The 55,880-nt window shown below is 60.7% G+C and carries 54 protein-coding genes, 2 tRNA genes and 1 pseudogene (2 of these 57 cut by a window edge); 27 read left to right on the top strand and 30 right to left on the bottom strand.

Annotated features, from left to right (window positions below):
* From PKE98_RS05380 to PKE98_RS05365, 4 genes are all read left to right on the top strand, one after another.
* Positions 1 to 212, top strand: the end of a protein-coding gene (locus PKE98_RS05380; RefSeq protein ID WP_271194239.1) for an aminotransferase-like domain-containing protein. The gene continues 1,123 nt to the left of window position 1, outside the view; only the last 212 of its 1,335 coding nucleotides appear in the window; the start codon falls outside the window, past its left edge; it ends in the stop codon at positions 210 to 212.
* 114 nt (positions 213 to 326) lie between these two features.
* A complete protein-coding gene (locus PKE98_RS05375) occupies positions 327 to 539 on the top strand; it encodes a FecR/PupR family sigma factor regulator (RefSeq protein WP_271194238.1) in 213 nt (70 codons plus the stop codon).
* Positions 540 to 631: 92 nt separating this feature from the next.
* Positions 632 to 2,020: a TIGR01777 family oxidoreductase gene (locus tag PKE98_RS05370; RefSeq protein ID WP_271194237.1), complete on the top strand. Its 1,389-nt coding sequence runs from the start codon at positions 632 to 634 to the stop codon at positions 2,018 to 2,020.
* A gap of 241 nt (positions 2,021 to 2,261) precedes the next feature.
* Positions 2,262 to 2,615, top strand: coding sequence for a VOC family protein (locus PKE98_RS05365; protein WP_271194236.1), 354 nt, complete (start codon positions 2,262 to 2,264; stop codon positions 2,613 to 2,615).
* On the opposite strand, the gene PKE98_RS05360 is transcribed toward PKE98_RS05365, so the two are convergent.
* From PKE98_RS05360 to PKE98_RS05350, 3 genes and pseudogenes are all read right to left on the bottom strand, one after another.
* The gene (locus tag PKE98_RS05360) at positions 2,616 to 2,936 is read right to left on the bottom strand and encodes a helix-turn-helix domain-containing protein (RefSeq protein ID WP_271194235.1); all 321 of its coding nucleotides are present in this window, start codon (positions 2,934 to 2,936) and stop codon (positions 2,616 to 2,618) included. It lies immediately after the preceding gene.
* A pseudogene (locus PKE98_RS05355) lies at positions 2,933 to 3,278 on the bottom strand (type II toxin-antitoxin system RelE/ParE family toxin). The gene PKE98_RS05360 and the pseudogene PKE98_RS05355 overlap by 4 nt, the downstream one beginning before the upstream one ends.
* Positions 3,279 to 3,398: 120 nt before the next feature.
* Positions 3,399 to 4,622, bottom strand: coding sequence for an NADH:flavin oxidoreductase/NADH oxidase family protein (locus PKE98_RS05350; RefSeq protein ID WP_271194234.1), 1,224 nt, complete (start codon positions 4,620 to 4,622; stop codon positions 3,399 to 3,401).
* 91 nt (positions 4,623 to 4,713) lie between these two features.
* Between PKE98_RS05350 and PKE98_RS05345 the strand changes: the two genes are divergently transcribed.
* Positions 4,714 to 5,157, top strand: coding sequence for a MerR family transcriptional regulator (locus PKE98_RS05345; RefSeq protein WP_271194233.1), 444 nt, complete (start codon positions 4,714 to 4,716; stop codon positions 5,155 to 5,157).
* Between the two features lie 98 nt (positions 5,158 to 5,255).
* On the opposite strand, the gene PKE98_RS05340 is transcribed toward PKE98_RS05345, so the two are convergent.
* The 6 genes from PKE98_RS05340 to cysM form a co-directional block, all read right to left on the bottom strand.
* Positions 5,256 to 5,678 carry a DUF1810 domain-containing protein gene (locus tag PKE98_RS05340; RefSeq protein ID WP_271194232.1) on the bottom strand — a complete coding sequence of 141 codons (423 nt, stop codon included), beginning with the start codon at positions 5,676 to 5,678 and terminating at the stop codon, positions 5,256 to 5,258.
* A gap of 107 nt (positions 5,679 to 5,785) precedes the next feature.
* A complete protein-coding gene (locus PKE98_RS05335; protein WP_271194231.1) occupies positions 5,786 to 6,325 on the bottom strand; it encodes a DUF2058 domain-containing protein in 540 nt (179 codons plus the stop codon).
* 82 nt (positions 6,326 to 6,407) lie between these two features.
* Positions 6,408 to 7,256, bottom strand: coding sequence for a nucleoside triphosphate pyrophosphohydrolase (mazG, locus tag PKE98_RS05330; RefSeq protein ID WP_271194230.1), 849 nt, complete (start codon positions 7,254 to 7,256; stop codon positions 6,408 to 6,410).
* 107 nt (positions 7,257 to 7,363) lie between these two features.
* On the bottom strand, positions 7,364 to 9,607 hold the full coding sequence (gene relA / locus PKE98_RS05325; RefSeq protein ID WP_271194229.1) for a GTP diphosphokinase: 2,244 nt from the start codon (positions 9,605 to 9,607) through the stop codon (positions 7,364 to 7,366).
* 78 nt (positions 9,608 to 9,685) lie between these two features.
* On the bottom strand, positions 9,686 to 11,038 hold the full coding sequence (gene rlmD / locus PKE98_RS05320) for a 23S rRNA (uracil(1939)-C(5))-methyltransferase RlmD (protein WP_271194228.1): 1,353 nt from the start codon (positions 11,036 to 11,038) through the stop codon (positions 9,686 to 9,688).
* Between the two features lie 2 nt (positions 11,039 to 11,040).
* Positions 11,041 to 11,949 carry a cysteine synthase CysM gene (cysM, locus tag PKE98_RS05315; RefSeq protein ID WP_271194227.1) on the bottom strand — a complete coding sequence of 303 codons (909 nt, stop codon included), beginning with the start codon at positions 11,947 to 11,949 and terminating at the stop codon, positions 11,041 to 11,043.
* Positions 11,950 to 12,259: 310 nt separating this feature from the next.
* On the opposite strand from cysM, the gene PKE98_RS05310 reads away from it, so the two are divergent.
* The 3 genes from PKE98_RS05310 (at position 12,260) to PKE98_RS05300 (ending at position 15,968) form a co-directional block, all read left to right on the top strand.
* Positions 12,260 to 15,016, top strand: a complete 2,757-nt coding sequence (locus tag PKE98_RS05310; protein ID WP_271194226.1) for a response regulator — start codon at positions 12,260 to 12,262, stop codon at positions 15,014 to 15,016.
* A gap of 95 nt (positions 15,017 to 15,111) precedes the next feature.
* On the top strand, positions 15,112 to 15,549 hold the full coding sequence (locus PKE98_RS05305; protein ID WP_271194225.1) for a hypothetical protein: 438 nt from the start codon (positions 15,112 to 15,114) through the stop codon (positions 15,547 to 15,549).
* On the top strand, positions 15,549 to 15,968 hold the full coding sequence (locus PKE98_RS05300; RefSeq protein ID WP_271194224.1) for an META domain-containing protein: 420 nt from the start codon (positions 15,549 to 15,551) through the stop codon (positions 15,966 to 15,968). The genes PKE98_RS05305 and PKE98_RS05300 overlap by 1 nt, the downstream gene beginning before the upstream one ends.
* 108 nt (positions 15,969 to 16,076) lie before the next feature.
* Here the strand turns inward: PKE98_RS05300 and dinB are convergent, their stop codons facing one another.
* Positions 16,077 to 17,129, bottom strand: a complete 1,053-nt coding sequence (gene dinB, locus PKE98_RS05295; protein ID WP_271194223.1) for a DNA polymerase IV — start codon at positions 17,127 to 17,129, stop codon at positions 16,077 to 16,079.
* Positions 17,130 to 17,266: 137 nt separating this feature from the next.
* Here dinB and PKE98_RS05290 point away from each other — a divergent pair.
* The 5 genes from PKE98_RS05290 (at position 17,267) to PKE98_RS05270 (ending at position 22,524) form a co-directional block, all read left to right on the top strand.
* Positions 17,267 to 17,343 (top strand) — tRNA-Met (locus tag PKE98_RS05290).
* A gap of 129 nt (positions 17,344 to 17,472) precedes the next feature.
* Positions 17,473 to 17,549, top strand: a tRNA-Met gene (locus PKE98_RS05285).
* Between the two features lie 326 nt (positions 17,550 to 17,875).
* The gene (gene mprF / locus PKE98_RS05280) at positions 17,876 to 20,512 is read left to right on the top strand and encodes a bifunctional lysylphosphatidylglycerol flippase/synthetase MprF (protein ID WP_271194222.1); all 2,637 of its coding nucleotides are present in this window, start codon (positions 17,876 to 17,878) and stop codon (positions 20,510 to 20,512) included.
* Entirely contained in the window at positions 20,512 to 21,774 is a 1,263-nt protein-coding gene (locus tag PKE98_RS05275) for a virulence factor family protein (protein ID WP_271194221.1), read from the top strand. The genes mprF and PKE98_RS05275 overlap by 1 nt, the downstream gene beginning before the upstream one ends.
* A gap of 201 nt (positions 21,775 to 21,975) precedes the next feature.
* A complete protein-coding gene (locus PKE98_RS05270) occupies positions 21,976 to 22,524 on the top strand; it encodes a cytochrome b (protein ID WP_271194220.1) in 549 nt (182 codons plus the stop codon).
* Between the two features lie 95 nt (positions 22,525 to 22,619).
* Here the strand turns inward: PKE98_RS05270 and PKE98_RS05265 are convergent, their stop codons facing one another.
* Entirely contained in the window at positions 22,620 to 24,506 is a 1,887-nt protein-coding gene (locus tag PKE98_RS05265; protein ID WP_271194219.1) for a potassium transporter Kup, read from the bottom strand.
* Between the two features lie 295 nt (positions 24,507 to 24,801).
* Between PKE98_RS05265 and rimO the strand changes: the two genes are divergently transcribed.
* The 7 genes from rimO to tsaA all read left to right on the top strand — a co-directional run bounded on the left by rimO (position 24,802) and on the right by tsaA (position 30,946).
* The gene (gene rimO / locus PKE98_RS05260; protein WP_271194218.1) at positions 24,802 to 26,130 is read left to right on the top strand and encodes a 30S ribosomal protein S12 methylthiotransferase RimO; all 1,329 of its coding nucleotides are present in this window, start codon (positions 24,802 to 24,804) and stop codon (positions 26,128 to 26,130) included.
* Positions 26,131 to 26,333: 203 nt separating this feature from the next.
* Positions 26,334 to 27,269: an alpha/beta hydrolase gene (locus PKE98_RS05255; RefSeq protein WP_271194217.1), complete on the top strand. Its 936-nt coding sequence runs from the start codon at positions 26,334 to 26,336 to the stop codon at positions 27,267 to 27,269.
* A gap of 48 nt (positions 27,270 to 27,317) precedes the next feature.
* Complete coding sequence (locus PKE98_RS05250; RefSeq protein ID WP_271194216.1) at positions 27,318 to 27,791, top strand: VOC family protein; 474 nt, start codon at positions 27,318 to 27,320, stop codon at positions 27,789 to 27,791.
* Between the two features lie 92 nt (positions 27,792 to 27,883).
* Positions 27,884 to 28,594: an rRNA pseudouridine synthase gene (locus tag PKE98_RS05245; protein ID WP_271194215.1), complete on the top strand. Its 711-nt coding sequence runs from the start codon at positions 27,884 to 27,886 to the stop codon at positions 28,592 to 28,594.
* A gap of 33 nt (positions 28,595 to 28,627) precedes the next feature.
* On the top strand, positions 28,628 to 29,089 hold the full coding sequence (locus tag PKE98_RS05240; protein ID WP_271194214.1) for a YehS family protein: 462 nt from the start codon (positions 28,628 to 28,630) through the stop codon (positions 29,087 to 29,089).
* A 222-nt stretch (positions 29,090 to 29,311) separates the two neighbouring features.
* Positions 29,312 to 30,082: an SDR family oxidoreductase gene (locus PKE98_RS05235; protein WP_271194213.1), complete on the top strand. Its 771-nt coding sequence runs from the start codon at positions 29,312 to 29,314 to the stop codon at positions 30,080 to 30,082.
* 171 nt (positions 30,083 to 30,253) lie between these two features.
* On the top strand, positions 30,254 to 30,946 hold the full coding sequence (gene tsaA, locus PKE98_RS05230) for a tRNA (N6-threonylcarbamoyladenosine(37)-N6)-methyltransferase TrmO (protein WP_271194212.1): 693 nt from the start codon (positions 30,254 to 30,256) through the stop codon (positions 30,944 to 30,946).
* Between the two features lie 74 nt (positions 30,947 to 31,020).
* Here tsaA and fpr read toward each other — a convergent pair whose 3' ends face one another.
* Entirely contained in the window at positions 31,021 to 31,800 is a 780-nt protein-coding gene (gene fpr, locus PKE98_RS05225; RefSeq protein ID WP_271194211.1) for a ferredoxin-NADP reductase, read from the bottom strand.
* Positions 31,801 to 31,918: 118 nt separating this feature from the next.
* Between fpr and PKE98_RS05220 the strand changes: the two genes are divergently transcribed.
* Positions 31,919 to 32,845, top strand: a complete 927-nt coding sequence (locus PKE98_RS05220) for a LysR family transcriptional regulator (protein WP_271194210.1) — start codon at positions 31,919 to 31,921, stop codon at positions 32,843 to 32,845.
* A gap of 39 nt (positions 32,846 to 32,884) precedes the next feature.
* Here PKE98_RS05220 and PKE98_RS05215 read toward each other — a convergent pair whose 3' ends face one another.
* Both PKE98_RS05215 and erdR read right to left on the bottom strand, forming a co-directional pair.
* Positions 32,885 to 33,250: a diacylglycerol kinase gene (locus tag PKE98_RS05215; RefSeq protein WP_122494046.1), complete on the bottom strand. Its 366-nt coding sequence runs from the start codon at positions 33,248 to 33,250 to the stop codon at positions 32,885 to 32,887.
* A gap of 85 nt (positions 33,251 to 33,335) precedes the next feature.
* Entirely contained in the window at positions 33,336 to 33,986 is a 651-nt protein-coding gene (gene erdR / locus PKE98_RS05210) for a response regulator transcription factor ErdR (RefSeq protein WP_271194209.1), read from the bottom strand.
* A gap of 158 nt (positions 33,987 to 34,144) precedes the next feature.
* Between erdR and PKE98_RS05205 the strand changes: the two genes are divergently transcribed.
* A complete protein-coding gene (locus PKE98_RS05205; RefSeq protein WP_271194208.1) occupies positions 34,145 to 35,044 on the top strand; it encodes a DMT family transporter in 900 nt (299 codons plus the stop codon).
* 186 nt (positions 35,045 to 35,230) lie between these two features.
* Here the strand turns inward: PKE98_RS05205 and PKE98_RS05200 are convergent, their stop codons facing one another.
* Positions 35,231 to 35,941 carry a tRNA-uridine aminocarboxypropyltransferase gene (locus tag PKE98_RS05200; protein ID WP_271194207.1) on the bottom strand — a complete coding sequence of 237 codons (711 nt, stop codon included), beginning with the start codon at positions 35,939 to 35,941 and terminating at the stop codon, positions 35,231 to 35,233.
* Between the two features lie 137 nt (positions 35,942 to 36,078).
* On the bottom strand, positions 36,079 to 37,773 hold the full coding sequence (locus PKE98_RS05195) for an OmpP1/FadL family transporter (protein ID WP_271194206.1): 1,695 nt from the start codon (positions 37,771 to 37,773) through the stop codon (positions 36,079 to 36,081).
* 617 nt (positions 37,774 to 38,390) lie between these two features.
* On the opposite strand from PKE98_RS05195, the gene PKE98_RS05190 reads away from it, so the two are divergent.
* Positions 38,391 to 38,789: a quorum-sensing-regulated virulence factor family protein gene (locus PKE98_RS05190; protein ID WP_271194205.1), complete on the top strand. Its 399-nt coding sequence runs from the start codon at positions 38,391 to 38,393 to the stop codon at positions 38,787 to 38,789.
* An 81-nt stretch (positions 38,790 to 38,870) separates the two neighbouring features.
* Positions 38,871 to 39,959, top strand: a complete 1,089-nt coding sequence (locus PKE98_RS05185) for an LOG family protein (protein WP_271194204.1) — start codon at positions 38,871 to 38,873, stop codon at positions 39,957 to 39,959.
* 170 nt (positions 39,960 to 40,129) lie between these two features.
* Here the strand turns inward: PKE98_RS05185 and recX are convergent, their stop codons facing one another.
* The 3 genes from recX to PKE98_RS05170 all read right to left on the bottom strand — a co-directional run bounded on the left by recX (position 40,130) and on the right by PKE98_RS05170 (position 42,244).
* Positions 40,130 to 40,591, bottom strand: a complete 462-nt coding sequence (recX, locus tag PKE98_RS05180; protein WP_271194203.1) for a recombination regulator RecX — start codon at positions 40,589 to 40,591, stop codon at positions 40,130 to 40,132.
* Positions 40,592 to 40,599: 8 nt separating this feature from the next.
* Positions 40,600 to 41,658, bottom strand: a complete 1,059-nt coding sequence (gene recA / locus PKE98_RS05175) for a recombinase RecA (protein WP_108095910.1) — start codon at positions 41,656 to 41,658, stop codon at positions 40,600 to 40,602.
* A gap of 85 nt (positions 41,659 to 41,743) precedes the next feature.
* Complete coding sequence (locus PKE98_RS05170) at positions 41,744 to 42,244, bottom strand: CinA family protein (RefSeq protein WP_271194202.1); 501 nt, start codon at positions 42,242 to 42,244, stop codon at positions 41,744 to 41,746.
* 70 nt (positions 42,245 to 42,314) lie between these two features.
* Here PKE98_RS05170 and mutS point away from each other — a divergent pair, with 70 nt between their 5' ends.
* On the top strand, positions 42,315 to 44,882 hold the full coding sequence (mutS, locus tag PKE98_RS05165; RefSeq protein WP_271194201.1) for a DNA mismatch repair protein MutS: 2,568 nt from the start codon (positions 42,315 to 42,317) through the stop codon (positions 44,880 to 44,882).
* Between the two features lie 142 nt (positions 44,883 to 45,024).
* Positions 45,025 to 45,348, top strand: a complete 324-nt coding sequence (gene fdxA / locus PKE98_RS05160) for a ferredoxin FdxA (RefSeq protein ID WP_271194200.1) — start codon at positions 45,025 to 45,027, stop codon at positions 45,346 to 45,348.
* Positions 45,349 to 45,872: 524 nt separating this feature from the next.
* Here the strand turns inward: fdxA and rpoS are convergent.
* From rpoS to PKE98_RS05120, 8 genes are all read right to left on the bottom strand, one after another.
* A complete protein-coding gene (gene rpoS / locus PKE98_RS05155; protein WP_271194199.1) occupies positions 45,873 to 46,880 on the bottom strand; it encodes an RNA polymerase sigma factor RpoS in 1,008 nt (335 codons plus the stop codon).
* Positions 46,881 to 46,985: 105 nt separating this feature from the next.
* Positions 46,986 to 47,858, bottom strand: coding sequence for a peptidoglycan DD-metalloendopeptidase family protein (locus PKE98_RS05150; RefSeq protein WP_271194198.1), 873 nt, complete (start codon positions 47,856 to 47,858; stop codon positions 46,986 to 46,988).
* Between the two features lie 94 nt (positions 47,859 to 47,952).
* On the bottom strand, positions 47,953 to 48,588 hold the full coding sequence (locus tag PKE98_RS05145; RefSeq protein ID WP_271194424.1) for a protein-L-isoaspartate(D-aspartate) O-methyltransferase: 636 nt from the start codon (positions 48,586 to 48,588) through the stop codon (positions 47,953 to 47,955).
* 41 nt (positions 48,589 to 48,629) lie between these two features.
* Positions 48,630 to 49,379 carry a 5'/3'-nucleotidase SurE gene (gene surE / locus PKE98_RS05140; protein WP_271194197.1) on the bottom strand — a complete coding sequence of 250 codons (750 nt, stop codon included), beginning with the start codon at positions 49,377 to 49,379 and terminating at the stop codon, positions 48,630 to 48,632.
* Positions 49,367 to 50,425, bottom strand: coding sequence for a tRNA pseudouridine(13) synthase TruD (truD, locus tag PKE98_RS05135; protein ID WP_271194196.1), 1,059 nt, complete (start codon positions 50,423 to 50,425; stop codon positions 49,367 to 49,369). Before truD ends, surE begins: the two co-directional genes overlap by 13 nt.
* Complete coding sequence (ispF, locus tag PKE98_RS05130; RefSeq protein ID WP_271194195.1) at positions 50,422 to 50,895, bottom strand: 2-C-methyl-D-erythritol 2,4-cyclodiphosphate synthase; 474 nt, start codon at positions 50,893 to 50,895, stop codon at positions 50,422 to 50,424. The genes truD and ispF overlap by 4 nt, the downstream gene beginning before the upstream one ends.
* Positions 50,896 to 51,062: 167 nt before the next feature.
* Positions 51,063 to 51,908 carry an S-formylglutathione hydrolase gene (gene fghA, locus PKE98_RS05125; protein WP_271194194.1) on the bottom strand — a complete coding sequence of 282 codons (846 nt, stop codon included), beginning with the start codon at positions 51,906 to 51,908 and terminating at the stop codon, positions 51,063 to 51,065.
* A gap of 106 nt (positions 51,909 to 52,014) precedes the next feature.
* A complete protein-coding gene (locus PKE98_RS05120) occupies positions 52,015 to 53,127 on the bottom strand; it encodes an S-(hydroxymethyl)glutathione dehydrogenase/class III alcohol dehydrogenase (protein ID WP_271194193.1) in 1,113 nt (370 codons plus the stop codon).
* A gap of 128 nt (positions 53,128 to 53,255) precedes the next feature.
* On the opposite strand from PKE98_RS05120, the gene PKE98_RS05115 reads away from it, so the two are divergent.
* Positions 53,256 to 54,134: a LysR substrate-binding domain-containing protein gene (locus tag PKE98_RS05115; protein WP_271194192.1), complete on the top strand. Its 879-nt coding sequence runs from the start codon at positions 53,256 to 53,258 to the stop codon at positions 54,132 to 54,134.
* A gap of 131 nt (positions 54,135 to 54,265) precedes the next feature.
* Here the strand turns inward: PKE98_RS05115 and ispD are convergent, their stop codons facing one another.
* The 3 genes in view from ispD to eno are tightly spaced (at most 55 nt apart) and all read right to left on the bottom strand, a layout consistent with a single transcriptional unit that may run on beyond the window.
* On the bottom strand, positions 54,266 to 54,976 hold the full coding sequence (gene ispD, locus PKE98_RS05110) for a 2-C-methyl-D-erythritol 4-phosphate cytidylyltransferase (protein WP_271194191.1): 711 nt from the start codon (positions 54,974 to 54,976) through the stop codon (positions 54,266 to 54,268).
* On the bottom strand, positions 54,973 to 55,257 hold the full coding sequence (ftsB, locus tag PKE98_RS05105; protein ID WP_271194423.1) for a cell division protein FtsB: 285 nt from the start codon (positions 55,255 to 55,257) through the stop codon (positions 54,973 to 54,975). The genes ispD and ftsB overlap by 4 nt, the downstream gene beginning before the upstream one ends.
* A gap of 55 nt (positions 55,258 to 55,312) precedes the next feature.
* Positions 55,313 to 55,880, bottom strand: partial view of a phosphopyruvate hydratase gene (eno, locus tag PKE98_RS05100; protein WP_271194190.1) — the end only. Its footprint extends 722 nt past the window's final position; only the last 568 of its 1,290 coding nucleotides appear in the window; its start codon lies off the right edge, out of view; its stop codon occupies positions 55,313 to 55,315.

Genomic DNA, 55,880 nt, shown 5'->3' with positions numbered 1-55,880 from the left:
TCGTCTGGCTGCCGCTGGGCGAAGACGTGCGTGCCGATCAGGTGGCCATGGCCCTGTTACAGCAAGGCGTGTCGGTGTCCACAGCCGAGCCCTTTTGTACCGCGGCGCAGGTGCCGCATGCCCTGCGCCTGGCATTGGGTTCACTGACATTGGACGTGTTGCCCCAGGCATTGCAGACGGTCAGGGATGTGATCGAGCGTCACACCTATTAGCCAATTTCAAAAGCGATGGAACACGAGGGCATTTAACGAAATTTTGCCAAGCCGCCGGGTAATTTGCGGGCTAAGCGTTGAACGGTAACTCACCCCACCCGAGCGGCAATGGCTATGAATGAGCGAGATCCAGCGAATAACTCGGTGATCAAAAAAGCGGCGTACTGGGTGCTGCGCCTACACGAAGAAGACTGCGGCGTAGCTGAACGCCAGGCGTTTGCAGTGTGGGTACAGACAAACCCCGAGCACGCCTTTGAGTACGCCAAGATGCTCGAGATCTGGGACCAGTCCGAGCGATTGCCAGCGGTAATGAAACAACGGCTGTAAGGCGGCTACGCAGCAGCATTGCGTCTGCGAAAGGCACTGCACCACTGCTATGCTGCCACCAGGCAACCAAAGCCTGACAGGAGTCTGGAGTGATGCAGCAGGTCGATAGCAGTACCTTACGGGTGTGGCTTGTACGCTGGCTCTACGCAGTGGCGTTCCTCCATTTGCTGGGCGGCTTCGTCTTCAGTTGGTGGGGCAATTGGCCTATTTTCGAGAGTTACCACCGCAGCATTGAATTGGCCTTCTGGGGCCAGGATGTGCCAACTGCTGCGCGCGGTATGCAGGTATGGTGGCTCGCGCTGTTCGGCGTCACGGTGCAGAGCTATGCGGTTTTCATGGGTGTCTTGGTGTACCTGGGCAATCGCCATCAAAGCCGCGCGGCCTGGGGCGGGCTGATCGCCGGTATCGTGCTGTGGGCGCCACAGGACATCTGGATTTCGTTGCAGTTGGGTATCCGGGCGCATGCGTGGGTCGATAGCATCGCGGTGATTGCCTTGCTTGTACCGTTGGCTTGGCTCTATCGCCATGACGGTCGCCCGGCGGTTCGTGCCGCCAGCAAGCCCAACCCCTTTGCAGGTATTCCCTACCTGCGCGTACTGATCACCGGCGGCACCGGATTTATCGGTGAAACCCTGGTCAACGATCTGCTGGATGCAGGCCATAACGTCTGTGTATTCGCCCGCGACCCACTGCGTGCAGCTACGCTGTTCAACGGCCGCGCGCGCTGCATCGCCACGCTTGCCGCGCTTAACGAATTCGATACCTTCGACGCCGTTATCAACCTGGCCGGTGCGCCCGTGGCCGGCCCTCGCTGGACGCCGGCTCGGCAAAAGCAATTGCTGGCCAGTCGCGAGGGCGTTAGTCAAACCCTGGTTGCCTGGCTCAACACGGCTCGGCACAAACCGCAGGTATGGATACAAGCTTCCGCCATCGGCTACTACGGCGTGCGCAACCCCCAAGAGTTGCTCAGCGAAGACAGCGCGCAAGGCCGTGGTTTTATGGCCGAGCTCTGCTCACGCTGGGAAGCGGCGAACCAGCCCGTCACCGACGCCGGCGTGCGCCAAGTGGTGATGCGCTTGGGGGTGGTATTCGGCCCAGGTGGTGCGCTGCGTCCGTTGCTGTTGCCCCACCGCTTCGGCATGGGCGGGCGCGTGGGCAGCGGCTCCCAAGTCTTGAGTTGGATTCACCGCGACGATGTATTGCAGGTGATCGCTCGGGCGCTGCATGACACCAGCATGCGCGGCGTTTACAACCTGGTTGCGCCCGATGCTATCAGCCAGTCCGAGTTCGCGACCACAGCTGGTAAGGTCCTCAACCGACCGGTTTGGCTGCATGTGCCAAGCGCGCCGATTCGTCTGCTGGCCGGGGAAATGGCCGAGCTGTTTGTCGATGGCCAGAACGTGAAGCCAACCCGATTGATCGAGGCTGGGTACGTGTTTCGTTTTCCGCAGTTGGAAGATGCCCTTCGGGATCTGGCCTGACCGAACCACGCCTGAATCGCAACGCACTCGACCTGCGGCAAACTGAAACAGGCGTGGCCTCGGCAAATCACTTACCTGCCATCTGCAGCCTTAACCAATATGCCGCCGGTGCAGCGTTTATCGACTACCAGCGCATCAACGTCATTAATACCAAGCGCACCGCCATGGCCCGTTGCGCCTTTCCACCGGCTGATCGCCCCGCTAATGTTGAAGAACGTCGCGCACCAATAAGGACAGCACCATGGGCATTCGAGGCAATGACCGGCAGATCGACAATATCGAATTCAACGTCGCCGATATCCAGCGCAGCAAAGCTTTTTACGGCGCGGTGTTCAGCTGGACCTTCACCGACTTCGGCCCCACATACTGCGAGTTCACGGACGGTCGCTTGACCGGCGGCTTTACCACCGGCGAACCCGTACGCCCGGGCGGCCCGTTAGTAATTTTGTATGGCGAGGATCTTGCCGCCACGCAAGAACGCGTGGAGAAAGCGGGTGGCACCGTCAGCAAGGCAGTGTTCGCCTTCCCAGGTGGGCGCCGCTTTCAGTTTCGGGATCTGGATGGGTATGAGTTGGCGGTGTGGTCGGCTGAGTAATCAGGCGAGTTGTGCCAAGTGCTTTGCAGTTTCGGGATAGGCATCCAGTAAACGAATCAACACAGTCGCCTGAGCGTTGGGCCTGGCACGATTTTGCTCCCAGTTCTTAACCGTGCCAGGGGTCGCGTGCAGGTGCTGAGCAAACACAGGCTGGGACATATTCAGTTTCTTGCGCACAGCGATAATTTCTTCGGCAGAAGCTGGAGCAAGCGGCTTGATCTCGACATGGTGAGTGCGCAGGGTGATCTTGCCTTCGCGCTCCAAAATCAACGCGTCAAAACCTTCCATCAGCTCTGCAAAAAGATCACGTTTCTTGGTCATAGCGGCGTTCTCGCTTTCATTTCAAGTTGCAGTCGTTGCTTCAACAGTTTGCGCTGCTCATCATTCAAGTCCTCCAACTCGTCCTTGTTGTATAGGGAAAACAGCCAAAAACTGCTCTCCACCCAGCCACCAGTAATAAATAACTCGCAGCCCTCCTCGTTTGCCTTTCCCGCGCAAGGCGTCACCATATCTCACCTTGCGTAGCCCACCGGAGTTGGCGACTACATCGCCCATTTCCGGATTCTGCATCAGCGACTCTTGAAAATTTGCGAACGCTTGGTCATCCAAGTAAGCGCGGCGATGGCGGGAAAACGAGGGCATCTCTACAAAAATAGCCTTCATATAAGTATGCGCAACTTGTGTATATTTTTAGAGTGCGCATGGTGCCTGTCAAGCACAGATCCTGAATAGCCCAAAACCAACTGCTCGGAATTGGGCTACATGAAATAGCCCCGAAAGCCCCTAGTTAGCCATCCACCGCTTGTATTGCTTAGTACGCCGCAACGTTTTGACCTGTTCCAGCACCAGCGCCCACAGCGGCGAGACACCTGGATTGGTGTGGTCACCCCGACTCAGTTGGCGCAGCTGAAATTTGACCACGGCCATGTAAGCCAGTGAGGCAAACACCTTGTTCTTCCAGGTGATCGGCGCCAGTTCCGGGCTGGTTGCCTGGCCGGCCTGCCAGCGCTTGGGCAACGCTGGGTCGATGGCCAGAGCAGTAGCGATACCGGCCATGGCGACGCCGCTGGCAAGCACCTGCTCTACAACCGGCAAACGGCGAATGCCGCCAGTGACCATCACCGGCATGCGCGCCGACTTGGCGATCTCGCCGGCAAACTCGAGAAAGTAGGCTTCGCGCGCCAGCGTGCGACCGTCGCGGGCTTCGCCCTGCATGGCCGGCGCCTCGTAGCTGCCTCCGGAAAGCTCCACCAGATCCACCGGCAGCTCGTTGAGCAGTTCCACTACCTTTAGCGCGTCGCTGGCATCAAAGCCGCCGCGCTGGAAGTCGGCCGAGTTGAGTTTTACCGCTACACAGAATTGCGGCGCCACGACGGCCCTTACGGCTTTCACCACCTCAACCAGCAACCGCGCCCGGTTTTCCAGGCTGCCGCCCCAGCGATCGCTGCGCTGGTTGCTCAGCGGCGACAGGAACTGGCTCAAGAGGTAGCCGTGGGCGGCGTGAATCTGCACGCCGTTAAAGCCGGCTTGCTCGGCCAACCGAGCAGCGGTGGCGAAACGCTGAATCAGCTCGGCAATATCCGCCTCGCTCATGGGCTTGGGCTCGGCGAACATCTTCGACATACCGCCCAATTGCAGCGACACCGGCGACGGTGCCACGGTTTGTTGGCCAAGGCTGGCCTGCATTTGCCGGCCGGGGTGGTTGAGCTGCATCCAGACCTGCGCGCCCTGGCTGCGGCTAACGCGCGCCCACTGGCGAAACTTGTCCAGCTGCCGCGCATCTTCCAGCACCACACCGCCGGGGCCGGTCATGGCACGGCGGTCGACCATCACGTTGCCGGTCAGAATCAACCCGGCCCCGCCGTCCGCCCAGGCCTGGTACAAGCGCAGCAGCTCGGCGGAGGGGCCCTGCTCGGCGTCGGCCAGGTTTTCTTCCATGGCAGCTTTGGCGATACGGTTGGCGACAGTGGTGCCGTTAGGTAATTGCAGGGGTGAAAAGGCAGTCATCTCAAGCTCCGAAAGGAAAATGTTCTTGGCAGATGAGGCGAGCCTAAGGTTAAAGTCAGCTTTAAGGTCAATACCCTTCTGGAAACCATCTATGAAAATCGGCGAACTGGCCCAACGCACCAACCTTGCGCCCTCACGCATCCGCTTCTACGAAGCCAGCGGCTTGATCGCCGCCCAGCGCCACGCCAACGGCTACCGCCACTACCCGGCGCATGCCGTGCATACCCTGGAAATCATCCTCAACGCCCAGCGTGCAGGCTTTAGCCTGGAAGAAATCCGCCGGTTCCTGCCCGACAACAACGAAGCGGGCTGGAAGCACGACGAAATTCTCGGCAGCTTGCAACGCAAAGTGGCCGAAATTGAAGCCATGCAGGAGCGCTTGGCGCAGAACAAGGCGCGGCTGCTGGAGATCATCACCAACATCGAAAACCGTCCGGAAGGCATGGGCTGTGATGGCAATGCCGAGCGGGTGTTGGCGCAGATGCGGGAGGGGACCTGTAGTGAGGCGCAGGCTGGTCAGCACGAAGGTAAATAACTGTTTGTTCATCGTTTGCAGAATCGCGACTGAAGCCGCTCCTACAACGTGTGCCCTTTAACCTTCAGCCAGCCGAAACAGTCGATCAAACGTACACCCTACCCCACCCGCGCCAACGTCAGCGGGTCCGCATGCCCTTCAAAAAAATGCTCCAGCACCTGGGCGAACACATTGTTCTCGGGCGGCAGCGTGGCGAACAGGGTCATGCTCGAGCACAGCTTGATATCGTCAGGCGAACCGAAAATTTCCCGCGCCGTGCGTTGGCTCCAGGCGAGCAACGCCTCGGCACAAGCGTGTAGGCGCGGCCCCAGAATGGGGTGGGTGACGTAGGCGTTGGCTTCGTCCAGCCCGGAAATACCGTAGCGCTGAGCGTTGGCGCTATGACCGAGGCCTTCGAGCTGGGGAAAGATAAACCACATCCAGTGGCTTTGTTTCTTGCCGGCCTCAAGTTCGGCCAGGGCGTGTTCGTAGGTGGACGCCTGGGCGTCGACGAAACGTTGCAAGTTATAAGGATCGGCCATCTGTCAGGCTCCGCAAATAGTGGTCTAGGGGCTTTGACCGAGCTGTTTGCGGAGCGTGCGAATTTTATTGCTGGCTATTTAACATCGCAGGACATGAACGTCGTCGATTACCACATCAAATCATCAGGAATCTTGTACGCCGCGTACGGATCGTTGGCGTCGTCCTCTTCGGTTTGTACATTGAGCTGCACGATGCGCCGAGGGTCGCGTTCCTGAATTTTCAGCGCCGCTTCACGGGGAATGATTTCGTAGCTGCCACCGTGCTGCACGATGGCCAGCGAGCCGCTGCTGAGCTTGTTGCGCATCAACGCGTTGACGGAGATGCGCTTGACCTTCTTGTCGTCGACAAAGTTGTAATAGTCCTCGGTGGTCAGCTTGGGCAGGCGGCTTTGTTCGATCAGCTGTTTGACCTGCGCGGCTTCGGCTTTTTTCTGCGCTTTTTCCTGCTGCTGGCGATTGAGCTCCTGGTCGCGGGCGATTTTCTCGGCCTTGGCTTCCTGGGCGATGCGCTGCTGGGTGTCGTCCACCTCAACCAGGCCTTTGTGTTCCAGGCGTTTTTGTTTCTGCTTTTCCTTGCTGACCTGTTTGGCCTGCTTCTCGTTGACCAGGCCGGCTTTCAGCAACTGGTCACGCAATGACATGCTCATTCGTAGACGACTCTCTCAAGGGCACTGGTAAAAAACGCCGTTATTCTTCCACAAGCCGGGGCATAAAACCTACCCGGCCGACTTAACCACAGCTGCCGGTGTCGCACGTGACCACCTGACGCTCGGCGTGTTTGGCCTGGCCCCAGATGCTATCCAGTTCTTCCAGGCTGCACGCCTGAATATCACGGCCCTGCTCGCGCAGCACCTGTTCGATAAAGCGAAAACGCCGTTCGAATTTGGCATTGGCGGCACGCAGCGCGGTTTCCGGGTCGGCCTTCAGGTGCCGCGCCAGGTTGACCACCACAAACAGCAGATCCCCAATCTCTTCGGCCATCGCTTCTTCGTCGTTGGCGCTCATGGCTTCCAGCACTTCGTCGAGCTCTTCGCGCACCTTGTCCACCACCGGCAACGCTTCGGGCCAGTCGAAGCCGACCTGGGCGGCGCGTTTTTGCAGCTTGGCGGCGCGCGACAGTGACGGCAGCGTGGTTGGCACATCGTCCAGCAGCGACAGTTGCTCAGGTGCCGCTGCTTTCTCGGCACGCTCCTGGGTTTTGATTTCTTCCCAGCGCTGCTTTACGGCGGCTTCGCTCAAGCGCGGCATATCCGGCGCGCCGTACAGGTCGCCGTCGGGAAATACGTGCGGGTGGCGACGGACCAGCTTGCGGGTGATGGCATCGACCACCGTGGCAAATTCGAAGCGCCCCTCTTCATGGGCCAGCTGGCTGTAATACACCACCTGAAACAGCAGGTCGCCCAATTCGCCGGGCAACTGTTCGAAGTCGTTGCGCTCAATGGCATCGGCCACTTCGTAGGCTTCTTCGATTGTGTGCGGCACGATCGTCGCGTAGCTCTGCTGCAAGTCCCACGGGCAGCCGTACTGCGGGTCACGAAGGCGGGCCATCAGGTGCAGAAGGTCGGGGAGTTGGTACATGGAGAAGATCCTTGGCCGGTAAGCGCACTTGTAGGAGCGAACTCAGCCGCGATGCTGTTGAACTTCCAGAGCATCGCGGCTGAAGCCGCTCCTACAGGACCGCGGTGTTACGAGGTTCTGTGGCGGCGCACTTCGATGATATTCGGCAGCTGCGAGATGCGGCCGAGCAATCTGCCCAACGCATCCAAGCCCGGAATCTCGATAGTCAGCGACATGGCAGCGGTGTTGTCTTCCTTGTTGGAACGGGTGTTGACCGCCAGTACGTTGATTTTCTCGTTGAGCAGCACCTGCGACACATCGCGCAACAGACCGGAGCGGTCGTAGGCGCGAATGATGATGTCGACCGGGTACGTCTGCACCGGCACCGGGCCCCAGCTCACCTGAATGATGCGCTCCGGCTCACGGCCACCCAATTGCAGCACCGAGGCGCAGTCCTGACGGTGAATGCTCACGCCACGGCCCAGGGTGATATAGCCCACGATGGCATCGCCCGGCAGCGGCTGGCAGCACCCAGCCATCTGCGTAAGCAGGTTGCCGACGCCCTGAATCTGGATATCGCCACGCTTGCCCGGTTTGAAAGCCGTATGGCGACGCGGAATCAGTTCCAGCTGTTCGTTGCCACGCTCCGGTTCAACCAGTTGCTGGGCCGCGTTAACCACTTGTGCCAGGCGCAAGTCGCCAGCGCCCAGCGCGGCGAACAGGTCTTCGGCGGTGCGCATGTTGGCTTTTTCGGCCACCTTGTCGAAGTCGACACTGGGCAGCGCCAGGCGCGCCAATTCGCGCTCCAGCATGGTCCGGCCGGCTGCCACGTTCTGGTCGCGGTCTTGCAGCTTGAACCAGTGAACGATCTTGGCCCGCGCCCGCGAGGTGGTGACGTAACCCAGGTTGCTGTTCAACCAGTCCCGACTCGGCACGCCCTGCTTGCTGGTGATGATTTCAACCTGCTCGCCGGTTTGCAGGCTGTAGTTGAGCGGCACGATGCGGCCGTTGATCTTGGCGCCGCGGCAGTTGTGACCGATTTCGGTGTGCACGCGGTAGGCAAAGTCTAGCGGTGTGGCGCCCTTGGGCAGGTCAATGGCATGGCCGTCAGGCGTGAACACGTAAACGCGGTCGGGCTCGATATCCACCCGCAACTGCTCGGCCAGGCCGCCGATATCGCCTAACTCTTCGTGCCACTCCAGCACCTGGCGCAGCCAGGAGATTTTCTCTTCGTAGTGATTGGAGCCGGATTTGACGTCCGTGCCCTTGTAGCGCCAGTGGGCGCAGACGCCAAGTTCTGCCTCTTCGTGCATGGCGTGGGTGCGAATCTGCACTTCCAGCACCTTGCCTTCCGGACCGATGACCGCGGTATGCAGCGAGCGATAGCCGTTTTCCTTGGGGTTGGCGATGTAGTCGTCAAACTCTTTGGGAATGTGTCGCCACAGGGTGTGGACAATACCGAGCGCGGTGTAGCAGTCGCGCATTTCCGGCACCAGCACACGCAAGGCGCGCACGTCGTAGATCTGGCTGAAGGCCAGGCCTTTGCGCTGCATTTTGCGCCAGATGGAATAGATGTGTTTGGCCCGGCCACTGATATCAGCCTGCACGCCGGTGGCGGCCAGTTCGTCCTTGAGCTGCGCCATCACGTCGGTGATAAAGCGCTCGCGGTCCAGCCTGCGCTCGTGCAGCAAAGTGGCGATCTGTTTGTACTGCTCGGGCTCGAGGTAGCGGAAAGACAGGTCTTCCAGCTCCCATTTGATATGGCCGATACCCAGACGGTGAGCGAGCGGCGCATAGATATCGAACACTTCGCGGGCCACGCGCTGGCGTTTTTCGTCGTCGCCGTTCTTGATCGCGCGAATCGCGCACGTCCGTTCGGCCAGCTTGATCAGCGGCACGCGCACGTCGTCGACCATGGCCACGAGCATTTTGCGCAGGTTATCCACCTGCACCTGAGTGCCCAGCACCAGCGACTCGCGCGGGTTGAGGCTGGCGCTGATGGCGGCCATGCGCAGCACGCCTTCGATCAGCTTGGCCACCACCGCACCGCAGCGTTGCTGCACGTTGGCCAGGGGAATCTTGCCCTCTCGCACGCCGCGATAAACCACGGCGGCTACCAGTGAGTCCTGGTCGAGTTTGAGGTCGGCTAGAATTTCGGCGATTTCCAGGCCCGTGCGAAAGCTGGAGGTGCCTTCGGTCCACAGGTTCTGGGCAGCATTGGCTTGCTGCTCGGCTTCGCGGGCGAATTCGCACGCGGCTTTGAGGGCCTCTCGATCCAGCGCCGGGTCGACGCTCAACACATGATCGAGCCAGGCCTCTAGGTTGATGCTGCCATCCGTGTTGATCGGTTGCTGCGCTCTAACCTGTACCATCGTTTACCTTCCCTACGACGCGCAGTCCACACGCCGAATATCGCTGACCTCTGCGGGTCAGTCGGTTACGCGAACATCCTAGTCCGCCACAAATAACGCCATCGCCTCGACATGTGCCGTCTGTGGAAACATATCGAGGATTGCGGCACGTTTTAGCCGGTAACCCTGTTGCACCAGCACCGCCGTGTCTCGGGCCAGTGTGGCGGGGTTGCAAGACACATACAGCACGCGCTTGGCACCCAGCTTTGCCAGCCCCTCCACGGCCTGTAACGCGCCGTCTCGCGGGGGGTCCAGCAGTACAGCGGAAAAACCTTGTGCAGCCCAGGGGGCATCGGCAAGCGAGTTCGACAAGTCGGCCTGGAAAAAGTGCGCGTTGCCCAGACCATTGGCCAGGGCATTGCTCGCCGCCCGATCGACCATCACTTGCACGCCCTCTACCGCCACCACTTCCTGCACCTGACGCGCCAGCGGCAGGCTGAAATTGCCCAGCCCGCAAAACAGGTCCAACACCCGTTCATTGGCCATCGGTGCTAACCAGTCTAGCGCCTGAGCGATCATGGCCTCGTTTACCGGCGCGTTCACCTGCACAAAATCACCGGGGCGATAGGCTAGCTGCAAATCCCACTGGGCCAACCGGTACCCCAGTACCTGGGTGGTATCAAAAGGTTGCGGTTCGTCCGTGCCATGCAGCCACAGCTGCGCCTGGTGCTCGGCACAAAAGGCTTGAAGCAGTGCAACGTCGGGCTCTGGCAATGGCGCGGTATGGCGCACCAAAACGGCGCTGGCCGTACCGCTGAACAATTCGACGTGGCCCAGCGCCTGGGGCTTGGACAAACGGCGCAAGACCTCAGGTAACACCTGCACGATGGACTGCAAGGGCTGTACCAGCACCAGGCATTCGCTGATGGAAACGATGTCCTGGCTGGCGGCGGCGCGAAAGCCCACGTCCAGCCGTTTGGCCTTGACGTCCCAGCGCACGGCAATGCGGGCGCGGCGCCGGTAACCGAATTCCGGACCGACCAAAGGCGGCGCCCATTCGTCCGGTTGTACACCTGCGATGCGAGTGAGCTGGTCGTTCAACTGTTGTTGCTTGAGCAGCAACTGCTGCTCATGGGGCATGTGCTGCAGGCTGCAACCGCCGCACACCGACGCATGCCGGCACGGCGCCGGCCGGCGCGAAGCGGCTGCCACCAGAATGCGCTCGGCACGGGCATCGACGATCTGGCTGCGGGCGCCTAGCACCCGCGCTTCCACCATCTCGCCGGGCAAGGCGCCGGCCACGAACCAGGTGCGGTTTTCAAAAAAGCTGATACCACGGCCGTCGTTGGCCAGGCGCTCGATCGTCAGGCGCTGTTTCTTGCCAACCGGAATCTGTACCGCACGTGTGCCGCCGCTTGGTTGAAAGCGCAGCCCACCGGTTTTCTTAGCCATGGTTAGACAGGGTCATCGTAGACGCCGGTGGATAGGTAACGGTCGCCGCGGTCGCAGATGATCGCGACGATGGTGGCGTTCTCCACTTCCTGCGACAGACGCAAGGCCGCCGCTACCGAGCCGCCGGAGGAAACCCCACAGAAGATTCCCTCTTCACGGGCCAGACGGCGCATGGTGTCTTCGGCTTCGCGCTGCAGCATGTCGATGATGCGGTCTACCCGCTCGGCCTGGTAAATCTTCGGCAGGTATTCCTGCGGCCAGCGGCGGATTCCGGGAATGGCCGAGCCTTCCATCGGTTGCAGGCCGACGATTTCGATGGCCGGGTTCTGCTCTTTGAGGTACCGCGAGGTGCCCATGATGGTGCCGGTAGTACCCATGGAACTGACGAAGTGGGTGATGGTGCCCTGGGTCTGACGCCAGATTTCCGGGCCGGTACCGTTGTAGTGGGCAATGGGGTTGTCGCCGTTGGCGAACTGGTCGAGCACGATGCCTTTGCCTTCGGCCTGCATGCGCTCGGCTAGATCACGAGCGCCTTCCATGCCGTCTTCTTTACTGACGATGATCAGCTCGGCGCCGTAGGCGGTCATCGCGGCCTTGCGCTCGGCACTCATGTTGTCCGGCATGATCAGAATCATGCGGTAGCCCTTGATCGCCGCGACCATTGCCAGGGCGATGCCGGTGTTGCCGGAAGTAGCCTCGATCAGGGTGTCGCCGGGCTTCACTGCACCGCTGAGTTCGGCGCGGGTAATCATCGACAGTGCCGGGCGGTCTTTGACCGAGCCGGCGGGGTTATTGCCTTCCAACTTCACCAGCAGCGTGTTGCTGGTGTTGCCCGGCAGGCGCTGCAGGCGCACCAGAGGGGTGTTGCCAACAGTGTCGGCAATGGTTGGGTAGGTAATAGGTGTAGTCATGGCAAACCGATCCGAACTTGCGGGGGCGACATGATAACGAGAAATCGGCCACGTCACCTCCTGATCGTGGCGCCTGGGGTAGGTTGGGTTGAGCCAAAAGCGAAGCCCAACATTGCGGCCTGCCTCTTGGGCACCTTCTGGGTAAGTCTTCAAGGCTTGGACCACACGGGCTTGAGCTGAACATCGTGAGGCTCTGTTGGGCTTCGCTGCACTCAACCCAACCTACGATCGATAACGCCGGTTTTGTTCGCCGTTACCCAGACGCTACACTGCGGAACGGGCCTCAGGCCAAGTTTCCAGCGAGGGTGAAGTGTTCAAGGATCTCAGCATCAAGGGCCGCGTGCTGCTGCTCACTCTGCTTCCAACCAGCTTGCTGGCATTGGTATTGGGCGGGTATTTCACCTGGATGCAGCTCTCGGACCTGCAAGAGCAATTGCTGCAACGCGGGCAGATGACCATCGAGCAACTGGCCCCTATCGCCGCCCCTGCTCTTGCGCGCAGCGACGCGGCGTTGCTGCAGCGCATCGCCAATGAGGCACTGGAACAGCCCGATGTGCGCGCCGTGCACTTTCTCGCCGATGACCACTCTCGCCTGGCCAATGCCGGCCCGAGCATGCTCAACCCGATGCCCGATGGCGATAACCGCCTTCTGCTACTGCGTAGCGGCAACGATGCCACACGCTTTTTGTTGCCGATATTTGGCCGCCATCGCAGCCTGTCTGGCGACCCGGTGGCAGACGATCCCGACCGCCTGCTGGGCTGGGTCGAACTCGAACTGTCGCACCACGGCACTTTGCTGCGCGGCTATCGCAGCCTGTTTGCCAGTCTCTTGCTGATCATCACCGGCCTGGGCGTGACCGCGCTGCTGGCGGTGCAAATGAGCCGTTCGATCAACGAACCGCTGCGGCGCATCAAGCAAGGCGTGGCGCTATTAAAGGAGGGCCGCCTGGAAACGCGCCTGCCGCCTTTGGGCAGCCATGAGATGGACGAGCTGGCCTCGGGAATCAACCGCATGGCCGAAACCCTGCAGAACGCCCAGGAGGAGCTGCAACACAGCATCGACCAGGCGACCGAAGACGTGCGCCAGAACCTGGAAACCATCGAAATCCAGAACATCGAGCTGGACTTCGCCCGTAAAGAAGCGCTCGAAGCCAGCCGCATCAAGTCGGAGTTTCTGGCCAATATGAGCCATGAAATCCGCACGCCGCTCAACGGCATCCTCGGCTTTACCAACTTGCTGCAGAAAAGCGAGCTGACCCCGCGCCAGCAGGATTACCTGGGCACCATCGAAAAATCCGCCGACAGCCTGCTGGGCATCATCAACGAGATTCTCGACTTCTCGAAGATCGAGGCCGGTAAATTGGTGCTGGAAAATATTCCATTCAACCTGCGCGATGTACTGCAAGACGCCCTCACGATTCTGGCGCCCACTGCCCACGCCAAACAGCTGGAGCTGGTCAGCCTGGTTTACCGCGACACGCCAGTAGCCCTGATCGGCGACCCCCAGCGCCTCAAGCAGGTGCTGACCAACCTGGTCAGCAACGCGATCAAATTCACCCGCGAAGGCACCATCGCCATTCGCGCCATGGTCGAGGAAGACAATGGCGAACGCGCGCAACTGCGCATCAGCGTGCAGGACACCGGTATTGGCCTGTCAGACGAAGACTTGCGGGCCTTATTCCAGGCCTTTAGCCAGGCCGATAACTCGCTGTCGCGCCAGGCCGGCGGCACCGGACTGGGCTTGGTGATTTCCAAGCGACTGATTGAGCAGATGGGTGGCGAGATCGGCGTTGCCAGCACACCGGGCGAAGGCTCGGAATTCTGGATCAGCCTCAGCCTGCCCAAAGCCCGCGAAGATGCCGAGGACCAGCCGCAGGCGCCGTTGCTCGGGCGCACCGTCGCCGTGATTGAGCAGCACGAACTGGCCCGCCAGGCCCTGCAGCACCAATTGGAAGACTGCGGGCTGTTGGTGGTGCATCACCCGCATCTGGATAGCCTGCTGGCATCGGTAAGCGCTCAGCAATACACCGACAACCCGGTCAGCCTGGCCGTGCTGGGCGTCACCTCTCAGGACTTGCCGCCGGAGCAACTCAGCCAGCGCGTGTGGGACCTGGAGCGTATTGGCTGCAAGAGCCTGGTGCTGTGCCCGACGACCGAACAGGCGCTGTACCACGAGTCGCTGCCCGACGCCCATAGTCAGCTGCAAGCCAAGCCGGCCTGCACGCGCAAAATGCAACGCGCCTTGATCGAGCTGCTCGGCCCGCGCCATCAACCCGCTGAGCACGCACCGCTGGCGCCGATCAGCCGGCCGCCGCGGTTGCTGTGCGTGGACGACAACCCCGCCAACCTCAAGTTGGTGCATACCCTGCTCACCGACATGGGCGCCGAGGTAACCGCGGTGGACAGCGGCTTTGCCGCCGTGGAGGCGGTCAAACACAAAACCTTCGATCTGATCTTTATGGACGTGCAGATGCCCGGCATGGATGGGCGCCAGGCCACCGAACAGATCCGCCATTGGGAAGCTGAGCAGGAGGCGGTGCCAACGCCCATCATCGCGCTGACCGCCCACGCCCTGGCCAATGAAAAACGCGCGTTGCTGCAAGGCGGCATGGATGACTACCTGACCAAGCCCATCAGCGAACGCCAACTCGCACAAGTAGTACTGAAATGGACCGGCCTGGGTATGCGCAATCAAGGCACCGAGCGCATCGCGGAACCCCCACAACCACAGCCGACCCAGAAAGTGCTGGATGAAGAAGAGGGGCTGCGGCTGGCTGCCGGCAAGGCCGACCTCGCCGCGGACATGCTGAATATGCTGCTGGCTTCGCTGGAAGGTGACCGAGAAACCATTCGCCAGGCCCGTGACAATGACGACCGCGCCGCCTTGATCGAGCGAGTGCACCGCCTGCACGGCGCCACGCGCTACTGTGGGGTACCGCAACTGCGCGCCGTCTGCCAGCGCACCGAAACCCTGTTAAAGCAGGCTGACCCGGCCTACCGCGCCGCGCTGGATGAACTGGACGCGGCCATGGTGCGCCTGGCCGATACCGTTAAGCTCACCGGCTGAACCTGTTGTCGCTACCCGGCCGCCCCACCCCGGCGGCCGGCAATGCCCGTGATAAGATGCCGGCCTCGTTTTTCTTACCGAATTGAACCTGCGCCATGGCCGAACACGACTTTCGCTACAACCTGCTCAACCCCGAACACACCCTGATCGAATGCCGCGCCTTGGTGCCCGGCCGCTATCAGGTCACCGGCAATGGCGGCTCGGTGAAAAGTGGCGACGTGCTGCTGGTCACCCTCAAAGGCAGCCGCGACCTGAGCATGCGCCTTAACGTCGACAAGGTGCGCCACCTGATCAACCCCACCGGCCAATGGGTTGCCGTGGCACAGGGGCCGGTGTTTACCGAGTTGTCTATCCTCAACTGGCAAGTGAAATGCGACGGCTGCGACAAGCAGCTGGACTTTGAATTCGCCGTGGACGCCGCCCTGGGCAAAAAAGCCCACGCGCCCGCCGCCGAAACCCGTATTACCGAGCTGCACTGGCAGAACCGCAATGGTCGTCATCTCTGCCCGGCATGCCAAACCAAGGACATCTGATGAAAGCAAACCTCGCCCTTAGCGCGCTTGCCGCGGCCCTGTTTGCCACGCTGGCGGGCTGCGCCAGCAACACCCCCCAACTAGATCAGGACAGCGCCTACCAGGTGGAATGGATTGGCGAACGGCCGCTGGTGGATAACAGCCACCTGACCATTACACTCGGTGCCGACGGCCGCGCATTCGGCAGCGCCGGCTGCAACCACTGGTTTGCTACTTACAGCCTCAAAGGCCAGCAGATCAGCTTCAGCCAGGCCGGCAGTACACGCAAAATGTGTCCGCCGGCGCTAATGGAGCAGGAGGAGCGGTTCCTCAATGCCCTGAGCGAGGTACAGCGCTGGGATATCTCCGACATCGACCAACTGCAGCTGTGGCCGGCTGAAGGCAAGCCGATACGGTTGTGGCCGGCGGAATACAAATAAAAGCCGCCAGCCCCTGTAGGAGCGGCTTTAGCCGCGATGCGCTTGATCTTCCGCCGCGAAGTCAGACCCAACAAATCGCGGCTGAAGCCGCTCCTGCGGGACCTATGGTCAGTTGAACAACTCCAACTGCTCGCGCACCCGCCGCAGATCGATCAGCCGTACCCCCACCCCAATCAATCGCACCGGCTTGCCGCCACGCTCGAAGGCGCTGCCAAGCAGCTTGCGGTAGCTATCCAGATCACGGCCCGCGCCGGCCTGCTCCAGGGTGGTCTGGGTGAAGTCGTGGAATTTTAGTTTTACCAGCGGCTTGTCCGGGCGGTAGCTGGCGTCCAGGCGCTGCATGCGGCGACCCAATTCCTCCAGCAGACCCGGCAGGCGCTCAAGGCAGGCCTCTAGGTCAGGCAAGTCTTTGTCGTAAGTGGTTTCCACGCTGATGGTCTGCCGTCGGTGGTCGGTTTGTACCGCCCGGTCATCGATACCACGCGCCAGGTTCCACAGGCGCTCGCCAAAACTGCCGAACTCACGAGCCAGTTCCACCTTGCTCCACTCACGCAACTGCGCACAGGTTTCGATGCCCCGGCGCAAAAGCTTATCGGCAGTCACCTTGCCCACACCGTGCAACTTGCTCACCGGCAGCACCGACACAAACCCCTCGACCTCGTCCGGGGTAATCACAAACAACCCATTGGGTTTGCGCCAGTCGCTGGCTATCTTGGCGAGAAACTTGTTGGGCGCCACCCCGGCCGACACGGTGATATGCACCTGGGTGGAGACTCGGCGGCGTATATCCTGAGCAATACGTGTGGCACTGCCGGAAAAATGCGGGCAATCGGACACGTCAAGGTAGGCTTCGTCCAGCGACAGCGGTTCGATGAGGTCGGTGTATTCGCGGAAGATCCCCTGAATCTCGCGGGAGACTTCTTTATAGACATCCATGCGCGGGCGCAGGATCAGCAAATCCGGGCACAGCTTGAGGGCGTGACGCGAGGACATGGCCGAGCGCACGCCATAAGCCCGTGCTTCGTAGTTACAGGTGGCGATTACGCCCCGGCGATCGGCCGAACCGCCCACGGCGATGGGTCTGTTTGCCAGGCTCGGGTCATCGCGCATCTCGATGGCTGCGTAAAAACAGTCACAATCCACATGGATAATCTTGCGCACGAAAAGTCCGGTAAGCCCCGTCCGGCATGGCCTGGAAGGCCGCAGTGTAACATCGCGCCTGCGCTAAGCATCTGAACAAACAACAGTTTTTCAGGATTAAAGGTTGACAGCCAACGCTTCGACTGTAGAATGTGCGGCGCGGGATGGAGCAGTCTGGTAGCTCGTCGGGCTCATAACCCGAAGGTCGTCGGTTCAAATCCGGCTCCCGCAACCAGACATATAAAGGGCCACTTACTCAGTAAGTGGCCCTTTTTTGTTGCCTGCGTTTTTTGTTCACGCATAACTCTTTGATAAAAAAGAAATTAACGGTTGACACAGAAGCGCCTGACTGTAGAATTGCCGGCGCGGGATGGAGCAGTCTGGTAGCTCGTCGGGCTCATAACCCGAAGGTCGTCGGTTCAAATCCGGCTCCCGCAACCAAACATTTAAAGGCCACTTGGAAACAAGTGGCCTTTTGTGTTTCTGGCGTTTGGAAACTCTTCCCCGACCTATCCTCTTCTATATATAAGAGCCCCTGCCTCCCGGCTTGACCGCTCGCACGCCATGAACCACTACTAATGAAGCAGCAACTGGGCGTGCAAACCGGTTGCTCCGCGCCTCAACGCAGCTGATCATTGCCGGGCTCGTTCGCCATAGGGAGTCATGCATGTTTTACCCAGGACCGCCGTACGCCTCGCGACCTACCTGCGCTACCCCATTTGCTCTTACTCGCCTTGCGGCAATCCAGACTGCTCCCGAGGTGCCGAATGCGCGCTAACCCTCCAGACGCCCAACACCCTCCGGCTTCCGACGTTCATCCGTCGCGCCTGCAATGGATGGAGCGCCTGAGCACCTACCGCCAGCCCATCGGCCTGGCCGTGACGTTGCTGCTGTTTACCATCGCGCTGATCGCGTGCCGCCATCTGGTTAACGACCTGGACCCCGACTCCCTGCGCGAGTCCGTGCTCAGCGTGCCCCGCAGCGCCTTGTTTGGCGCACTGGCCGCGACCGTAGTCGGCTTTATCATCCTGCTCGGCTACGAATGGTCGGCCAGCCGTTTCGCCGATGTGAAGCTGCCGCTGAAAGCGTTGGCCTTCGGCGGCTTCAACGCCTTTGCCATTGGCAATGCGGTTGGCCTGTCGATGCTGTCCGGCGGCTCGGTGCGTTACCGCCTCTATGCGCGCAACGGCCTGGGCCCTGGCGAAGTAGCACGGATGACCCTGTTTGCCAGCCTGTCTCTGGGCTGCGCACTGCCGGTACTGGCCGCGTTGGCCACCCTGAGTGATTTACCCGCCGCGGCAACCGCCTTGCGCTTGCCCAGCAGCGTGCTGGCCGCCATTGCCTTGGCCATCCTGCTCGCTTGCGGTGCGCTGCTGGTGGCGATCAGTCGCCGCCGCCTGCCGGAACAACCGTTTGCCCACAACCTGCTGATTCAGGTGGGCCGCCGCACACTGCGCGTGCCGGGTCTGCGCCTGGCAGGCCTGCAATTGCTGATCACCGCGCTGGATGTGGCAGCCGCCGCCACCGTCCTGTATCTGTTGCTGCCAGAAGCCCCTCCGTTCGGCGCCTTCCTGCTGGTGTATCTGCTGGCCCTGGCCGCCGGTGTGCTTAGCCATGTGCCGGGCGGTGTCGGGGTATTTGAAGCCGTGTTGCTCGCCGCCTTCGCCGACCAACTGGGCAGCGCCCCGCTGGCCGCCGCGCTGCTGCTCTATCGCTTGATCTATGTGGTCCTGCCATTACTCGTCGCCTGCCTGCTGTTGCTGCTCAACGAAGCCTACCGCCTGATCGTCAAGCACCAGGCGGTGCGCGTGGCGTCCGGCCTGGCCGCGCCGGTGCTGGCGCTGCTGGTATTTATTTCCGGCATGGTGCTGCTGTTTTCCGGCGCTACGCCGGCCATTGATTCGCGCATCGAAGACCTGGGCTTTCTGATCCCCCACCGCCTGATCGACGCCTCGCACCTGGGTGCCAGCCTGATCGGCGTGCTGTGCCTGTTGCTGGCTCAAGGTTTACGCCGTCGCCTGTCCGCCGCCTGGGTGCTGACCATGGTGCTGCTGCTGGTAGGCGCGCTGCTGTCGCTGATGAAGGGCTTCGACTGGGAAGAAGCCAGCCTGCTCACCCTCACAGCCAGCCTGCTCGCTGTATTCCGCCGTTCGTTCTACCGCCCCAGCCGCTTGTTGGAACTGCCGTTTTCGTCCGTTTACCTGGTGGCCGCGCTGTGCGTGCTGGGTGCCTCGATCTGGCTGATGTTCTTCGCCTACCAGGACGTGCCCTACGACCACGAACTCTGGTGGCAATTCGCCCTGGATGCCGGGGCCCCACGCGCCTTGCGCTCGGCGCTGGGCAGTGCGCTGCTGCTGGTTATCGTGGTGCTGACTTGGTTGCTGCGCACCGAACCGCCGGAAATTCGCCTGCCTGACGACACCGAACTGGACACCGCCGCCCGCATTCTGCGGGCCTCCGACCAGCCCGATGGCGGCCTGGCACTCACCGGCGACAAGGCCCTGCTGTTTCACCAAGGCGGCGACGCGTTCCTGATGTACGCCCGTCGTGGTCGCAGCATGATCGCCCTGTACGACCCCATCGGCCCGGCACAGCAACGCGCCGAGCTGATCTGGCAGTTCCGCGACCTCTGCGACCTGCACCACGCCCGCCCGGTGTTCTACCAGGTGCGCGCGGAGAACCTGCCGTTCTATATGGACATTGGCCTTACCGCCCTCAAGCTCGGTGAAGAAGCCCGTGTGGATCTGCAAGCGTTCGATCTGGAAGCCAAAGGCAAGGAAATGAAAGACCTGCGCTACACCTGGAACCGCGGCGGCCGCGACGGTCTGTCGCTGGAAATCTTCGAGGCCGGCGCTGCACCGATGGAAGAACTGCAAGCCATCTCGGCCGCGTGGGTCGAGGGCAAGAACGTGCGCGAGAAAGGCTTCTCCCTCGGCCGCTTTACGCCGCAATACCTCAGGCACTTCCGCATTGCTGTGATTCGCTTCGAGGGCCGTGCCGTGGCCTTTGCCAACTTGCTCGAAACCCAGAGCACCGAATTGGCTAGCCTCGATTTGATGCGTGCTCACCCGGAGGCGCCGAAGCTGACCATGGAGTTTCTGATGCTGGGCTTGATCCTGCATTACAAACAAGCCGGCTACAGTCGCTTCAGCTTGGGCATGGTGCCGCTTTCCGGCCTGCAACCGCGCCGTGGCGCACCACTCACCCAACGCCTGGGCGCCATGGTATTTCGCCGCGGCGAACAGCTGTACAACTTCCAAGGCCTGCGCCGCTTCAAAGACAAATTCCAGCCAGACTGGGAGCCGCGCTACATGGCAGTACCAGCCGGGCTCGACCCGCTGGTAGCCTTGGCCGACACCGCCGCCCTGATTGCAGGCGGCCTGACAGGATTGGTGAAACGCTGATGATTCGACGCTTCTGGCGACCGCTGCTGGTCGCACTCCTCGTAGCTGGCGTGGCGGTTGGCGCGCTGTTGTACAAAAGTGGCGGCGGCCTGCCGACCGTGGAGCACCTGCAACTGAGTGATGGCAGCGCCCTCACCCGGGTAGTTCCGCGTAGCGCCGCCAAAGCCCAGGTGGCCATCGGTGTACCGCCGGACATGCTGCTCAGCGACGCCCAGTTGCTGGCTATCAGCCGCGACAGTCAGGCCCAGGTCGTACAGTTCAGCCTTGAAGGCCACGACTGCGCGGTGCAGCAAAAACGTCTGCAAGACAGCCTTGCGCAACTTAGCGGCCCGGCCACACTGGTTGCCGGTATTGGCCCTGGCGCCACCCTGGCGTGGAACTGGCTAGGCGGGCAAACCAACGACCAAGCCAAGGCCTTGTCGGTAGATTTTTCTATTGAAAAGCCCGACTGCCCACAGCCCGCCAAAGCGCCCCACGGCCACTGGGTAGCTGCCTGGAACGACAACCCCGACGACCCCAGCGCTGCCTTCGCCCGCCAGCAAAGCAACGGCGTCACCAGCATCAGCGACTACGACACCCCCCTGCCCCAGGTGCTGGATAAAGAAGTGCGCAACCTGCTGCAGGGCGAAAGCGATGCCATGCCGGTGGTGGAAGTGCCTGCCGCAGACCCGGACAAAGCTTCCGACACCGTCAGCCTGTTCTATTCCGGCGACGGCGGCTGGCGCGATCTGGACCGCGACGTGGCCGAGGAAATGGCCAAACGTAATTACCCGGTCGTAGGCGTGGATGCCCTGCGTTACTACTGGCAGCACAAGGGCCCGGAGCAAAGCGCAGTCGACCTGGCCAAATTGATGAAGCTGTACCGGGACAAATGGGGCGCGAAGAACTTTGTACTAATCGGCTACTCGTTCGGTGCCGACGTATTGCCCGCCATTTACAACCGCCTGCCGCCGGCTGCCCAACAGCAGGTACGCGGCATTCAACTGATCGCGCTGGCACGCAGCGGCAGCTTTGAGATTGAAGTGCAGGGCTGGCTGGGCACTGCCGGCAAAGAAGCCGCGACCGGGCCGGAAGTGGCACGGCTGCCGGCGGCCAAGGTGCTGTGCGTATACGGCAAGGACGAAGTCGCTGAAAGCGGCTGCACCGAAGCCACCACCGTAGGTGAACGGCTGGAACTGCCCGGCGGCCACCACTTCGATGAAGACTACCCGGCACTGGCAATGCGCCTGATTAAAGACATCGAGAAGCGGCCGGAGCCGTAGACCGCCCCATCCCCGTCATCCCAGCGAAGGCGGGGATCCAGTTGTCGGATTGTTCCTCAGCCCTCGACCGATCCAACATTCTGGGTCCCCGCCTTCGCTGGGACGACGGTGGGCTGTCAGTCGTTGTGCCGCTCATCAGATGTTAAGGTCTCCCCTCTAACCCGCCACAGAGCGGGCCTCTGGCAGAAGAAGGAAACCCTGATGAGTTGGAAAAACAGTGAGTCCCGTTACGGCACCGCCAGCATTGCCTTGCACTGGCTGATGGTGATCCTGCTTGCAGCGGTGTACGCCTGCATCGAACTGCGTGGCATCTTTCCCAAAGACAGCGTCGAACGCGACCTGATGAAGCAATTCCATTTCATGCTCGGCCTCAGCGTTTTCGGGCTGGTGTGGCTGCGCCTGCTGCTACGCGCCATCGCGCCGACACCGCGCATCGAGCCGGCACCGCCTGCCTGGCAAATGCTGCCGGCCAAGCTGATGCACCTGGCGCTGTATTTACTGATGATTGGCCTGCCCTTGGCCGGCTGGCTGATTCTGAGCGCCGCCGATAAGCCCGTGCCGTTCTTCGGCCTGGAGTTGCCCCACCTGGTGGGCAAGAACCCGGACCTGGCCAAGCAAATCAAAGAATGGCACGAACTTGGCGGCTCGCTGGGCTACTGGCTGATTGGCCTGCACGCGGTGGCGGGGTTGGCGCATCACTATGTGATTCGCGATAACACGTTGCTGCGGATGTTGCCGCGCCGCGGTTAGTCGTGCCGTTCAAAAACAATCGAGGCTGAGGCCACTCCCCCAGTGGCCTCGTCGCCCTGTAGGAGAGGCTTCAGCCTCGATGCTTTTAAACCAACTCAGATCTCGACCTGCGTCCCCAACTCGATCACCCGATTGAGCGGCAGGTTGAAGAAGCGCAAGTTGCCGTTGGCGTTCTTGAGCAAGAAGGCGAACAGCATTTCTCGCCAGCGGGCCATGCCCACCAACTTGGTGGAGATAATGGTTTCGCGGCTCAGGAAGTAGGTGGTGCGCATCGGGCTGAAGTCCAGGTCTTCCAGGTGGCACAGGCCCAGCGCCGCCGGCACGTCTGTCTCGTCCATAAAGCCGAAGTGCAGCACCACGCGGTAAAAGCCTTCGCCGAAGGCGTCCACTTCAAAGCGGCGCTCGTTCGGTACCCGTGGCTCGTCTTCGTTCATCACCGTCAGCAACACCACCGTCTCGTGTAGCACTTGGTTGTGCAGCAGGTTGTGCAATAGCGCGTGGGGCACGGCGTCCGCGCGGGCGGTGAGAAACACCGCGGTGCCTTGCACGCGATGGGGCGGTTGCACGCGAATACTGCTGATAAACAGCGGCAGCGGAATGGCGCTTTCGTCCAGGCGGTCCACTAGCAATTGGCGGCCACGCTTCCAGGTCGTCATCAAAATAAACAGCACGCTGCCGATGACCACCGGGAAGGCCCCCCCTTGCAGGATCTTGGGCAGGTTGGCAGCGAAGAACAGGCTGTCCACCAGAAAGAATGCCAGCAGCATCGGCACCGATACCCAGGGCGACCACCGCCAGAGCAGCAGCACCACGGCCGAAGCCAGCAAGGTGTCGATGAGCATGGTGCCGGTTACCGCCACCCCGTAGGCCGCCGCCAGGGCGCTGGAGGACTCGAAGCCCAGTACCAGCAGCACCACGCCGACCATCAGCGTCCAGTTCACCGCGCCAATATAGATCTGGCCTTGCTCATGGCTGGAGGTGTGCTGGATAAACATGCGCGGCACATAACCCAGCTGAATCGCCTGCCGGGTCAGGGAGAAGGCCCCCGAAATCACCGCCTGCGAGGCAATGATGGTGGCGAAGGTCGACAGCAGAATCATCGGCACCAGCGCCCAGCTCGGCGCCAGCAGGTAGAACGGGTTACGCGCCGCTTCCGGATCCTGCAACAGCAAGGCGCCCTGCCCGAAGTAATTCAGCGCCAGGCCCGGCAGCACCAGGAAGAACCACGCACGGGCAATGGGCTTGCGACCGAAATGGCCCATGTCGGCATAGAGCGCTTCGGCGCCCGTCAGCGACAGCACCACGGCCCCGAGAATGGTGATGCCGATACCAGGGTGGGAAATAAAGAAGTTAACCGCCCAATACGGGTTTAGGGCGTGCAGCACTTCCGGGTGCTGGAGAATGCCATAGATACCCAGCACGCTCAGCACGGTAAACCAGGTGAGCATTACCGGGCCGAACAGAATGCCGATGCGTGCGGTGCCGTGTCGCTGAATCAGGAACAACGCCACCAGCACGATCAACGCCAGCGGCACTACCCAGTGTTCGATGCCATCGAAGGCCAGTTCCAGACCTTCTACCGCCGACAATACCGAGATCGCCGGGGTGATCATGCTGTCACCATAGAACAGTGCGGCACCGAACAGCCCCAGCAGCACCAGCACATTGCGCAGCTTGGGGTATTCGTTTGCGGCGCGTCGAGCCAGCGCCGTAAGCGCCATCACCCCGCCTTCGCCCTGGTTGTCGGCCCGCAGCATAAAGAGCACGTACTTGAGCGATACCACCCAAAACAGCGACCAGAAGATCAGCGACAGAATGCCCAGCACCCCGTCATGATCGGCCCGCACGCCGTAATGTGGATTGAACACTTCTTTGAGGGTGTACAGCGGGCTGGTACCGATATCGCCGAACACCACGCCAACGGCAGCGATCATCAAGCTGATGGTCGATGATTTGCCGGGCGCGGAATGCGCATTGGACATGCACTAAGCTCCTGAAGACCAGACTCGCAGATGTGCTATCTGCAAGCGCTAAAAGTGGGCGGCTTTATACCTGAAACCGGGGGCTCCAGGCACCTGTTTACGTAACGTACCGCTTAATCAACGAAGATTGCCCCGCACATTTCAAGCGGCGCGGCCACTACAACTCCCGCCCAGAGCATAGCTGAGGCGCCACCTGCCGGATGGAGGCTGGTCAAGCGGATGACCTGCCGCTAGAATTGCGCACTTTTTGACCAGAGGCACCCCAAGGTGCCCGTCCAAACGCCTGAGGTTAGTCATGTCCACCGTCGCCACGCCGAAAGTCGGCTTCGTATCCCTGGGTTGCCCCAAGGCACTCGTCGATTCCGAACGCATCCTCACCCAGCTGCGCATGGAAGGCTATGAAGTCGTGGCGACCTATCAGGACGCCGACGTCGTGGTGGTCAACACCTGCGGTTTTATCGACACGGCCAAAGCTGAATCATTGGAAGTAATTGGTGAAGCCATTGCCGAAAACGGCAAAGTGATCGTTACCGGCTGCATGGGCGTGGAAGAAAGCGCCATCCGCAATGTGCACCCAAGCGTACTGGCCGTTACAGGCCCGCAGCAGTACGAGCAAGTGGTCAACGCCGTGCACGACGTGATCCCGCCGCGCCAGGACCACAACCCGCTGATCGACCTGGTGCCACCACAAGGCATCAAGCTCACCCCGCGCCACTATGCCTACCTGAAGATTTCCGAAGGCTGCAACCACAGCTGCAGCTTCTGCATCATTCCGTCCATGCGCGGCAAACTGGTCAGCCGCCCGGTGGGCGATGTGCTGAGCGAGGCCGAGCGCCTGGTCAAAGCCGGAGTCAAAGAGCTGCTGGTGATCTCCCAGGACACCAGCGCGTACGGCGTCGACGTCAAATACAAAACCGACTTCTGGAACGGCCAGCCGGTGAAAACCCGCATGCTGGAACTCTGCCAGGCGTTGAGCACCCTCGGCGTGTGGGTACGTCTGCACTACGTGTACCCGTACCCGAACGTGGACGACGTAATTCCCTTGATGGCCGCCGGCAAGATCCTGCCGTACCTGGATATTCCCTTCCAGCACGCCAGCCCGAAAATCCTCAAGGCCATGAAGCGCCCGGCCTTCGAAGACAAGACCCTGGCCCGCATCAAAAGCTGGCGCGAGCTGTGTCCGGACCTGATCATCCGCTCCACCTTTATTGTCGGCTTCCCCGGCGAAACCGAAGAAGACTTCCAATACTTGCTCAACTGGCTGACCGAAGCGCAGCTCGACCGTGTCGGCTGCTTCCAGTACTCGCCGGTAGAAGGCGCGCCAGCCAACCTGCTGGACGCTGAAGTGGTGCCCGACGACGTCAAGCAAGACCGCTGGGAGCGCTTTATGGCGCACCAGCAGGAAATCAGCGCCGCGCGCCTGCAGATGAAAATCGGCCGCGAAATTGAAGTGCTGATCGACGAAGTGGACGAGCAAGGTGCGGTTGGCCGCTGCTTCTTCGACGCCCCGGAAATCGACGGCAATGTGTATGTCGACAGTGATAAAGACCTGAAGCCAGGTGACAAGGTAATGTGCCGCGTAACCGATGCCGATGAGTACGATCTCTGGGCCGAAACGCTGTAATAAAAAAGCCCCGCGAATGCGGGGCTTTTTTATTTGACGCCGGCCGGCTAACAAATAACCGCTCCCGTAGGAGCGAGCTTGCTCGCGAAGCGTTCGACCGGTAGAGCGTCGTTTCCAGGGTTCGCCAGCAAGCTGGCTCCTACAATTGCTCGATCATCCGCGTAACCAACGTCCCGACACCGCCCTCGCCTCAGGAGCCATCCATGTCGCTGCGTTTGCACCGCCCTGCCCTCGCCTTACTGTTGGCCGTCTTCTGCCAGGCCACCCTCGCCGGCCCGCTGCTGGACAAGATCAAGGAACGCCGCGCCGAGCGCGAGCAAGACAGCGCCGCCTCGGCCCCGCTCGAACTACCGGCCGGCGCCACCGTCATCAAAGACCTCGCCTACGGCCCTGCCGAGCGCGAACGCATGGACGTGTATTTGCCGAATCGGGCCAGCAATGCGCCGGTCATTTTCATGGTGCATGGCGGGGCCTGGCGCACTGGCGACAAAGGCGCCCAACAAGTGGTGGCCAACAAAGTCAGTCGCTGGGTGAGCAAGGGCTTTATCTTCGTGTCCGCCAACTACCCGCTACTGCCGCAAGCCAAACCGTTGCAACAGGCTGAAGAGGTGGCCAAGGCGCTGGCCGTGGTGCAAGCCAAGGCCTCCAGTTGGGGCGGTTCAGCCAATCACGTGATCGTCATGGGCCACTCGGCCGGGGCCCATCTGGTCGCCCTGCTGGCTGCTTCGCCAACACTGGCCGCCGCCCAGGGCGTCAAACCCTGGCTCGGCACAGTGGCCTTGGATAGCGCCGCGCTGGATGTGCAGAAAATCATGCAGGCCCGGCATATGCGCTTCTACGACCAGGCCTTTGGCAGCGACCCGGCTTACTGGCAACAAACCTCGCCCAACTATGTGTTGGCCACGGGTGCCGCGCCGATGCTGGCCGTGTGCTCCACCCGCCGCGAAGTGGCTTGCGAACAAGCACAGCTGTTTTCCGACCATGGCGCCGCGCTGACCGTCAGCATCAGCGTGCTCAAGCAAGACATGACCCATAAAGAGATCAACCAGTTGCTCGGCACGCCCGGTGCGTACACCGATGCCGTAGAACGCTTTATGGCCGGCCTGGATATCGACGTCGGCAAGCGCCTGGGCCTATAGGGGCGGCTAGACTGGAAGCTCCATGCACGCGTGAACAGGAGCCCCGTGATGCAAAAGATCGGTCCTTGCCTGTGGTTCGATACCCAGGCAGAAGAAGCGGCGCAGTTCTATGTGTCGGTGTTTCGCAATTCGCGAATCATTGAAACCAACTACTTTCTCGAAGGCGCGCCCAAGCCAGCCGGCTCGGTGATGACGGTGCGTTTCAGCCTCGACGGTGAAGAGTTTCTGGCCTTGAACGGCGGGCCGGAGTTTCAGTTCTCGCCGGCCGTTTCATTTGTCGCCCATTGTGCCGACCAGTTCGAAGTCGACCGCCTCTGGGCCGCGCTGAGCGAGGGCGGCCAGGAGGTGCAATGCGGCTGGCTGACCGACAAATACGGAGTGAGCTGGCAGGTGGTGCCCACCGCGCTCTACGACATGCTCAACAGCGCCGACAAAGCCGCCGCGCAACGGGTGTTCACCGCGCTGCTGGGCATGATCAAGCTGGATGTGGCGACCCTGCGCAAAGCCTACGCCAGCAGCTAGGCTTCAGCGCGTATATGCCCGCTGGCCAATCAGACGGGTCTTGTTGAGCTCAGGCGGGTACAATGCTCGCCCCCTTCTTTACGGCCCTCGTCATGACAGACCCCATTCGCCTTTCCAAACGCCTGATCGAAGTGATCGGCTGCTCGCGCCGCGAGGCCGAGTTGTATATCGAGGGCGGCTGGGTGACGGTCGATGGCGAAGTGGTCGATGAACCGCAATTCAAAGTGACCGAACAGACAGTGGCGCTGCTGCCCGACGCGGTGCTGACCGCTCCGGAGCCAGTGACCATTTTGTTCCACCAGTTGCCCGAGCTGACCGTCGACGCGGCGCATACGCTTATCAGCCCTGCCACATTGTCGCCCGAGCACCGCTTTGGCACCCGCCCGCTCAAGGGCCACTTCCTGCGCCTTACCAGCGCCGCGCCGTTGCAGCACAACGCCGCCGGTTTGCTGGTATTTACCCAGGACTGGAAAATTCTGCGCAAGCTCACCGACGACCTGGCCAAGCTGGAACAGGAATACGTGGTGGAAGTGACTGGCGACATCATCGAACACGGCCTCAGTCGCCTGAACCAGGGCCGCACTATCAAGGGCAAGGTTCTGCCACCGGTGAAAGCCAGCTGGCAAAACGAAACGCGCCTGCGCATCGTCTTGAAAAACCCGACGCCAGGCCTGCTCGCCGCACTGTGCGCCAGCGTCGGGCTCACGCCGGTCAGCATCAAGCGCATCCGCATCGGCGGCGTTTCCATGGGCAAGCTGCCCGCCGGCCAATGGCGCTACCTGGCCAAAACCGAAAAATTCTAGGGCCCAGGCCTCTCCCCTATTCAGGACCGCATCATGATCAACAACGACGTACTGCGCAGCGTGCGCTACATGCTCGACCTCAGCGACCCCAAGGTGGTACAGGTTATCCAACTGTCCGGCCTGGAAGTCGACCTGGACACCGTGCGCGCCTACCTGAAAAAGGATGAGGAAGAGGGCTACCTGGAATGTGACGACGAGGTGCTCGCGCACTTTCTCGACGGCCTGATCGTTCACCTGCGCGGCAAAGACGACAGCCGCCCGGCGCAGCCCATCGAGCTGCCAGTGACCAATAACATGGTGTTGAAAAAGCTGCGGGTGGCCTTTGAACTGAAAGAAGACGATTTGCACGAGATACTGCAGAGCGTGGATTTCCCGGTGAGCAAGCCCGAGCTCAGCGCCCTGTTTCGCAAGTTTGGCCACAGCAACTACCGCACGTGCGGCGATCAGTTGCTGCGCAACTTTCTCAAGGGTTTGACCCAGCGCGTGCGCGGTTAATAAGCAAAAACCTGCGTCATCGCCGCGCAGGCGGGCATCCAGAATTGTGAGGCTGGCTCCTATCTCGCCGACTTAAAAGCCTGGATTCCCGTCTTCACGGGAATGACGGTGGAGGGCATGCATTTGCGCATGGCCCTGCATTCTCAGCGGCAATAGTTCCTGCGTAATCACGCCTCGGGTATTAGGGTGTTGGCACAACAACCCTGACAAGAGCACGCCCCCATGCACCCTTACTTTTCCCTGCAAGGCCGCACCGCACTGGTAACCGGCGGCACCCGAGGCATCGGCAAGATGATCGCCAAAGCCTTCGTTGAAGCCGGTGCCCGCGTTTATGTCTGTGCCCGTGACGGCGAAGCCTGTGCCGCTACCGCCGCCGAACTGTCGGCGTTTGGTGAATGCCACGGCATCGCGGCCAACCTGGCGCACGAGGAAGGCGTGGTGGCCCTGGCCGAGCAACTGAACGGGCAGATCGACAAGCTCGATATTCTGGTCAACAACGCCGGCACCACCTGGGGCGCGCCGCTGGAAACCTACCCGGTGAAAGGCTTTGAAAAAGTCATGCAGTTGAACGTGACCTCGGTTTTCCTGTGCATCCAGAAATTGCTACCGCTGCTGCGCAAGGCTGGCAACAGCGAGAGCCCGGCACGGGTGATCAATATCGGCTCGGTAGCCGGTATCACCTCCTACGGTGAAGAAGCCTATGCCTATGGCCCGAGCAAGGCCGCCTTGCACCATCTGTCACGCTCGCTGGCACGCGACCTGGTTGGTCAGCACATCAACGTCAATGTTATTGCGCCGGGCCGCTTCCCGAGCAAGATGACCAGCCATATCGCCAACGATGAACAAGCGCTGGCCGAAGACACCGCGATCATTCCGATGAAGCGTTGGGGCCGTGAAGAAGAGATGGGGGCGTTGGCGATTGCACTGGCGAGCACGGCCGGGGCTTACATGACCGGCACCGTGATACCCATCGATGGCGGCTTCGCCATGTAGACCGTAACGATCTTCCGGTCGTCGGCCATACGGCGTTGAAACCGCGTTGTCTGGCCAGCCCGAAAGAGCGTGCTTGGAGGGCGCCGAATTCGGTAATAGTTCAACCGCATATGTTGTAAACGTCCGAGTGGCGACAGGTATCATGGCCCGGTTTTCCAGCCGGGCTTTTTTATGTCTTATTCGGTCTCCCCCATCGGTTTTGTGCGCTCCTGCTTCAAGGAGAAATTCGCCATTCCCCGTCAGCCGCAACTGGCACCGGCTGCCCGTGGGGTACTGGAACTGCTGCCGCCATTCGATCAGGGCGAGGCCGTGCAAGGGCTGGAGCAAGTCAGCCACGTGTGGCTGCTGTTTCTCTTTCACCAGGCCCTGGAAGACAAACCCCGCCTGAAAGTGCGTCCGCCACGCCTGGGCGGCAACCAATCAATGGGGGTCTTCGCCACCCGCGCCACCCACCGCCCCAACGGCATTGGGCAATCGGTGGTGAAGCTGGAGAAAGTCGAGGCCGGCAAGTTGTGGCTCTCGGGCATCGACCTGCTCGACGGCACGCCGGTGCTGGATATCAAACCCTATGTGCCCTACGCCGACGCGGTGAGCGGCGCGTTCAATCGCATGGCCGATGGCGCGCCGCAACTGATTGGAGTGGCTTGGAGTGACGCCGCGTTGGCCCAGGCGATGGACCATGGGCAGCGGCTGGAGCAGCCGCTACGGGAACTGGTCGAACAATGCCTGGCCCAGGACCCGCGCCCGGCGTATCAACAGCCCGAGCCGAGCCGCGTATACGGCACACAGTTGTGGGATGTGCAGGTGCGCTGGCATTACCCGACGCCGGCGCAGATCTGTGTGCTTGAGGTGGTTCCTGCCTGATCGGCGTTTCCAGCGATCATTTCGAAGGCACAAAAAAGCCCGCCATCTAGGCGGGCTTTTCAATTGCGTTCGGCTTACTTCTCTACGAACGCACGTTCGATGAGGTAATCACCCGGTTCGCCCATGCGCGCCGAAATTTTCAGACCGAAGCTGTCCAGCACTTCGCTGGTTTCATCGAGCATGCTCGGGCTGCCGCAGATCATCGCGCGGTCGTCCTGCGGGTTGATTGGTGGCAGGCCGATGTCGGTGAACAGCTTGCCGCTGCGCATCAGGTCGGTGAGACGACCCATGTTCTCGAACGGCTCACGGGTTACGGTTGGGTAGTAGATCAGCTTCTCTTTCAGCGCTTCGCCGAAGAATTCGTTCTTCGGCAGATGCTCGGTGATGAACTCGCGGTAGGCGACTTCGTTCACGTAACGTACGCCGTGAATCAGAATGACCTTTTCGAAACGCTCGTAGGTTTCCGGGTCCTGAATCACGCTCATGAACGGCGCCAGGCCCGTGCCGGTGCTCAGCAGGTACAAGTGCTTGCCGGGCAGCAGGTCATCCAGCACCAGGGTGCCAGTGGGCTTGCGGCTAACCATCAGCTCGTCGCCCACTTTCAGGTGCTGCAGTTGGGAAGTCAGCGGACCATCCGGAACCTTGATGCTGAAGAACTCCAGGTGCTCTTCATAGTTCGGGCTGGCAATCGAGTAAGCTCGCATCAGCGGGCGACCGTTTTCCTGTTGCAGGCCGATCATCACAAACTGGCCATTCTCAAAACGCAGGCCTGGGTTACGGGTGGTTTTGAAACTGAACAGCGTGTCGTTCCAGTGATGGACGCTGAGCACACGCTCGGAGTTCAAGTTGCTCATGCTGCTTCCTCGGTAATCGCACACACCCGACCGACGGGTGTTATTGCGCGGCATTTTAAGGGCGACAACAATATCTGTTAAGTGGATTATTAAGATATAGGTTATCGGTTATATAGATATGCGTTTCACACTCCGCCAACTTCAGGTTTTTGTCGCCGTCGCCCAGCAGGAAAGCGTCTCGCGGGCGGCTGAGTCCTTGGCGCTGTCGCAGTCAGCTGCCAGCACCGCAGTGACCGAGCTAGAGCGGCAATCGGCCTGCCAGCTGTTCGACCGGGCCGGCAAACGCTTGTCCCTCAACGCCCTCGGCCATCAACTATTGCCGCAAGCCGTTGCCCTGCTCGACCAGGCCAAGGAAATTGAACGCATGCTCGGCGGTCAGGGCGGTTTCAGCTCCCTGTCGGTAGGCGCCACGTTAACGGTGGGCAACTACCTGGCGACCCTGCTGATCGGCAGCTTTATGCAGCAGCACCCAGAATGCCGGGTGAAGCTCCACGTGCAAAACACGGCTCATGTTGTACAGCAGGTAGCCCATTACGAGATTGATCTGGGCCTGATTGAAGGCGATTGCCAGCACCCGGATATCGAAGTACAGCCCTGGGTGGAAGATGAACTGGTGGTGTTTTGCGCGCCGCAGCATCCGCTGGCCACCAATGGCAGCGCGACACTATTGGAGCTGACTCAGGAAGCCTGGATTTTGCGCGAACAAGGTTCCGGCACGCGTCTGACCTTCGACCAGGCCATGCGCCATCACCCAACGGCGCTAAATATCCGTCTGGAGCTGGAGCATACCGAAGCGATCAAACGCGCGGTGGAATCGGGGTTGGGCATTGGCTGCATTTCGCGCCTGGCCCTGCGTGACGCGTTTCGCCGCGGCAGTCTGGTGCCGGTGGAAACGCCGGAGCTGGACCTCACTCGGCAGTTCTACTTCATCTGGCACAAGCAGAAATACCAGACCAGCGCCATGCGCGAATTTCTCGAACAATGCCGCAAGCTGACGGCCGGGGTGCGGCGCAGCGACGAGATTGTGCTTCCGTCTATCGCTTGAGCAGCGTCGAGGCTGAAGCCTCGATGCGTGTGATTTTTATCAGCCCAGCAGTATGACCAGCCAAACGCTACCAATCAGACTCAACGCCACAAACTGCGCCGCACTGCCCATGTCCTTGGCGTTTTTGGAGAGCGGGTGCAGCTCCAGCGAAATGCGGTCGATTGCCGCTTCTACCGCCGAGTTAAGCAATTCAACGATCAGTGCAACCAGGCACACGCCAATCATCAGCGCCCGCTCGCCACGGCTGACGTCGAACCAGAAAGCCAGCGGAATCAGTACCACATTGAGTAGCACCAACTGACGGAACGCCGCCTCGCCGGTAAACGCGGCGCGCAGGCCGTCGAAGGAATAGCCGGTGGCGTTAAGAACACGTTTAAAGCCGGTCTGGCCTTTGAATGGCGACATAGGAAATACAACCAAAATTCATGAGGGCCGCAGGCTACGCCAAACGCGGTCAAAAATGCGTGAAAAACCAACGACCTGCCGGTGCTTAACCGGCGGGAATGGATTCCAGATGTTGCAACAGCAACGCCGCCTGAGTGCGGGTGCGCACCCCCAGCTTGCGGAAGATGGCGGTGACATGGGCCTTGATGGTGGCTTCGGACACGTTCAATTCATAGGCGATCTGTTTGTTCAGCAAACCGTCGCACACCATGGTCAGCACGCGAAATTGCTGTGGCGTCAGGCTGGCCAGCCCGGCACTCACGGCTTTCGCCTCGGCCGAAATAGCGGCGCCCTCTTCGGCTTGCGGCGGCCACCAGACATCGCCGTCGAGCACATCGCGCACCGCTTGCTGAATGGTTTCCAACGGGCTCGATTTGGGGATAAAGCCACTGGCGCCGAACTCGCGGGCGCGGGCAACCACCGCCGCTTCCTCCTGAGCCGACACCATCACCACCGGCACCTGCGGGTACTGACCACGCACCATCACCAGCCCAGAAAATCCGTAAGCTCCAGGCATATTCAAGTCCAGCAACACCAGATCCCAATCCGACTTCTCCCCCAGCCGCGCTTCCAGCTCGGCAATGCTTGCCGCTTCCACCAGACGCACCTGCGGGCCCAAGCCCAGGGTCAGGGCCTGATGCAGCGCACTGCGAAACAGGGGGTGGTCATCGGCAATCAGGATTTCGTAGTCGGCCATGGGCTGCTCTTGTTGGAGGGGGCGCTTGTTGGGGTACGAAAGCGGCCACGCAATAGATCCGCAGCGCAGCGGCGGCGCTCAGCATGCCCAGCCAGAATGGGGTGGTCAAGCCTTTAGCTTTGCGGCACAGTTTGCGGCTTTTCCTGCCGAGACCGACCATGCGAAACCAAGCCCTGCGCGCCGACCTGTTAATGCTGATTACCGCGCTGATCTGGGGCAGTGCCTTTGTGGCCCAGCGCATGGGCATGGACTCCATCGGCCCCTACCTGTATTCCGGCCTGCGCTTTGCCCTCGGCACCCTGGTGCTGCTGCCGGTGGTGTACGTTCTCAGCCGCGGCAACAAACAACCGTTCAACCGCGGCCTGTTTATTGGCGGCGCGCTGATGGGCGTGGTACTGGCCTTGGGCATCAATCTGCAGCAAGTGGGCCTGCTGTTTACCAGCGTGACCAACGCAGGCTTTATCACAGGGCTGTACGTGATCGTGGTGCCCTTGGTAGGGATTTTTCTCGGCCACAAGACTGGCATCGGCACCTGGTTGGGCGCCGTACTCGCGGTGGTCGGCATGTTCCTGCTGAGCGTTGGTGATGGCTTTCACGTGGCTTCCGGCGACTGGCTGCAACTGGCCGGGGCGTTTGTCTGGGGCAGCCACGTGTTGCTGGTGGGCTATTTCGCCGGCCGCTACGACCCGATTCGCCTGGCCGCCATTCAATTCGCCGTGTGCGCACTGATCAGCCTGGGCCTGGCTGTGTCGCTGGAAGATATACAGGTTGCCGGTATCATCACCGCCGGCCCGTCGATCATTTATGGCGGCCTGATCTCCGTGGGCATCGCCTATACCCTGCAGGTAATTGCGCAGAAGCACGCCATTGCCTCGCACGCGGCGATCATCTTTTCCCTGGAAGCGGTATTTGCGGCGGTGGCCGGCGCGCTGTTTCTCGATGAGTCGTTGCACCTGCGCGGTTACATCGGCTGTGCGCTGATGTTTGTCGGCATGCTGGTGGCGCAGTTGTGGCCACGCAAGGCGGCGGAAGAAGTAGCTGAGGCGAAGGTGGCGTAGTGTCTTCTTTATATAGAAGGTTGCTGGCCATTTTTCGCTAACGCTGCAATCCAGCCCCCTCACCCCACCCCTCTCCCCGGTGGGGCGAGGGAGCTTAATGGCGTATTGGGTCATTCCCCTCTCCAGGGGGAGAGGGTTAGGGTGAGGGCGTAATGCTCGCCATCACTCGGTAACTGAACCCTTCCCTCAAAGAAACTCAGCCATCCGCTGATGCACTTCATCCTCAGGATCCACCGGGCGCTGAAACTTGGCGCCCAGGTAGTGCGCGGTAAATACATCCAGATAGGCATCCAGCGCTGAGGCAGCGCGTGGCTCGCCGGCCAACTCCAGGCACAAGGCGGCTACTTCCGACGTACACAGGTGGTCATCGCGCTTGGAGCGGCGCAGGCGATAACGCGACAGCTGCTCGGGCTGCAGGCTAAGCACCGGGAATTTATCCAGGTACGGGCTCTTGCGGAACATCTTGCGCGCTTCGGTCCAGGTGGCGTCCAGCAGAATAAAAAGCGGGCGCTTGCCCTCCTCCACCTGCACCTCGGTAACCACGCGCTCAGGCGCGACAAACTCGCCGGGGAATACCAGGTATGGCTGCCACTGCGGGTCATTGAGCAGCGCCGGAATTTCCGGCTCAACCGAGGTGCGAAACCAGCGGTAGGCGAAGGTGTCGGTTACGAGGTCTGCAATCAGCCAGCCCGTGTTGGTGGGCTTCAAGGCTTCCACATCGTGCATCAGCAAAAACATGCCGGCGTTGGTGGGCACTTTGGGACGCAATGCGCACAAGCAGTATTCGGGAATCACCCGGCAGCCTTCACAGCGCGGCGCCCGCGAGCCACGGGCGGTAAACGGCTTGGAGCTCATTTCCAGGCGCTCGGCACGCAGCCGCGAAACGGCGTGGCTCATAACGTGCGGCCCGGCAAGGAGAAACGGCTGATCATCGACTGCATCCGACCATCGAAAAAGAAAGCCGGCGAGTCTAGCAGAGGCGCGGGGGGAAACCGCAGAGCGGGTCGACCAGCGACCCGCCACGCTGTGCAGGTTTAGAAGGCCTGGTTGAACGCCAGGCCGATAAAGTGGATACGGGTTTCGTACTCACCTTTGAAGTTGCCGCCGTTACCGGTGCAACGCACCTGACTGTCCGCGTACAGGCTGCCGCCGCCCGGTGCCCAACCGGCAGGCGAGCAACCGTCCTTGTAATCCATCTTGCCGCTGGCGAACTGCACGTAGCTGTAGGCCAGGTCGATGGAGGTGTCCTTGTCCAGCTTGTAGTTGGCACCGAACGACAGCCAGTAACGGTCGGCATCCGGGAATGCCGGGTGGCGCTGATCGCTGCCGTTGACCGGCGATTTGTCATAGGCCACACCGGTACGCAGCATCAGGTCTTTATCCCATTGGTAGTTCATACCCAGGGAGATCTTGTAGGTGTTCTTCCATTTCTGGTTAACGGTCGCATCGCCTTCGGTAACGCCGTTGAAATAGGGATAGCCGGCGACCTGATCAACCTGGATGCCCACCTCGTCCAGACGGTTGTGACGGGTCCAGGTGACATCACCCATCAGCGCGACTTTGTCGTTTAGCTGGTGAAAAGCGTTGATCGAGAACGACTCGGGCGTGTCGATACTGGTCTTGGCGGTCGAATTGGGGTGCAGGTTGGTAGCGGCGAAGTTGCCTGGATTGATCCAGTTGCTGGGGTCCAGCACCTGAGCCAACTCGTCACGCGGTGGCAAAGTAATAATCCCAAGGTCGATGCCGCCACTGAGATCCGTGGTCGGCGACGGCACAGTGCCGTTGACGTCGGCGAAACTCCATTTGGTCTCGCCTTCCAGGGTATGGCTGATTTTCGAGCGGTAAGCCACGCCAAAGCGCGTGCTTTCTGTCGGTTCCCACATATAGCCGATGTTCCAGCCAAAGCCCCAGTCGTCGCCCTTGACGCGGAAGTAGCCATCGCCGCTGACGTTGTCGGAGAAGTTTTTCGCCACGCAATCGACAAAGCCGTCACCGGTCTGGCCATTACAACTGCTGATCTCCTCCGGCACGGTCAGTCCGTACACAATCGGAATCGCCGCCTGCCCGAGTCCCGAAGCGGCCAGTTCGGTCAGATCCTGGTTCGCTTCGACAAACTGCCCGGCCAACTGCCGCGAAGCGCCTTTCACGTCGGCTGCGCCGCGCTGAATCGACTTGATGTACTGGGCCGAAATCCCGAAACCAATGCTGTGGTGCTCGTTAAAACGGTACGCGATGCTTGGGTTTATATTCACCGTTTCCAGGCTGGCCGACTGAATGCCGTAACGGCCGCTCCAGTTTTCCTTGTAATCGAGCTTGGCGCCGTAGGGCACGAAAATGCCCAGGCCCACTGTCACGTGGTCGTTAATCTGGCTGGAAAAGTAAAAGTCCGGCGCGGCTGCCGCATCGGGCAGGAACGAACCAGCGCCGGTACCGCCGGAGGGGTTGCCAAAGGCATCGGTGCTGCCGGTGTCCTTGAAGCTGCCCTTGGGGATAACCACAGTAATGCCGTTGGTAACTTGCGTACCCGGTAAACGCGCAAGGCCGGCGGGGTTATAGAAAATGGTCGAGGGGTCGACTGCCTCTGCGCCGTTGGCGTGGGCAGTGCCCTGGGCGGCCACCGACTGCGATCCAAAGTGATACCCCGAAGCGTGAGCTCCGGGCGTCCATACCAGCATCACGCTTGCGCCGACCAATGCGGTCTGCCAGCAAGACGGGCGAGTTCTTATCATTATTCTCGACTCCTGCACGCTCGATATAAGCCGCTGTACGTACCCGATTAGGCAATCGGAACACCTGAAACAGCGGCGGTAAAACCGACTCTTGAATGAAACGGTATGCGACCTGTGACCGGCCCTCCTGTTCGATGATCCCCAATCCTTCGTACTGCCTACGGTCCTATCCGGCCTTCGGGCAGGTAACACCCGAACGGTAAAAAATTTGGCCGGATTGCACCTGGCAAAACCACAACCTCCCCCGAGGCGCGTGGTTGTTGGCCTGAAGCGACTGCCACGGCTGTAATAAAACCGTTACCGATTCACACCAACCCGTACAATTTTGTATGACCAAATAATTCAAAAAGATTCGAATTCTTTTCCATTGGCACGGAACTGGGCGTTTTTGCGGAGTTTGCTGCTGACTGAGCGGCGTTTGCCGCAATTGCCTAATAATGAGGTTGAGCGATTCGAAGGCCGAGCGCCTCTGAACTTGATCTGCACCCATGGGTTGGTCAGGATGCAGCGCGTGGCCACGTACGGCCGAGTAATAGGTGCGGCATAACGAACCTAGCCCCGGTGCCAGGGTCCAACCCGCTTTAAAGACAAGCCGCTTTACGGATATGGAGACTTACATGCTGCGCTTCACGGCCCTGGCCCTCTGCTTTGCCCTTCCCGCCGCCCACGCAGCCTCGCTGCAGGATTTCGAGCTGAACAAACTGCTCAATCAGGTGGCCACGCAAAGCAGCGCCGGCACCCCCCGCGCGATCAACGAAGACATCCTCGACCAGGGCTACACCGTCGAAGGCAATGTGTTGATCAACCACCTGAGCGTACAGCCGGCCCACGCCGCCCAGATGCGCGGCAACCCGGACGCGGTGCGCAACCAGCTGGGTGCCAGCGTTTGCCAGAACAGTGGTTTTCGCCAACTGCTCGCCCGTGGCGCCGTGTTGCGCTACCAGTTCAGCGAGTACAAAACCAACAAGTACATCGCCGCGGAAAACTTCAATAAAACTGACTGCTCGATCAAATAAGCTTTACTGAAGCAGGGGTGTGCGGCCGAACGCGGGCTGGCACACCCGACGATCCAGGGTTCATCAACAAGGAGCAGTTCCATGCCTTTCGAACCGGACGATTACCTGAACCGCCACGTTCAAACCAGTGGCACCGACCTCGCGGCCAAGGTCGACGAACTTCTCGCCCTCGCCACACAAGACACCAGCCTCAACCTGCCGCTCTATCGCGACATGCTGTCCACCGTGATTCGCATGGCCCAGGCCGATCGCAATCGCTGGGACGCGAAAATCATGCTGCAAACGCTGCGCGAGATGGAGCATGCCTTCAGCGTACTGGAGCAGTTCAAGCGCCGACGCAAGGTCACCGTCTTCGGTTCCGCGCGCACGCCGGTCAACCACCCCATCTACCAATTGGCCAAAGAACTTGGCGCCGTGTTGGCGCGTAATGAACTCATGGCCATTACCGGCGCCGGCGGCGGCATCATGGCCGCGGCCCATGAAGGAGCCGGGTTGGAACACAGCCTGGGGCTGAACATCGCCCTGCCCTTCGAGCAAAGTGCCAACGCCACCCTGCAAGGCAGCGCGAATCTGCTGTCATTCAAATTCTTCTTCCTGCGCAAACTGTTCTTCGTCAAAGAAGCCGACGCCCTGGTGCTCTGCCCCGGCGGCTTCGGCACGCTGGATGAAGCGCTGGAAGTGCTCACCCTGATCCAGACCGGCAAAAGCCCGCTGGTACCGGTGGTATTGCTGGATGAGCCCGACGGCAGTTTTTGGCTGGATGCGCTGTCATTTATCCACAAACAGCTGGAAGGCAACGGCTACATTCTGCCCAGCGATATGAAGCTGCTGACATTGGCCCACGGAGCTGAAGAGGCGGTGGAACAGATCACCCGTTTCTACGGCAACTACCACTCCGGCCGCTGGTTGAAAGAGCGGTTTGTGGTGCGCTTGCATCATGCGCTGAGCAGCGAAGCCTTGGCGCAATTGCCCGAGCTGTTTGCCGACCTGTGCAAAAGCGGTGGCTTCGTACAGCAGGCAGGTGCGTTTGAAAGCGAAGGGGATGAGCCCGAGCTGGCTCACTTGAGCCGCTTGGCGTTTGCCTTTCGAGGGCGGGAATATGGGCGGCTGCGGGAGTTGTATGACTTTCTTAATACGCCAGAGAACTGGGCAGCCCCATCGTCTCCGTAGGAGCGGCTTCAGCCGCGATTGGCCGAGCCTGAAAACGGCGTTTTTAAACAGCTGCTCTAAACGCAAAAGCATCGAGGCTGAAGCCTCTCCTACAAGGAACCTCGAATACCTGTAGGAGAGGTTCAGCCTCGATACATTGGCCCTGGAGCGGAGTGAAATGGCCAGTTAACTCAATCGTACAACTCGCCGCGCAATAGCCGGCTGATCATGTCCATGGAGTAACCGCGATACGCCAGAAAGCGCCCCTGCTTGGCGCGTTCGCGGGCGTCGTTCGGCTGCTCGCCGAACTTGCGCCGCCACACCTCTGCCATCTGCTCGCGCCAGTCGATACCGCATTCGCGCAACGCCTGTTCGATATCGGCGCGCGCCAAACCACGCTGGCCGAGTTCTTCCCGAATGCGCACTGGCCCATACCCGGAGCGGGCACGGTAGGAAACAAAGCTTTCGAGGTAGCGGGCTTCGGACAACAGGCCCTCTTGCGTTAAACGATCGAGTTCCGGTTCGATCAATTCAGGCGTCGCGCCGCGTTGGCGCAATTTGCGGGTTAGCTCGACACGCCCGTGTTCGCGGCGTGCGAGCAAATCCATGGCTGTCCGTCGTACTGCGGCAGGGCTGTCGAGTACAACGGACATGGCAGGACTCAGGCGTCAGCCAGGTCGTCTTCGGTATTGTTCACAGCGGCAGCGGCAGCGGCTGCAGCAGCGTCTTTACCGGCCATCAGCAACTGATCGCGAATCAGCTTCTCGATGGTTTTTGCCACTTCAGGGTTGTCTTCCAGGTACTTGGCCGAATTGGCCTTGCCCTGACCGATCTTGTTGCCCTGGTAGCTGTACCAGGCGCCGGATTTTTCCAGCAGACCGAGTTGCACGCCCAGGTCGATGATTTCGCCGTTACGGTAAATGCCCTTGCCGTACAGGATCTGGAATTCAGCCTGACGGAATGGCGGTGCCACCTTGTTTTTCACGACTTTCACGCGGGTTTCGCTGCCCACCACTTCGTCGCCTTCTTTCACCGCGCCGGTACGGCGGATATCCAGACGCACGGAAGCGTAGAACTTCAGCGCGTTACCACCGGTGGTGGTTTCCGGGCTGCCGAACATCACGCCGATTTTCATGCGGATCTGGTTGATGAAGATAACCAGGCAGTTGGCGTTCTTGATGTTGCCGGTGATTTTACGCAGCGCTTGCGACATCAAACGGGCTTGCAGGCCGACGTGCATGTCACCCATCTCGCCTTCGATTTCCGCTTTGGGCACCAGAGCGGCTACGGAGTCTACGATGATCACGTCGATGGCGTTGGAGCGCACCAGCATGTCGGTGATTTCCAGCGCTTGCTCGCCGGTGTCCGGCTGGGAAACCAGCAGGTCGTCGACATTGACGCCCAGCTTGCCGGCGTAGTCCGGGTCGAGTGCGTGTTCGGCATCGACGAAGGCGCAGGTAGCACCCATGCGCTGAGCTTCAGCAATCACAGAAAGAGTAAGGGTGGTTTTACCCGAAGATTCCGGGCCGTAGATTTCAACGATACGGCCGCGCGGCAGGCCGCCGATGCCAAGGGCGATATCCAGGCCCAGCGAGCCGGTGGAGATCGACGGAATGGCCTGGCGCTCGTGGTCGCCCATGCGCATGACTGCGCCTTTACCGAATTGTTTTTCGATTTGACCCAGGGCTGCAGCCAAGGCGCGCTTCTTATTCTCGTCCATTGAATCCTCACGTGATCAAGAGGGCCTAGCGGCCGCTAACAACTGTATAAGTAGCCAGTATTATTCCACAGCGCAAGTCGAGCGCCTACCCCTGAACTGGATTTTCTCCTGCAGCTAGTCGGATCAGCCCGACCAGCGCGGCTTCCACCGTTTGTCGCCGTACTGCGTCGCGGTCCCCGGCAAACAGGCGCTTGCCCGTGAAGAGCTGGTCGGCGTCGGCCCAGGCGAACCAGACAGTGCCTACAGGTTTATCAGCCGAACCGCCGTCCGGGCCGGCAACGCCGCTGACCGCTACGGAAAAGCGCGCTGTACTTTTCTGTTGTGCGCCGCGCGCCATCGCTTCAACTACGTCACGGCTCACCGCCCCTACCGAAGTGAACAAGGGTGCCGGCACGTCGAGCTGACGAGTTTTCTGCGCATTGGAATAGGTGACATAACCCGCTTCGAACCAGGCAGAACTGCCGGGAATACGGGTGATGGCCTCGGCAATGCCGCCGCCGGTACAGGATTCGGCGGTGGTCACTTGCGCGGCCAGCGCGCGTAAATCCTGGCCGAGTTGCGCGGCCAGTTGGGTAATCGCGTCCAAGGCTATCTCCGGGCTTAAAGAGGATGACGGGGTACCGTACACTAGCGCCTTTTGCGCGCAAGGCTTGGGAATGAGCGATCTCTCCGCACACACACCGATGATGCAGCAGTACTGGCGGCTGAAAAATCAGCATCCCGACCAGTTGATGTTCTACCGCATGGGCGACTTCTACGAGATTTTCTATGAAGACGCCAAGAAAGCCGCCAAGCTTTTGGACATCACCCTGACCGCGCGCGGCCAGTCTGCCGGCATGGCCATTCCCATGTGCGGCATTCCCTACCACGCCGCCGAAGGTTACCTGGCCAAGCTGGTGAAGCTGGGCGAGTCGGTCGTTATCTGTGAGCAGATCGGCGACCCGGCCACCAGCAAAGGCCCGGTGGAACGCCAGGTGGTGCGCATCATTACGCCAGGCACGGTCAGTGATGAAGCGTTGCTTGATGAGCGTCGCGACAACCTGCTGGCCGCGGTGCTCGGTGATGAGCGCCTGTTCGGCCTGGCTGTGCTGGACATCACCAGCGGCCGCTTTAGCGTGCTGGAAATTGCCGGCTGGGAAAACCTGCTAGCTGAACTCGAGCGCCTGAATCCGGTTGAACTGCTAATTCCCGATGATTGGCCACAAGGCCTGCCGGCGGAAAAACGCCGTGGCTCACGCCGTCGCGCGCCGTGGGATTTCGAACGCGACTCGGCGCACAAGAGCCTCTGCCAGCAATTCGCTACCCAGGATTTGAAGGGCTTCGGCTGCGAAGCCCTGACGTTGGCCATCGGCGCCGCCGGCTGCTTGCTGGCGTACGCCAAGGAAACGCAGCGCACTGCCCTGCCGCATCTGCGCAGCCTGCGCCACGAGCGTATCGACGACACGGTGATTCTCGACGGCGCCAGCCGCCGCAACCTGGAGTTGGATACCAACCTCGCTGGTGGCCGCGACAACACCCTGCAATCGGTGGTCGACCGTTGCCAGACCGCCATGGGCAGCCGCCTGCTGACCCGCTGGCTGAACCGCCCGTTGCGCCAGCGCAGCGTGTTGGATGCCCGCCAGGAATCCATTGCCTGCCTGCTGGAGCGCTACCGTTTCGAGAATCTGCAGCCGCAATTGAAAGAAATCGGCGACGTGGAACGCATCCTTGCCCGTATCGGCCTGCGCAATGCCCGTCCTCGCGACCTGGCGCGCCTGCGTGATGCCCTGGCCGCGCTGCCGGACTTGCAGATGGCCATGGCCAATCTGGAAAGCCCGCACCTGCAAACCCTGGCTGGCACCGTCAGCACGTACCCGGAACTGGCCGAGCTGCTTGCTCGCGCGATTATCGATAACCCGCCGGCGGTGATCCGCGATGGCGGCGTGCTGAAAACCGGTTACGACGCTGAGCTGGATGAACTGCAATCGCTCAGCGAAAACGCCGGGCAGTACCTGATGGATCTGGAAACGCGTGAGAAAGCGCGCACCGGGCTGGCCAATCTCAAGGTCGGCTACAACCGCATCCACGGCTATTTCATCGAGCTGCCGAGCAAGCAGGCCGAGTCGGCGCCGGCCGATTACATCCGCCGGCAAACCCTCAAAGGCGCTGAGCGTTTTATTACGCCGGAACTCAAAGAGTTCGAGGACAAGGCGCTGTCGGCGAAAAGCCGCGCCCTGGCCCGCGAAAAGATGCTGTATGACGAGCTGCTGGAACGCCTGATCGGCCACCTTGGCCCGCTGCAGGACAGCGCCGGCGCCCTGGCGGAGCTCGATGTACTGAGCAACCTGGCCGAACGCGCGCTGACCCTGGACCTCAACCGCCCGCGCTTTGTGGATGAGCCGTGCATGCGCATCAGCCAGGGCCGCCACCCGGTGGTGGAGCAGGTACTGACCACGCCGTTCGTGGCCAATGACCTGAACCTGGACGACAACACGCGGATGCTGGTGATCACCGGTCCGAACATGGGCGGTAAGTCCACCTACATGCGCCAGACCGCGTTGATCGTGCTGCTGGCCCATATCGGCAGCTTTGTACCGGCGGCCAGCTGCGAGCTGTCGCTGGTGGACCGCATCTTTACCCGTATCGGTTCCAGCGATGACCTGGCCGGTGGCCGTTCGACCTTTATGGTGGAGATGAGCGAAACCGCCAATATTCTGCACAACGCCACCGAGCGCAGCCTGGTGCTGATGGACGAAGTCGGGCGCGGCACCAGTACCTTCGATGGCCTGTCGCTGGCCTGGGCGGCGGCGGAGCACTTGGCCCGTCTGCGCGCCTACACCCTGTTCGCCACCCACTATTTCGAGCTGACCGTACTGCCGGAAAGTGAACCGATCGTCGCCAACGTGCACCTCAATGCCACCGAGCACAACGAACGTATCGTGTTTTTGCACCACGTTTTGCCGGGCCCGGCGAGCCAGAGTTATGGCCTGGCGGTGGCGCAGTTGGCCGGTGTGCCGGGCGATGTAATTGTGCGCGCCAAGGAGCATCTGGCGCGCCTGGAAACCACCGCATTGCCCCATGAACAGCCGCGTAGCGAGCCGGGCAAGCCGTCGCTGCCTATGCAAAGCGACCTGTTTGCCAGCGCCCCGCACCCGGTGATTGAGGAATTGGGTCGGATCAATCCCGATGATCTAACTCCGCGCCGCGCCCTCGAACTGTTATATACATTGAAAGCACGCATCTAACGCCTTGGCGCACAAGCTGTTAGAATCCCGCGCGCTTTGGGAAAGCGGCTGTCTATTAGCCTGGACAGGCGCTCACGTTTCCCGAGCCGAGGGGCCCGATTTCTGAACAGGGCTCCCCAGCCGCCTGAGGAGAGAATTAGAAATGACCTTCGTCGTCACCGACAACTGCATCAAGTGCAAGTACACCGACTGCGTAGAAGTCTGTCCGGTGGACTGCTTCTACGAAGGCCCGAACTTTTTGGTGATCCACCCGGACGAGTGCATTGACTGCGCCCTGTGCGAACCAGAATGCCCGGCCCAAGCCATCTTCTCGGAAGATGAAGTGCCAGAAAACATGCAGGAGTTCATTGCCCTGAACACTGACCTTGCAGAAATCTGGCCCAACATCACCGAGCGCAAAGATGCCCTGCCCGACGCTGAAGAGTGGGACGGCAAGAAAAACAAGCTGGAATTCCTGGAGCGTTAAGCACCGGTATTGCAGCGGCCTGAGAAGGCGTCCTACGAGGCGCCTCCAGCCACCAGATGTCAAAAACTGTGATAAAGACAAAAGGCCCGCAAGCGGGCCTTTTGTTTGTGCCCGCCTTTTCGGCAGGCAAAAAAAAGGGGCGGTTTGACCCGCCCACTCTTTCGTCCCTATTCCCTCTATTTCCTGCTCATCGTCCTGATGAATCGTTTCCTTCGATGTTCCTGGCCGACATCCGTGGCAGCCCGTGCTAGTCCGTAAGCACGGGTGTGATATTAGCGATATCCAGGCGGGGTTCAACTCGCGAAATCGACTAAAAGACATCCAATATCATCTATACAAAAACTTTTATTCCTTAATATTCAACTAGTTATAGAAACCGAAACGGCGAAAAAGGTGTAACGCCGGCTTATCATTGCTCGTATCGCTTACACGCTTTGTAAGCAATCTCTTACACAGACTAGTTTTGTAAGAAGCCATACGCACAAAACCCGGCCGGAGCCGGGTTCTTGTTTGCAGCGAGTGGGCTATTGGAAAAGCGCGTCGCTGGACAGGCCGTTCTTCTCCAAGATCTCACGCAGGCGTTTAAGCGCCTCCACCTGAATTTGCCGCACACGCTCACGGGTTAGGCCGATCTCCTGCCCCACCTCTTCCAGCGTGCAGCTTTCATGGCCACGCAGGCCGAAGCGCCGCACAACCACCTCACGCTGTTTATCGGTGAGTTCCGACAGCCATTGATCGATGCTTTGCGACAGATCGTCATCCTGCAGCAGTTCGCAGGGATCGGTCGGGCGGTCATCGGTCAGGGTGTCGAGCAGGGTTTTGTCTGAGTCCGGCCCCAGGGACACGTCCACCGAGGACACCCGCTCATTAAGACCAAGCATGCGCTTGACCTCACCGACGGGTTTTTCCAACAGGTTGGCGATTTCCTCGGCCGACGGTTCATGGTCGAGTTTCTGCGTCAGTTCCCGCGCGGCGCGCAGGTAGACGTTGAGTTCCTTGACCACATGAATAGGTAAGCGAATGGTGCGCGTCTGGTTCATGATCGCGCGTTCGATGGTTTGCCGAATCCACCAGGTTGCGTAGGTGGAGAACCGGAAACCGCGTTCCGGGTCGAACTTCTCGACGGCACGGATCAACCCCAGGTTACCCTCTTCAATCAGGTCCAACAGGGACAGACCCCGATTGACGTAGCGCCTGGCAATTTTCACCACCAGCCGCAGGTTGCTCTCGATCATGCGTTTACGGCCCGCAGGGTCGCCCTTCTGCGCCAGACGCGCAAAATGGACTTCTTCTTCAGGAGTAAGCAGAGGGGAGAAACCGATTTCGTTGAGGTAAAGCTGAGTGGCGTCTAGCGCCCGGGTGTAGTCGATGTACTTGTGTTGCTTGACCGCAGTGGAGTGCTTGGCCTTGGTGCGCTTGGTAGCCGGAACTTCCGACTCGTCATTGAGCACGTCGTCCAGAACAATGCCTGGCTCAATCAGGAGCAGGTCATCATCCAAGTCAAACTCCGGCGCTTCTTTGTTGAGTGCCATTGTTCTTATCCCTTGCTGAGTTCGACATAAGCCCTGGCATCACCTTATTCCTTGGCAATCCCTGAGCCCGTCCGGCCTACGTGGCTGGAGCGGGCTGACAACCGATCAACGTGCGGGCAAAAATTGCAGCGGATCCACAGGTTTACCTTGCCTGCGAATTTCAAAGTGGAGTTTCACCTGATCAGTACCGGTGGAACCCATTTCGGCAATCGTCTGCCCAACCTTGACTTGTTGCCCCTCCCGTACCAACAACTTGCGGTTGTGACCGTAAGCACTTACGTAGGTATCGCTGTGTTTGATGATCACTAATTCGCCGTAGCCCCGTAATCCACTTCCGGCGTACACAACAGAACCATCCGACGCGGCTAAAACAGGCTGGCCCAATTCCCCGGCTATATCAATGCCTTTATTCAAACTACCGTTTGAGGAGAATTTGCCAATCAAAGCGCCTTTCGTCGGCCACGCCCAACCTGTAGCAGAACGACTCACCACCTGCACTGGCGTGGTCGCCGGCGTGGTGGCAACCGGGGGTTGCGCCGGCCTGGCGATGACCGGAACGGTGTTGGTCGGCACAACCACCAGCGGTGGTTTGGCGCCGTTATTGGCAGTGGCAATGGGAGCTTTCACGACGGTGGGAGCGCGGCCGCCGTCGAAGCGAATAACCTGGCCAACCTTGATGGTGTAAGGCGCCGGAATGTTGTTACTGGCCGCCAGCGCACGCCAATCCCAGCCAAACCGGAAGGCAATCGAATACAGGGTGTCGCTGCGTTGCACGCGGTACTGGCCAGTGGTGGTGGCCGGCCGCTGTGGCGTGGTAGCGCTGCTGGTGGTGCTACCGCCGGTGGTACGGTCTACCACCTTTACCCCGCCCTTCGGGGTACTGCTGCAACCGACCAGTAACACGCAAAGGAGCAAGCCACTCACCAGACGCTTGGCGCCTGCGATGCAAATCCACTGCTGAATGGCTGTGAGACTCACCCGCCTCTCCCTATCCGGTGACAATCGAAAAATTGATATCGCAAAAACCCACCCTAAGTTTGGCCGCAACGGCCCGACCCAAGGACCGGCCTACTCAAGCCGTGGGTCCGTTAAGCAGGGGCACAAATCGCACAGCATCGAGCACGTGACGGGAAAAGCCGTTTTCTTCGCGGACGATCAACATCAATTGCTGAACATCGCCGGCACCCACTGGAATCACCAGGCGCCCGCCCGGTGCCAATTGGTCCAGCAGGGCCTGCGGCACCTCGGCGGCAGCGGCGGTCACGATGATGCCGTTATAAGTGGCCAGCGCCGGCCAGCCTTCCCAGCCATCGCCCCAACGAAAGACCACGTTGCGCAGATTGAGTGCCAGCAATCGTTCTTTCGCCCGCTCTTGCAGAGCCTGGATACGCTCGACCGAGAACACTCGCTCAACCAGCTGGGACAACACCGCCGTCTGGTAGCCCGAGCCGGTGCCAATCTCCAGCACCTTGTCCAACGGCCCGGCCGCCAGCAGCAGCTCGGTCATGCGCCCGACCATATAAGGTTGGGAGATGGTCTGGTTATGGCCGATGGGCAATGCGGTGTCTTCGTAGGCACGGTGCGCAAAGGCTTCATCGACAAACAGGTGACGGGGAGTGCGGCGAATCACTTCCAGCACAGCAGCGTTGGAAAGGCCTTCTTCATAAAGACGTTGAATCAGCCGTTCGCGGGTGCGCTGAGAGGTCATGCCTATGCCGCGGTGTTGCAGATCGTCTTGCCCGCGCGCCATTACAGCAATCCCTCCAGCCAAGGCTCGATACTGCGAAAGGCCTCATTGAAGGTACGGTCCAACTGCAAGGGGGTTATAGACACATAGCCTTGCACCACGGCATGAAAGTCAGTGCCCGGGCCGCCGTCCTCGGCATCGCCGGACACGGAAATCCAATAGCCTTCCTTGCCCCGCGGGTTCACCACTTTTACCGGCGCCGCCGCGCGGGCGCGATGGCCCAGGCGGGTCAGCTGGATGCCGCGGATATGTTCCAACGGCAGATTGGGAATATTCACGTTGAGCACGGTGCGCGGCGGCAGATCGAGTTTGCCGTGGGCCTCCACTAGACGCCGGGCGATATACGCAGCCGCTGGCAGGTTTTCGGTCTGGCGCGAGACCAGGGAAAACGCGAACGCCGGGCAACCGATAAAACGCCCTTCGAGGGCGGCAGCCACGGTGCCGGAATACAGCACGTCATCGCCCAGATTGGCGCCCAGGTTGATGCCCGACACCACCATGTCCGGCAGCTCTTGCAGCAGACCGTTGAGGCCTAGGTGCACGCAGTCGGTGGGGGTGCCGTTGATGCTGATGAAGCCGTTGGGAAGCGTCATCGGGTGAAGCGGACGATCCAGGGTCAACGAGCTGCTGGCGCCGCTCTTGTCCGTGTCGGGGGCGATCACCACGCACTCGGCATAATCGGCCAGCGCGCCACGCAGCGCGGCGAGGCCGGGTGCCATCACCCCATCGTCGTTTGAAATCAGAATGCGCATGAGTTGTCCGTCTGCCCTACCGGCAACAGCTCGACGATTTCACGCACCACAGCGGTGGCGAAGCATCCAGCCGGCAGGACGAATTCCAGTTGCAGAATGTCAGGCTCGGGATAATGCCACGTCAAACCGCCGATGGGGAGGCGCAGGATACGCCGTTCGTGAGCCATGCCCGCTGCGACTAGCCAGTCGCGCAATGCCGGCTCTTTTTCCGCGACCGCCTGCTCAATTTCATGGGCCGCGCCTGCGGCCGGCGAAGGCCCTTCTCCCCACAACGGACCGGTGGGGTGCAGATCGAGAATCGCCAGACGCGGGTCGCGGCATTCAGCTTCACCCGCGGGGAAAAAGCTGCGGCTATCGGTAAACGCCAGCAGGTCGCCCACTTGCGCCCGCTGCCAACTGCCATCCGCCACGCGGGTGGCCAACACCTGGTTGAATAAATAGCTGCGCGCCGCCGACAGCAGACGCGAGCGCACATTGCGCGCGTCGGGCATTTCCTTGCGGCTGGCGAAATCCCGCGCCTGCACCACGTTGCCGCCCTGATAGGCAAAACGCTGGGTGCCGAAATAGTTGGGCACACCATGGGCTTTGATCTGCTCCAGGCGAGCGTCGATAGCGGCGGCCTCGCCCTGCAACTGAGTCAGGCGCAGGGTGAACCCATTGGCCGAGTGCGCGCCGCGTTGCAGCTTGCGCTTGTGCCGGGCGGTTTTGACGATGATCAGGCTGTCGCTCTGGGCGGCCGAAAAATCCGGATCGGCCTTGCCCGGCAGGTGCAGGCTGAACCACTGGCGAGTCAGGGCCTGACGATCCTTGAGGCCGGCATAGCTGATCATCTTCAGCGGCACGACGGCGGCCTTGGCCAGGCGGCGCGCGGCGTCTTCGGTATTGAGGCCGCGCTTTTCCACCCACAACCACAGGTGCTCACCCTCGCCAGCCAGGGGGATGTCCAGCACTTCATCCACCTGAAAATCTTCAGCGGTGGCTTTCAATACCGCGCGGCCAGCCGCCTCGCCAAACGCCAGCGGGCCCAGCAATTCAAATTCGTTCATTGCGCTACCAATAGAGCGACCGCGTGGACGGCAATGCCTTCTTCGCGACCGGTGAAACCGAGTTTTTCTTCGGTAGTGGCTTTTACGTTGACCTGATCCGGGGCGACTTCCAGGTCGGCGGCAATCGCCGCACGCATGGTCTCGATATGCGGCGCCATCTTCGGCGCCTGGGCAACGATGGTGGCGTCGACGTTGCCAACCTTCCAGCCCTTGGCCTTGATAAGACCGAGCACATGGCGCAGCAGCACGCGACTGTCGGCGCCTTTGAACGTCGGATCGGTATCGGGGAAATGTTTGCCGATATCGCCCAGGGCCGCCGCGCCGAGCAAGGCATCGCTCAAGGCATGCAACAGCACGTCGCCATCGGAATGGGCGAGCAGGCCGAATTTGTGGGGAATTTGCACGCCACCAAGGGTAATAAAGGTGCCGTCGCAAAAGCGGTGAACATCGTAGCCGTGACCGATACGCATAAGCCGGGTCCTGGGAAAAGCCGGGAGTTTAACCGAAGGACCCCGTTAGCGCCGCTGGCGCATGAACCGGCAGATCAAATGCATCGCGGCTGAAGCTGCTCCTACGGACGAGGAAGCCCCGTAGGAGCGGCTTCAGCCGCGATGGTGGCAACGATGTTCTTGCAGGATTACGCTTTCAGCGCCGCCGCATGATGTCGCAAATGGTCATCGATAAAGCTGGCGATAAAGTAGTAGCTATGGTCGTACCCAGGCTGCATCCGCAGGGTCAGCGGATGCCCGGCCGCCTTGGCTGCTGCTTCCAGTGTCTGCGGTTTCAGCTGGCCTTCGAGGAAGTCGTCGCGGTCCCCCTGGTCCACCAACAACGGCAGCTTTTCGCTGGCCTCGGCAATCAGCACGCTGGCATCCCATTCGCGCCAGCGCGCGCGGTCGGCGCCCAGGTAGTTACCCAGTGCTTTTTCGCCCCACGGGCAATTGAGCGGATTGGCAATCGGCGCGAAGGCCGACACCGACTGGTAACGCCCCGGATTTTTCAGTGCGCAAATCAAGGCACCGTGGCCGCCCATGGAGTGGCCGCTGATGCCGCGCTTGCCTGAGACCGGGAAGTTGGCTTCGATCAGCGCCGGCAGCTCCTGCACCACGTAGTCGTACATGCGGTAATGCCGCGCCCACGGCTCCTGGGTAGCGTTGACGTAAAAGCCGGCACCCAGACCGAAGTCGTAAGCGCCATTGGCATCATCCGGCACACCTTCGCCGCGCGGGCTGGTATCCGGCGCAACGATGATCAGGCCAAGCTCGGCAGCCAGACGCTGGGCGCCGGCTTTCTGCATAAAGTTTTCATCGGTGCACGTCAGGCCGCTCAACCAATACAGCACGGGCAACTTGGCGCCCTGTTCGGCCTGTGGCGGCAGGTAAACGGCAAACACCATGTCGCAGTTCAACGAGCTGGAACGGTGGCGGTAGCGTTTATGCCAGCCGCCGAAGGCTTTATTGCTCGAAACGATTTCTAAGGTCATCAGTTTCTCCGCCGGCCCTTGGTGCGCATAACACACCCTACGAAATCAAAAGCAGTCGTGCTTTTGTAGGGTGTGCTCCGCGCACCAAGCGATGCCCGGTCAATCGTTAGTAATGGATGACAGTTCGAATGCTCTTGCCTTCATGCATCAGGTCGAACGCTTCGTTGATCTGGTCCAGGCCCATGGTGTGGGTGATAAACGTGTCCAACGGGATCTCACCTTTCTGCGCTTTTTCCACGTAGCTTGGCAGCTCGGTACGGCCTTTGACGCCGCCGAATGCCGAACCGCGCCAGACGCGACCGGTAACCAGCTGGAATGGGCGGGTGCTGATTTCCTGACCGGCACCGGCCACGCCAATGATCACCGACTCGCCCCAACCTTTATGGGCGCATTCCAAAGCGGCGCGCATCAGTTGCACATTGCCGACGCATTCGAAGCTGTAGTCCACGCCGCCGTCGGTGAGCTCGATGATCACGTCCTGAATTGGCTTGTCGTAATCCTTCGGGTTAACGAAGTCGGTGGCACCCAGTTCACGGGCCACGTCGAATTTGGCCGGATTGATGTCGATGGCGATGATGCGCGAGGCCTTGGCCATTTTCGCGCCGATGATCGCGGCCAGGCCAATACCGCCCAGACCGAAGATGGCCACGGTAGCGCCCTCTTCCACTTTCGCCGTATTGAGCACGGCGCCGATGCCGGTGGTGACGCCGCAGCCCAGCAGGCAGACCTTTTCCAGTGGCGCTTCTTTGGGAATCACGGCCAGGGAGACTTCCGGCAGTACGGTGTATTCGGAGAAGGTCGAGCAGCCCATGTAGTGGTAAATCGGCTGGCCCTGGTAGGAGAAACGGCTGGTGCCGTCAGGCATCAGGCCCTTGCCTTGAGTGGCGCGTACCGAACTGCACAGGTTGGTTTTGCCGGATTTGCAGAATTTGCACTCGCGGCATTCGGCGGTGTACAGCGGAATGACGTGGTCGCCGATCTTTACCGAGGTCACGCCCTCGCCCACGGCTTCAACGATGCCGCCGCCTTCATGGCCGAGAATCGACGGGAATACACCTTCCGAATCCGCGCCGGACAAGGTGTAGGCGTCGGTGTGGCACACGCCGGTGGCGACGATGCGCACCAGCACTTCGCCGGCCTTCGGCGCTTCTACATCCACTTCGACAACTTTCAGCGGTTCGTTCGGGGCAAAGGCTACAGCAGCACGGGACTTGATCATGGTCGCTCTCCAGCGGGTTAAAACAATGGCGCAGAGTGTAGTCCAACCACGTTTGCGTAAATAATCCGGCAAATAGCAAAACATTATTGCCAATCAGGGATAATCGCCACCTGACTGGAGGAGCATGCATGAGCAGTTGGGATGGGCTGGATGAGTTTGTAGCGGTGGCCGAGTGCGGCCAGTTCACGGCGGCGGCGCAGCGTTTGGGCTTGTCGTCTTCCCAGGTCAGCCGGCAGATCGCCCGGCTGGAGGAAACCCTGCAAACCCGTTTGTTCTATCGCAGCACCCGGCGTGTGGCGCTGACCGAGGCGGGGCAAACCTTTCTACAACATTGCCAGCGCTTGCAGGACGCCCGCGAAGAAGCGCTGCGAGCAGTGGGCGATTTGGGCAGCGAGCCCAAAGGGTTGCTGCGCATGACCTGCGCAGTGGCCTACGGCGAACGGTTTATCGTGCCGCTGGTGACGCAATTCATGAGCCGCCATCCACTGTTGAAGGTGGATATAGAGCTCAGCAACCGCACCCTGGATCTGGTGCAGGACGGCATTGACCTGGCCATTCGCCTGGGACGCTTGCAGGACTCACGCCTGGTTGCAACGCGTCTGGCGCCGAGGCGGATGTACGTGTGTGCAGCGCCCGGTTATCTGCAGCGTTATGGGCGGCCGCACAGTTTGTCGGAACTCAGCCAGCACAACTGCCTTATCGGCAGCAGCGACCATTGGGCTTTTCAGCAGGACGGGCGCGAATTGTCGCAACGGGTGCATGGCAACTGGCGCTGCAACAGCGGGCAGGCAGTGCTGGATGCAGCGTTGCAGGGGTTGGGGTTGTGCCAGTTACCGGACTATTACGTGCAGGAGCATTTGGGCAGCGGCGCGCTGGTGAGCGTGCTGGAGAAGCATCAGGCACCGAATACGGCGGTGTGGGCGCTTTATCCGCAGCAGCGGCATTTGTCACCCAAGGTTAGGCAGTTGGTGGATCATTTGAAGGCGGGGTTGGCGCATTTGGGGTGACACATGCAAAGAGCCCCTCACCCCAACCCTCTCCCGCACGCGGGAGAGGGGGCTAGATAGCCGATCAGAGTGATAACGCGATTCGGCTCCCCTCGCCTGCTTGCAGGAGAGGGGTGGGGGGTGAGGGGCCGTCAGGTCTTATGTGCCCAACGCAACCTTAGCCACTCCAGATCTTCCGGCCGGGTCACCTTCAGATTGTCCGCCCGCCCTTCAATCAACCGCGGCGCCTGCCCGGCCCATTCAACGGCCGAGGCCTCGTCGGTAATCTGCACACCGGACACCAACGCATCCGCCAGCACCCGGTGCAACGTACCGAGACGAAACATCTGCGGCGTAAAAGCCTGCCAGATCACCGAGCGGTCGACCGTTTCCTGCACGCGCCCATCAGCGCCTGCGCGCTTCAAGGTGTCGCGCGCCGGCACGGCCAACAAACCGCCCACTTCATCGTTGGCCAGTTCTGCCAGGAGCAGATCCAGGTCATAACGCGACAGGTTGGGCCGCGCCGCATCGTGCACCAGCACCCAGTCGTTTTCACCAGCACCCAGTTCAGCCAGGCGGATCAGCCCGTTAAGCACCGAGTCGGCACGCTCGGCGCCGCCGTCGGCGCGCTCGATACGTTCATTGCTGGCGTACGGCAGCGTCGGCCAATAGGCATCGTCCACCGACAGGCTCACCACCAAACCGCGCAATTGCGGGTGATCGAGAAAGCAGTCGAGGGTATGTTCCAGAATGGTTTTACCAGCCAGTTGCAGGTACTGCTTGGGCCGGTCGGCGAGCATTCGGGCGCCGACGCCTGCGGCTGGGATCAAGGCCCAGAAGGCAGGCAAAACAGGAGTCGTCATTCGTTCAACTGATAGAGGGTTTCGCCGTCTTTGACCATGCCCAGTTCATGACGGGCGCGCTCTTCGACGGTTTCCATACCCTTTTTCAGCTCGCTGACTTCCGCTTCGAGGATACGGTTACGTTCCAGCAGGTTTTCGTTTTCGCCCTTCTGCTCGGCAATCTGCCGCTGCAAGTCGGTGACCTGCGCAAAGCTGCCCTCGCCCACCCAAAGGCGGTACTGCAGGCCGGCCAGCACCAGGATCAGAACGACGAATAACCAGTAGGGGCTACGCATGTAAATTGAGATTTCTCATATGAAAAGGGCAGCTTTCGCTGCCCTTTTTACCATCCCCGGCTTAGCCGCGGAACTCGGCACGACCACGGTACGGTGCTTTTGCACCCAACTGCTCTTCGATACGCAGCAGTTGGTTGTACTTGGACACACGGTCCGAGCGGCACAGCGAACCGGTTTTGATCTGACCGGCAGCCGTACCGACGGCGAGGTCGGCAATGGTGCTGTCTTCGGTTTCGCCCGAACGGTGGGAGATCACGGCGGTGTAACCGGCGGCCTTGGCCATTTGGATGGCTTCCAGGGTTTCGGTCAGGGTGCCGATCTGGTTGAACTTGATCAGGATGGAGTTGGCGATCGACTTGTCGATGCCTTCCTTGAGGATCTTGGTGTTGGTTACAAACAGATCGTCACCGACCAGTTGCACCTTGGCGCCGATCTTGTCGGTCAGCACTTTCCAGCCATCCCAGTCCGATTCGTCCATGCCGTCTTCGATGGAGATGATCGGGTAACGCTCGGTCAGGCCAGCCAGGTAGTCGGCGAAACCGGCAGCGTCGAACACTTTGCCTTCGCCAGCCAGGTCATACTTGCCACCTTCGAAGAATTCGCTGGAAGCGCAGTCCAGGGCCAGGGTC

It is taken from the genome of Pseudomonas turukhanskensis, assembly GCF_027922365.1.
Lineage (GTDB): Bacteria > Pseudomonadota > Gammaproteobacteria > Pseudomonadales > Pseudomonadaceae > Aquipseudomonas > Aquipseudomonas turukhanskensis.
The sequence above is the reverse complement of the archived record's forward strand: the minus strand, read 5'-3'. Positions and strand labels throughout refer to the sequence as shown.

Coding starts and splice junctions, on each gene's coding strand:
- PKE98_RS05375 (WP_271194238.1), top strand. CDS start 327: ATGAATGAGCGAGATCCAGCGAATAACTCGGTGATCAAAAAAGCGGCG.
- PKE98_RS05370 (WP_271194237.1), top strand. CDS start 632: ATGCAGCAGGTCGATAGCAGTACCTTACGGGTGTGGCTTGTACGCTGG.
- PKE98_RS05365 (WP_271194236.1), top strand. CDS start 2,262: ATGGGCATTCGAGGCAATGACCGGCAGATCGACAATATCGAATTCAAC.
- PKE98_RS05360 (WP_271194235.1), bottom strand. CDS start 2,936: ATGACCAAGAAACGTGATCTTTTTGCAGAGCTGATGGAAGGTTTTGAC.
- PKE98_RS05350 (WP_271194234.1), bottom strand. CDS start 4,622: ATGACTGCCTTTTCACCCCTGCAATTACCTAACGGCACCACTGTCGCC.
- PKE98_RS05345 (WP_271194233.1), top strand. CDS start 4,714: ATGAAAATCGGCGAACTGGCCCAACGCACCAACCTTGCGCCCTCACGC.
- PKE98_RS05340 (WP_271194232.1), bottom strand. CDS start 5,678: ATGGCCGATCCTTATAACTTGCAACGTTTCGTCGACGCCCAGGCGTCC.
- PKE98_RS05335 (WP_271194231.1), bottom strand. CDS start 6,325: ATGAGCATGTCATTGCGTGACCAGTTGCTGAAAGCCGGCCTGGTCAAC.
- mazG (WP_271194230.1), bottom strand. CDS start 7,256: ATGTACCAACTCCCCGACCTTCTGCACCTGATGGCCCGCCTTCGTGAC.
- relA (WP_271194229.1), bottom strand. CDS start 9,607: ATGGTACAGGTTAGAGCGCAGCAACCGATCAACACGGATGGCAGCATC.
- rlmD (WP_271194228.1), bottom strand. CDS start 11,038: ATGGCTAAGAAAACCGGTGGGCTGCGCTTTCAACCAAGCGGCGGCACA.
- cysM (WP_271194227.1), bottom strand. CDS start 11,949: ATGACTACACCTATTACCTACCCAACCATTGCCGACACTGTTGGCAAC.
- PKE98_RS05305 (WP_271194225.1), top strand. CDS start 15,112: ATGGCCGAACACGACTTTCGCTACAACCTGCTCAACCCCGAACACACC.
- PKE98_RS05300 (WP_271194224.1), top strand. CDS start 15,549: ATGAAAGCAAACCTCGCCCTTAGCGCGCTTGCCGCGGCCCTGTTTGCC.
- mprF (WP_271194222.1), top strand. CDS start 17,876: ATGCGCGCTAACCCTCCAGACGCCCAACACCCTCCGGCTTCCGACGTT.
- PKE98_RS05275 (WP_271194221.1), top strand. CDS start 20,512: ATGATTCGACGCTTCTGGCGACCGCTGCTGGTCGCACTCCTCGTAGCT.
- PKE98_RS05270 (WP_271194220.1), top strand. CDS start 21,976: ATGAGTTGGAAAAACAGTGAGTCCCGTTACGGCACCGCCAGCATTGCC.
- PKE98_RS05265 (WP_271194219.1), bottom strand. CDS start 24,506: ATGTCCAATGCGCATTCCGCGCCCGGCAAATCATCGACCATCAGCTTG.
- rimO (WP_271194218.1), top strand. CDS start 24,802: ATGTCCACCGTCGCCACGCCGAAAGTCGGCTTCGTATCCCTGGGTTGC.
- PKE98_RS05255 (WP_271194217.1), top strand. CDS start 26,334: ATGTCGCTGCGTTTGCACCGCCCTGCCCTCGCCTTACTGTTGGCCGTC.
- PKE98_RS05250 (WP_271194216.1), top strand. CDS start 27,318: ATGCAAAAGATCGGTCCTTGCCTGTGGTTCGATACCCAGGCAGAAGAA.
- PKE98_RS05245 (WP_271194215.1), top strand. CDS start 27,884: ATGACAGACCCCATTCGCCTTTCCAAACGCCTGATCGAAGTGATCGGC.
- PKE98_RS05240 (WP_271194214.1), top strand. CDS start 28,628: ATGATCAACAACGACGTACTGCGCAGCGTGCGCTACATGCTCGACCTC.
- PKE98_RS05235 (WP_271194213.1), top strand. CDS start 29,312: ATGCACCCTTACTTTTCCCTGCAAGGCCGCACCGCACTGGTAACCGGC.
- tsaA (WP_271194212.1), top strand. CDS start 30,254: ATGTCTTATTCGGTCTCCCCCATCGGTTTTGTGCGCTCCTGCTTCAAG.
- fpr (WP_271194211.1), bottom strand. CDS start 31,800: ATGAGCAACTTGAACTCCGAGCGTGTGCTCAGCGTCCATCACTGGAAC.
- PKE98_RS05220 (WP_271194210.1), top strand. CDS start 31,919: ATGCGTTTCACACTCCGCCAACTTCAGGTTTTTGTCGCCGTCGCCCAG.
- PKE98_RS05215 (WP_122494046.1), bottom strand. CDS start 33,250: ATGTCGCCATTCAAAGGCCAGACCGGCTTTAAACGTGTTCTTAACGCC.
- erdR (WP_271194209.1), bottom strand. CDS start 33,986: ATGGCCGACTACGAAATCCTGATTGCCGATGACCACCCCCTGTTTCGC.
- PKE98_RS05205 (WP_271194208.1), top strand. CDS start 34,145: ATGCGAAACCAAGCCCTGCGCGCCGACCTGTTAATGCTGATTACCGCG.
- PKE98_RS05200 (WP_271194207.1), bottom strand. CDS start 35,941: ATGAGCCACGCCGTTTCGCGGCTGCGTGCCGAGCGCCTGGAAATGAGC.
- PKE98_RS05195 (WP_271194206.1), bottom strand. CDS start 37,773: ATGATAAGAACTCGCCCGTCTTGCTGGCAGACCGCATTGGTCGGCGCA.
- PKE98_RS05190 (WP_271194205.1), top strand. CDS start 38,391: ATGCTGCGCTTCACGGCCCTGGCCCTCTGCTTTGCCCTTCCCGCCGCC.
- PKE98_RS05185 (WP_271194204.1), top strand. CDS start 38,871: ATGCCTTTCGAACCGGACGATTACCTGAACCGCCACGTTCAAACCAGT.
- recX (WP_271194203.1), bottom strand. CDS start 40,591: ATGTCCGTTGTACTCGACAGCCCTGCCGCAGTACGACGGACAGCCATG.
- recA (WP_108095910.1), bottom strand. CDS start 41,658: ATGGACGAGAATAAGAAGCGCGCCTTGGCTGCAGCCCTGGGTCAAATC.
- mutS (WP_271194201.1), top strand. CDS start 42,315: ATGAGCGATCTCTCCGCACACACACCGATGATGCAGCAGTACTGGCGG.
- fdxA (WP_271194200.1), top strand. CDS start 45,025: ATGACCTTCGTCGTCACCGACAACTGCATCAAGTGCAAGTACACCGAC.
- rpoS (WP_271194199.1), bottom strand. CDS start 46,880: ATGGCACTCAACAAAGAAGCGCCGGAGTTTGACTTGGATGATGACCTG.
- PKE98_RS05145 (WP_271194424.1), bottom strand. CDS start 48,588: ATGACCTCTCAGCGCACCCGCGAACGGCTGATTCAACGTCTTTATGAA.
- surE (WP_271194197.1), bottom strand. CDS start 49,379: ATGCGCATTCTGATTTCAAACGACGATGGGGTGATGGCACCCGGCCTC.
- truD (WP_271194196.1), bottom strand. CDS start 50,425: ATGAACGAATTTGAATTGCTGGGCCCGCTGGCGTTTGGCGAGGCGGCT.
- ispF (WP_271194195.1), bottom strand. CDS start 50,895: ATGCGTATCGGTCACGGCTACGATGTTCACCGCTTTTGCGACGGCACC.
- fghA (WP_271194194.1), bottom strand. CDS start 51,908: ATGACCTTAGAAATCGTTTCGAGCAATAAAGCCTTCGGCGGCTGGCAT.
- PKE98_RS05120 (WP_271194193.1), bottom strand. CDS start 53,127: ATGATCAAGTCCCGTGCTGCTGTAGCCTTTGCCCCGAACGAACCGCTG.
- PKE98_RS05115 (WP_271194192.1), top strand. CDS start 53,256: ATGAGCAGTTGGGATGGGCTGGATGAGTTTGTAGCGGTGGCCGAGTGC.
- ispD (WP_271194191.1), bottom strand. CDS start 54,976: ATGACGACTCCTGTTTTGCCTGCCTTCTGGGCCTTGATCCCAGCCGCA.